The sequence below is a fragment of the Amycolatopsis thailandensis genome, assembly GCF_002234405.1.
GTDB lineage: Bacteria > Actinomycetota > Actinomycetes > Mycobacteriales > Pseudonocardiaceae > Amycolatopsis > Amycolatopsis thailandensis.
This window is the reverse complement of record NZ_NMQT01000095.1, coordinates 1-45,839: the sequence shown is the minus strand read 5'-3', so window position 1 is coordinate 45,839 and position 45,839 is coordinate 1. Positions and strand designations below refer to the sequence as shown.

General features: G+C 70.3%; 38 protein-coding genes. 22 read left to right on the top strand and 16 right to left on the bottom strand.

What is annotated here, in order from left to right; all coding sequences use genetic code 11:
* Window positions 1-24 precede the first annotated feature (24 nt).
* The 4 genes from CFP71_RS26080 to CFP71_RS26065 all read right to left on the bottom strand — a co-directional run bounded on the left by CFP71_RS26080 (window position 25) and on the right by CFP71_RS26065 (window position 2,960).
* Window positions 25-321 (bottom strand): DUF1540 domain-containing protein, encoded by a 297-nt coding sequence (locus CFP71_RS26080; protein WP_093936581.1) that lies wholly within the window; start codon window positions 319-321, stop codon window positions 25-27.
* Between the two features lie 84 nt (window positions 322-405).
* The gene (locus CFP71_RS26075; RefSeq protein ID WP_093936580.1) at window positions 406-1,362 is read right to left on the bottom strand and encodes an alpha/beta hydrolase; all 957 of its coding nucleotides are present in this window, start codon (window positions 1,360-1,362) and stop codon (window positions 406-408) included.
* 46 nt (window positions 1,363-1,408) lie between these two features.
* Window positions 1,409-2,305, bottom strand: coding sequence for a PDR/VanB family oxidoreductase (locus tag CFP71_RS26070; protein ID WP_093936585.1), 897 nt, complete (start codon window positions 2,303-2,305; stop codon window positions 1,409-1,411).
* A 13-nt stretch (window positions 2,306-2,318) separates the two neighbouring features.
* A complete protein-coding gene (locus CFP71_RS26065; RefSeq protein ID WP_093936579.1) occupies window positions 2,319-2,960 on the bottom strand; it encodes an MSMEG_1061 family FMN-dependent PPOX-type flavoprotein in 642 nt (213 codons plus the stop codon).
* A 67-nt stretch (window positions 2,961-3,027) separates the two neighbouring features.
* Between CFP71_RS26065 and CFP71_RS26060 the strand changes: the two genes are divergently transcribed.
* Window positions 3,028-3,645 (top strand): TetR/AcrR family transcriptional regulator, encoded by a 618-nt coding sequence (locus CFP71_RS26060; protein ID WP_093936578.1) that lies wholly within the window; start codon window positions 3,028-3,030, stop codon window positions 3,643-3,645.
* Window positions 3,646-3,707: 62 nt separating this feature from the next.
* On the top strand, window positions 3,708-3,908 hold the full coding sequence (locus CFP71_RS26055) for a hypothetical protein (protein ID WP_093936577.1): 201 nt from the start codon (window positions 3,708-3,710) through the stop codon (window positions 3,906-3,908).
* Here CFP71_RS26055 and CFP71_RS26050 read toward each other — a convergent pair.
* Window positions 3,905-4,720 carry an oxidoreductase gene (locus tag CFP71_RS26050; protein ID WP_093936576.1) on the bottom strand — a complete coding sequence of 272 codons (816 nt, stop codon included), beginning with the start codon at window positions 4,718-4,720 and terminating at the stop codon, window positions 3,905-3,907. The two genes, CFP71_RS26055 and CFP71_RS26050, sit on opposite strands and share 4 nt — an antisense overlap.
* Before the next feature lie 144 nt (window positions 4,721-4,864).
* Between CFP71_RS26050 and CFP71_RS26045 the strand changes: the two genes are divergently transcribed.
* Together CFP71_RS26045 and CFP71_RS26040 are read left to right on the top strand one after the other, a co-directional pair.
* Window positions 4,865-5,548 carry a GbsR/MarR family transcriptional regulator gene (locus tag CFP71_RS26045; protein WP_093936575.1) on the top strand — a complete coding sequence of 228 codons (684 nt, stop codon included), beginning with the start codon at window positions 4,865-4,867 and terminating at the stop codon, window positions 5,546-5,548.
* 49 nt (window positions 5,549-5,597) lie between these two features.
* A complete protein-coding gene (locus CFP71_RS26040; RefSeq protein WP_093936574.1) occupies window positions 5,598-7,166 on the top strand; it encodes an outer membrane protein assembly factor BamB family protein in 1,569 nt (522 codons plus the stop codon).
* A gap of 39 nt (window positions 7,167-7,205) precedes the next feature.
* On the opposite strand, the gene CFP71_RS26035 is transcribed toward CFP71_RS26040, so the two are convergent.
* Both CFP71_RS26035 and CFP71_RS26030 read right to left on the bottom strand, forming a co-directional pair.
* On the bottom strand, window positions 7,206-7,604 hold the full coding sequence (locus CFP71_RS26035) for a hypothetical protein (protein ID WP_093936573.1): 399 nt from the start codon (window positions 7,602-7,604) through the stop codon (window positions 7,206-7,208).
* 60 nt (window positions 7,605-7,664) lie between these two features.
* Complete coding sequence (locus tag CFP71_RS26030; RefSeq protein ID WP_093936572.1) at window positions 7,665-8,486, bottom strand: peptidoglycan-binding domain-containing protein; 822 nt, start codon at window positions 8,484-8,486, stop codon at window positions 7,665-7,667.
* A gap of 230 nt (window positions 8,487-8,716) precedes the next feature.
* On the opposite strand from CFP71_RS26030, the gene CFP71_RS26025 reads away from it, so the two are divergent.
* From CFP71_RS26025 to CFP71_RS26015, 3 genes are all read left to right on the top strand, one after another.
* The gene (locus CFP71_RS26025; RefSeq protein ID WP_244199834.1) at window positions 8,717-9,511 is read left to right on the top strand and encodes an NBR1-Ig-like domain-containing protein; all 795 of its coding nucleotides are present in this window, start codon (window positions 8,717-8,719) and stop codon (window positions 9,509-9,511) included.
* Between the two features lie 236 nt (window positions 9,512-9,747).
* A complete protein-coding gene (locus CFP71_RS26020; RefSeq protein ID WP_093936571.1) occupies window positions 9,748-10,299 on the top strand; it encodes a YbhB/YbcL family Raf kinase inhibitor-like protein in 552 nt (183 codons plus the stop codon).
* Window positions 10,300-10,382: 83 nt separating this feature from the next.
* Window positions 10,383-13,508 (top strand): AfsR/SARP family transcriptional regulator, encoded by a 3,126-nt coding sequence (locus CFP71_RS26015; RefSeq protein WP_093936570.1) that lies wholly within the window; start codon window positions 10,383-10,385, stop codon window positions 13,506-13,508.
* Here CFP71_RS26015 and CFP71_RS26010 read toward each other — a convergent pair.
* The gene (locus tag CFP71_RS26010; RefSeq protein WP_093936569.1) at window positions 13,492-14,268 is read right to left on the bottom strand and encodes an ABC transporter permease; all 777 of its coding nucleotides are present in this window, start codon (window positions 14,266-14,268) and stop codon (window positions 13,492-13,494) included. The two genes, CFP71_RS26015 and CFP71_RS26010, sit on opposite strands and share 17 nt — an antisense overlap.
* 41 nt (window positions 14,269-14,309) lie before the next feature.
* Entirely contained in the window at window positions 14,310-15,245 is a 936-nt protein-coding gene (locus CFP71_RS26005; protein ID WP_093936568.1) for an ATP-binding cassette domain-containing protein, read from the bottom strand.
* Window positions 15,246-15,378: 133 nt separating this feature from the next.
* On the opposite strand from CFP71_RS26005, the gene CFP71_RS26000 reads away from it, so the two are divergent.
* The 3 genes from CFP71_RS26000 to CFP71_RS25990 all read left to right on the top strand — a co-directional run bounded on the left by CFP71_RS26000 (window position 15,379) and on the right by CFP71_RS25990 (window position 24,250).
* Window positions 15,379-16,590 carry a cytochrome P450 gene (locus tag CFP71_RS26000; RefSeq protein WP_093936583.1) on the top strand — a complete coding sequence of 404 codons (1,212 nt, stop codon included), beginning with the start codon at window positions 15,379-15,381 and terminating at the stop codon, window positions 16,588-16,590.
* 381 nt (window positions 16,591-16,971) lie between these two features.
* Window positions 16,972-17,811 (top strand): poly(ethylene terephthalate) hydrolase family protein, encoded by an 840-nt coding sequence (locus CFP71_RS25995; protein WP_093936567.1) that lies wholly within the window; start codon window positions 16,972-16,974, stop codon window positions 17,809-17,811.
* A 109-nt stretch (window positions 17,812-17,920) separates the two neighbouring features.
* On the top strand, window positions 17,921-24,250 hold the full coding sequence (locus CFP71_RS25990; RefSeq protein ID WP_093936566.1) for a type I polyketide synthase: 6,330 nt from the start codon (window positions 17,921-17,923) through the stop codon (window positions 24,248-24,250).
* Here CFP71_RS25990 and CFP71_RS25985 read toward each other — a convergent pair.
* On the bottom strand, window positions 24,213-25,121 hold the full coding sequence (locus CFP71_RS25985; protein ID WP_093936565.1) for an EamA family transporter: 909 nt from the start codon (window positions 25,119-25,121) through the stop codon (window positions 24,213-24,215). The genes CFP71_RS25990 and CFP71_RS25985 overlap by 38 nt on opposite strands.
* 94 nt (window positions 25,122-25,215) lie before the next feature.
* Here CFP71_RS25985 and CFP71_RS25980 point away from each other — a divergent pair, with 94 nt between their 5' ends.
* Window positions 25,216-25,722 (top strand): MarR family winged helix-turn-helix transcriptional regulator, encoded by a 507-nt coding sequence (locus CFP71_RS25980; RefSeq protein WP_093936564.1) that lies wholly within the window; start codon window positions 25,216-25,218, stop codon window positions 25,720-25,722.
* Here CFP71_RS25980 and CFP71_RS25975 read toward each other — a convergent pair.
* The 3 genes from CFP71_RS25975 to CFP71_RS25965 form a co-directional block, all read right to left on the bottom strand.
* A complete protein-coding gene (locus CFP71_RS25975) occupies window positions 25,711-26,085 on the bottom strand; it encodes a GntR family transcriptional regulator (protein ID WP_093936563.1) in 375 nt (124 codons plus the stop codon). The two genes, CFP71_RS25980 and CFP71_RS25975, sit on opposite strands and share 12 nt — an antisense overlap.
* Window positions 26,085-26,810 (bottom strand): hypothetical protein, encoded by a 726-nt coding sequence (locus CFP71_RS25970; RefSeq protein ID WP_093936562.1) that lies wholly within the window; start codon window positions 26,808-26,810, stop codon window positions 26,085-26,087. Before CFP71_RS25970 ends, CFP71_RS25975 begins: the two co-directional genes overlap by 1 nt.
* 489 nt (window positions 26,811-27,299) lie before the next feature.
* Window positions 27,300-28,382, bottom strand: a complete 1,083-nt coding sequence (locus CFP71_RS25965; RefSeq protein WP_378274513.1) for a neutral zinc metallopeptidase — start codon at window positions 28,380-28,382, stop codon at window positions 27,300-27,302.
* A gap of 216 nt (window positions 28,383-28,598) precedes the next feature.
* On the opposite strand from CFP71_RS25965, the gene CFP71_RS25960 reads away from it, so the two are divergent.
* From CFP71_RS25960 to CFP71_RS25940, 5 genes are read left to right on the top strand one after another with little or no spacing between them, the layout of a single operon-like run.
* Window positions 28,599-29,723 (top strand): DUF7847 domain-containing protein, encoded by a 1,125-nt coding sequence (locus CFP71_RS25960; RefSeq protein ID WP_093936560.1) that lies wholly within the window; start codon window positions 28,599-28,601, stop codon window positions 29,721-29,723.
* Window positions 29,717-30,358: a DUF4129 domain-containing protein gene (locus CFP71_RS25955; RefSeq protein WP_093936559.1), complete on the top strand. Its 642-nt coding sequence runs from the start codon at window positions 29,717-29,719 to the stop codon at window positions 30,356-30,358. Before CFP71_RS25960 ends, CFP71_RS25955 begins: the two co-directional genes overlap by 7 nt.
* Window positions 30,355-31,479: a DUF4350 domain-containing protein gene (locus CFP71_RS25950; RefSeq protein ID WP_093936558.1), complete on the top strand. Its 1,125-nt coding sequence runs from the start codon at window positions 30,355-30,357 to the stop codon at window positions 31,477-31,479. Before CFP71_RS25955 ends, CFP71_RS25950 begins: the two co-directional genes overlap by 4 nt.
* Window positions 31,480-31,496: 17 nt before the next feature.
* Window positions 31,497-32,456: an AAA family ATPase gene (locus tag CFP71_RS25945; RefSeq protein ID WP_093936557.1), complete on the top strand. Its 960-nt coding sequence runs from the start codon at window positions 31,497-31,499 to the stop codon at window positions 32,454-32,456.
* Window positions 32,456-33,742 (top strand): DUF58 domain-containing protein, encoded by a 1,287-nt coding sequence (locus CFP71_RS25940; protein WP_093936556.1) that lies wholly within the window; start codon window positions 32,456-32,458, stop codon window positions 33,740-33,742. The genes CFP71_RS25945 and CFP71_RS25940 overlap by 1 nt, the downstream gene beginning before the upstream one ends.
* Before the next feature lie 4 nt (window positions 33,743-33,746).
* Here the strand turns inward: CFP71_RS25940 and CFP71_RS25935 are convergent, their stop codons facing one another.
* Together CFP71_RS25935 and CFP71_RS25930 are read right to left on the bottom strand one after the other, a co-directional pair.
* Window positions 33,747-34,820 (bottom strand): hypothetical protein, encoded by a 1,074-nt coding sequence (locus CFP71_RS25935; RefSeq protein ID WP_093936555.1) that lies wholly within the window; start codon window positions 34,818-34,820, stop codon window positions 33,747-33,749.
* A 17-nt stretch (window positions 34,821-34,837) separates the two neighbouring features.
* Window positions 34,838-35,845, bottom strand: a complete 1,008-nt coding sequence (locus CFP71_RS25930; RefSeq protein ID WP_093936554.1) for a stage II sporulation protein M — start codon at window positions 35,843-35,845, stop codon at window positions 34,838-34,840.
* Window positions 35,846-35,906: 61 nt separating this feature from the next.
* Between CFP71_RS25930 and CFP71_RS25925 the strand changes: the two genes are divergently transcribed.
* On the top strand, window positions 35,907-36,875 hold the full coding sequence (locus tag CFP71_RS25925; RefSeq protein WP_093936553.1) for an RDD family protein: 969 nt from the start codon (window positions 35,907-35,909) through the stop codon (window positions 36,873-36,875).
* A gap of 145 nt (window positions 36,876-37,020) precedes the next feature.
* Here CFP71_RS25925 and CFP71_RS25920 read toward each other — a convergent pair whose 3' ends face one another.
* The gene (locus CFP71_RS25920) at window positions 37,021-38,388 is read right to left on the bottom strand and encodes a neutral zinc metallopeptidase (protein WP_093936552.1); all 1,368 of its coding nucleotides are present in this window, start codon (window positions 38,386-38,388) and stop codon (window positions 37,021-37,023) included.
* Window positions 38,389-38,647: 259 nt separating this feature from the next.
* Here CFP71_RS25920 and CFP71_RS25915 point away from each other — a divergent pair, with 259 nt between their 5' ends.
* The 5 genes from CFP71_RS25915 to nudC all read left to right on the top strand — a co-directional run bounded on the left by CFP71_RS25915 (window position 38,648) and on the right by nudC (window position 45,813).
* Complete coding sequence (locus tag CFP71_RS25915) at window positions 38,648-40,417, top strand: DUF2207 domain-containing protein (RefSeq protein WP_093936551.1); 1,770 nt, start codon at window positions 38,648-38,650, stop codon at window positions 40,415-40,417.
* Window positions 40,418-40,502: 85 nt separating this feature from the next.
* The gene (locus CFP71_RS25910; RefSeq protein ID WP_244199831.1) at window positions 40,503-42,092 is read left to right on the top strand and encodes a DUF2207 family protein; all 1,590 of its coding nucleotides are present in this window, start codon (window positions 40,503-40,505) and stop codon (window positions 42,090-42,092) included.
* A gap of 21 nt (window positions 42,093-42,113) precedes the next feature.
* Entirely contained in the window at window positions 42,114-43,427 is a 1,314-nt protein-coding gene (locus CFP71_RS25905) for a M16 family metallopeptidase (RefSeq protein ID WP_093936550.1), read from the top strand.
* On the top strand, window positions 43,424-44,800 hold the full coding sequence (locus CFP71_RS25900) for a M16 family metallopeptidase (RefSeq protein ID WP_093936549.1): 1,377 nt from the start codon (window positions 43,424-43,426) through the stop codon (window positions 44,798-44,800). Before CFP71_RS25905 ends, CFP71_RS25900 begins: the two co-directional genes overlap by 4 nt.
* Window positions 44,800-45,813 (top strand): NAD(+) diphosphatase, encoded by a 1,014-nt coding sequence (nudC, locus tag CFP71_RS25895; protein WP_093936548.1) that lies wholly within the window; start codon window positions 44,800-44,802, stop codon window positions 45,811-45,813. Before CFP71_RS25900 ends, nudC begins: the two co-directional genes overlap by 1 nt.
* Window positions 45,814-45,839: the final 26 nt, after the last annotated feature.

Here is a 45,839-nt window from a genome sequence, read left to right as displayed (position 1 = left end):
AGGGGGCCTTCATGTACTTACCGCTTACTTGGCGTAGGTCAGGCAATTCGCGGCGTGGTCGCCTTCACCCGGCCCGACGCGGACACTCGAAGCGGTGCATTCCAAAGCGGAATTGTGCTTGCAATCGGACCGGGAGCAGGCACCCACCTGCGCGGTCACCCGATCGAGTCCGCCTTTGGTGTTCAGCGGGACGAACGTTCCGCAATCGGCCGAGCCGTTGCCGCCGCCCACCGTGATGGCGAAAGCGTGGCAGCCGTCGTGGTTGTAGGAACATCCGCTGACCGTGCATTCGTGGACAGCGGGCATTTCCGTGGTGGTCATAACGACTCCTGTACTTCGTGGTGGTGGTGTCGTTCGGTATGACCAGGGTTACACCGCTTTCCCCTCGCGGCAATTCGGGGAAATTCATTCACCTCTGGCGAGCAGCCGGTCCAGCCACGATTCCCGCGCGGCGAGGCACGATCGGGCGACGGCCGATTCCGGCGCGAGGTCGTGAAAACCGTGGAAGGCGCCGCCCCAGACGTGCAGTTCCGCCTCTCCTCCGGCGGCCCAGATCGCGCTCGCGTAGGCCACGGCCTCGTCCCGGAACACCTCGACGGCGCCGACGTCGATGAACGTCGGAGGCAATCCGCTGAGATCCGTCGCGCGCGCCGGAGCCGCGTAGGGCGAGACGTCCGGCGCGCCCCGCCGCTCCCCCAGGACCATCGTCCACGCCGTCAGGTTGCTGGTCCGGTCCCAGACGCCGACGCCGTCGTATTCCCGCGCCGACACGGTCTCGTTGCGATCGTCGATCATCGGGCATTGGAGCAACTGACCGGACAACACCGGCCCGCCTCGGTCGCGCGCCATCAGCGTGACACCAGCGGCCAGGCCACCGCCGCCGCTCCCGCCGAAGATGACCAGCCGTCCGGGGTCGAAGCCCAGCTCGTCCGCGTGCGCGGCCATCCACTCCAGACCGGCGTAGCAGTCCTCCACCGGCACCGGATGCGGATGTTCCGGCGCGCGGCGGAATTCGACGGTGACCGCGACAGCGTCGTACTTCATCGCCCACTCGACGAGCGGGTGCACCGACGCGAACCGGTCGGCCATCACCATTCCGCCGCCGTGGACGTGATAGATCCCCGGCCCGCCACCGCGATGATCCTCGCGCGCGATGACCGAGACCACGATCTCCGCGCCGCCATGCCCGGGGATCGTGTGATCGGTCCAGGTGACCGGGCGATCGCCGATCTGCTCTTCGATGGACGGGAACTTCAACGACCGATAGCGCTCCAGCTGTTCCGCCGTCATGCCGACCGGGACATGCCCCGCCAGCGCGGGCAACACGGCGGCGAGTTCGGGATCGTATGCGGGCTCGACCATCGCGCGAGCCTAGCCACCGGCCGCCGACAAGCCGTATACGACGGGGTCAGAGGTCGAGGTCGAGCCGCGAGGACGCACGCGAGACACAGCAGTACATGCGCCCCGGCGGTGCGCCGATGTCGTCGCGGTGCTCCGGTTCACCACCGACGACGCCGATCTCGCAGCTGCCGCAAACCCCTTCGCGGCATCCGGACTGGATCGGGTACCCCGCGTGGCGTAAAGCGTCCAACAAGGACTCCTCCGCCGCGACGGCCACCGTCCGTCCTGATCGGACACAGTTCACTTCGAACGGGGCATTCGGCGCGAATTCCTTGACCACCGGCTGGAAACGCTCAAGATGCAACCCCGGCGCGGGAAACGCCGCCTCGGCCGCGTCGAGCATCGAAGCGGGGCCACAGCAGTAAACCAGTGCCCGCGGACCGAGTCCGGCCGCCAAGGCTGCGAAGTCAGGCCTGCCGTGTTCGTCGGTGGCGTGGACCTGCACCCGGTCACCGTAGGCGGCCTGGAGTTCGGCGACGAATGGCATGGTGGCCACCGACCTGCCCACGTACACCAACCTGGCCGAAGTGCCCGCCGCCGCCATCATCGACAGGACGGGAGTGATCCCGATCCCGCCCGCGATGAACAAGTACTCCGGCGCCGGCAGCAAGGGGAAGTTGTTGCGCGGCAACGAGACATCGAGGGTGCGGCCCGCGCGGAGGAACAGGTGGATGTACTCCGAACCGCCCCGGCTGAGCCGGTCGTGCCGGACGGCGACCCGGTAGCTGCCGCGATCGGCCGGATCCCCGCACAGCGAATACTGCCTGGTCAGCCAGTTCGGCAGCGCCAGGTCGATATGCGCGCCCGGCTCCCAAGGGGCCAGCGGGCCGTCGGCCCCGCGCAGGACGAGGGAGACGGTGCCTTCGGCGACCGGCTCGACGCGGTCGAGAATGGTCTGTTGCATCAAGGGAATCACCTCAGTACAGCTGCCGGTAGCTGGTTTCGAGCATCTCCTCCAGCACCGACGGATCGACGTCGAGGCCCATCTGCTCGGTGGCGATCTCGCCCGCGGACGGCAATTCGTCGGCCAGTGCCTGGCTCGCGGGATCCCAGAGCCGGGACCGGACCAGCGCGCGCCCGCAGTGGAAGAACGTCTCGGCGACCTCCACGATGATCGCCAGTTCCGCCGCCTTGCCTTCGGTGCGCATCCGGGCGAGCACGTCCGGTTCGTCGGTGGGATACGCGTGACCGTTGACCCGGAACACTTCCCGCATCCCCGGGACCACGAACATCAACCCGATCCCGTCGTTCTCGGCGAGGTTGCGGAACGAGTCGGCGAGTTTGTTGCCCGGCCGGTCGGGGATGGCGAGGGTGCGTTCGTCGAGCACCTTGACGAAACCCGGGTAGTCGCCGCGCGGTGAGCAGTCGGGCAGGCCGGTCGCGTCCGCGGTCGCCATCGCCACGAACGGCGAATGGGCGATGAACCGGTGGCCGTGCCTGTCGACGCGGTCGTGGACCTTGGCCTTGATCATCGCCTCCGGCTCGCCGAGCCGGGCACGCACCTCCTCGTACGAGATCCGGCGCGGACGCGTCTCATTGACGAGATAACTGCTGGTCATGGCACAATTATGAGCAATTGTTCAGTCTGCCCGCTACTCGCTTTCAGGCCGCTTCACCGGGAGTGCCATGACGTCGGACCAGCGCCGCATCCAGCCACGTAAACAGCCTCGTCAGGTCCGGGCCGAGCTGACCCGGCAGCGCATCCTCGCCGCCGCTGCTCACATTTTCGCCGAGTACGGCTACTCCGCGGGGACCACGAACCGGATCGCCGAACAGGCCCGCGTCTCGATCGGTTCGCTGTATCAGTACTACCCGAACAAGGACGCGATCCTGGCCGAGCTGCTGACCCGCCACCTCGACGGCGACCGCGGCACCGCGACGCTGCGCCGTTACAAGGAATCGTCCGAATCACTGGAGACCATCATCAGGGCGTTCGTGCGCACGGTGATCGACAATCATCTCGACGACCCGCAGCTCCTGCGGATCATGATCGAGCAGGCGCCCCGTTCCGGCGAAATACTGGAGCGGGTCACCCGGGTGAAGTGGGAGATGATCGACGATCTGCTCGATCTGCTCAACGTCCATCCCGAAGTCCGTGTCCGGGACAAGGACACCGCGGCCCGGCTCGTCACGTCGACCGTGGAGCTGACCGTGCATCAGCTCATCGCCGCCCCCGACTCCATCGACCTCACCCGGCTCGAGAACGAACTCGTGGCGATGATCACCGGTTACCTGCGCGCCTGATTTCTTGGGGTTGACCAGGCACCGAGCGGGTACCCACCGGTGTGATCCGAGCAGAGAACAGGATGCGCGGCCTCGCCGCCCGCTGGCGGCGAAGAGGCGGCACTCTCGCGTTGGCGTGGACGTTGATCACCCTCGGCCTGGTCGCCATGCTGTGGATGTCGGACTTCCGCGCGTGGCCGGTGTACCTGACGGCGGCGCCGGGTGCCCTCGTGTCGATCCTGCTGTGGGTCGGCGTCGCGCGCGCACGCCGCCGGACGGGCTAGTGCGTCGCGCGCGTGGCGAGCTTGTCGAATTCGCGGTCCGGCAGGGTCCTGTTGAGTTCCAGGAGTTTCACGGCGAGGTGCCCGACGGCGTAGCGCGTTTCCGGATGGTCCGACTCGATGGCGGCACGGATGGCTTCCACGACGACAGCGGGGTCGGAGCCGTCGCTGAGTCCCGTTTCGCCGTGCCTCGCCATGGCTTCCGCCATCGCCCCGTACGCCCCGCCGCCGGAGATCTCCCGCAGCTGCGCGGACGTCCGATCTTCGAACTCGGTCTTGATGATGCCCGGCTGGATGATCACGACGTCGACGCCGAAGGGCTCGACCTCCATGCGCAGCGTGTCGGAGAAGGCTTCGAGCGCGTGCTTCGACGCGTAGTACCAAGCGCCGAACGGCAAGGCGATCTCGCCGCCGATCGACGAGACGTTGACGATCGTGCCGGACCGCCGCTCCCGCATGGCGGGCAGCACGAGCTGCACCAGCCGCGCCGGCGCGAGGAGATTGACTTCGAGCTGGTCACGCGCGCTGTCCAGCGGCACGTCCTCGATGGCGCCGTGCAGGACGGTCCCGGCGTTGTTGACCAGGACGTCGATCCTTCCCTGCTCTTCGAGAACGGTGTCGACGGCGCGGCGGAGATCGCCCTCGTCCCTGGCGTCCATCTTCAGCGCACGGCCGCCCGCCGCACGGAGATCGTCCATCTTCTCCACGCGCCTCGCGGCGCCGTAGACCGTGTGCCCGGCGCGCGAGAGTTCCAGCGCGGTGGCGTGGCCGATCCCCGACGAAGTGCCGGTGACCAGGCAGACCTTGGTCGTCATCCCGGGTGCACCTCCTTGTCTCTTCACCGCTCACGAAACACCCGATTTCCATTCTCGACAACGCAAGATCGCTGTATTCGCAGGTTAACCGCTTACAATCGATGCAATGACCATGGAGCTGAATGCACCGGAGCGGGAGAACGCGTGCCGGGAAAACGCCTGACCCAGGACGAGCGCGGGCAGATCGCCTCGGGCTTGACCGCGGGCCTCACCTACGCCGAGATCGCCCGCGGGATGGGCCGCCCGAAGTCGACGATCATCCGCGAGGTGGCGCGCAACGGCGGCGCGCACGGCTACCGGGCAGGCCGGGCGCAACAAGCGACGCGATGGCGGGCACGCCGCCGCAAACCGGGCCCGCCGCCGGTCGCCGAACCCGCCGAACGCACCCCGGAGGCGCTACGGGACTTCGAGACCGAGTTCGCCGGGATGATGGCCGCGACCGGGGTCCCGGCGATGATGGCCAGGGTGCTGGCCTGCCTGTTCACCGGGGACACCGCCGGCAGTACCGCCGCCGAACTCGCCGCCGGGCTGGAGGTCAGTCCCGCGTCGGTGTCCAAGGCCGTCGGCTGGCTGGAACAACGCGGGCTGATCGGCCGCGTACGCGAAGGCAGGCGTTATCGCTACGTCGTCGACGATCAGTTCGGCTACCGGGCCTGGCAGGCCAGTCTCGACGCGATGACCGCGTGGGCGGACGTCACCCGGCGGGGCGCCGGGTTGTTCGACGGTCCGGCCGGGGCGCGTTTGGAGGCCACCAGCCGGTTCTTCCGGCATCTGCACAAGGACATGAGCGAGGCGGCCGAACACTGGCGGCGAACGAGCCTGCGATGACGTCATTTCGACGGTCTCCCGGCGATTCCGGCCGTGCCAGGATCCGATCATGGGAGTGGTGGTCGCGGCGCTCGCCGCGGGCTGCGCGGTACTGGCGGTGTTCCTCTCCGGCGGGGCGGTCCGCCCGGACCGGCCGGATCTCGAAGTGGCGCTGGTCGCCGCGGCGTCGGTACTCGCGGCCCTGCTGACATTCGGAAAATCCACCGGGGCGAGGGTTTCCGCGCTGGTCTTCGCGGCAGGCGCCACCGGCTGGGCGATCTACTGCCTGAGCACGGACCTCGGCAGCGGCACCCCGGGGAGTTCGACGGCGGTGCTCGCGATCGCCGCCGTCGTCACGCTGGTGGTGGCGGGCCTTCCACGACCGGTCCGCTGGTGGTTCGCGGTCCCGCTCGTGGCGGTGCTCGCCGCGGGAACGGTGACCGCTGTGACGACCGTGCCCGGGCTGGCCGTGCGATCGACGACGGCCGGCCCGGGCACTGTCGTCACCGCGCCGGCGCTCGCCGATCGGGTGACGACCGCGCCGTGGAGCTGGACCCCGTCCTCACCGGTCCTCGACGTGGTCGCGGCGGGCGCCGGGGTGGCGGTCGCCGGGACCGGCGGCGGGGTCACCGCGCTCGACGGGCCCACGGGCGCGGTGCGCTGGACCTACGCCCGGCCCGGTGCCCACGTCCGCGCGCTCGTCCCCACTCCGGACGGGCTTCTGCTGCTGGCCGTCTTCGCTCCTCGCGACGGCGGGAAGGGCCGCCACCATCTCACGATTCTCGACGCGTTCACCGGCGTTCCGGTCCAGGAGACGGTGATCGACGACGTGCACGGGCCCGATCTGCTCGCGCCGACCTCCACCGTGCTGCCTTCGCTCACCTACCTGGGGAACAACGACTTCCGCGTTGACGCGTTGGACCTGCGCACCGGAAGCCCGCTGTGGTCGTGGAAGGCGCCCGAGGGTTGCGTTTCCCCGTTCGCGCTGCCCGCGAGCGGCCGTGACGTGGTGCTGGCGCCGCTGCTGTGCCAGGACCGGATCGGCGTGCTCGGCCTGGACGAACGCACCGGCACGCCGCGCTGGGAGCACCGGCTGCCGGTGGCCCGGCCGTCGGACGAGAAGGCCGACTACTACCTGCACTCGTCCCCCGGCGGTGGCAAGGTTTCCCTGTCGCTGCGGTACTCGGGGCTGGCGAGCGGCAAGGACACCGACGTCGTGCTCGACGCCGCCACCGGCACCCTGCTGTCCACAATGGACCCCAAGGCGCCTGCCCGGATCACGCTCGGCCCGGTGGCCGTCTCCGAACACGACGAAAACGGGAAGACGACCGCGGCCACACTGGACGGCGGGACGGCCGTCGACCTCGCCGCCTGCCCGGACCGGCGGGCACAGGCCACCACGCCGACGGCGTACCTGCGCCTGTGCGGCTCGCCCGGCGGCGGGATGGTGGTGCACCGGCAGGAGCTCGACGGCTCCCCGGCGTCCACTCTCCCGGTTTCGTGGCCGCCGTCCGGGGAACTGATCGGCGGCCTGCTTTCCGGCTCCGGCCGCCACACCCTCGTCCCGGCGCCCGGCGCGCTGGTGGCCGCCCGGGCGGGCGACACCCCGGTCGTCGGGTTTCCCGCGGCCCGTCCGTGAAGGCCTCCTTGCCTACCTTCAGGGTAGGAAAGGAGGCCTTCACGGACCTGGAGACCCAGCCTCACGCAGGGCGACCGTCCAAGCGTCGAGGTAGGCCGACGCGGGCACTCGTGACCGCCGTTCGAAGACCGGACCGTGCGGATCGTCCGTCTCGGCGATCAGCACGTCCTCCCCCTCGCGCCAGATCAGCAAGAGCCAGCATTGATCGGATTCGAAGAACGGCTCCCGCGGGGTGCCCAGCGGGACGTCGTCGAGCGTCCACCCCCGCAAGGTCACTTCCACGTTGTCCCACCAGGAGAACTCGGCGAGCACCGTGTCGTCACCGCCGACGAACCTCATCCCGTGTCCCAGCCCGCTTCCCCGCGGGAACAAGCGCACGGCGAACCCCTCGACCGGCCTGAACGTACTGGTGTCCAGGCCCGCGATGATGTCGTCCACGAGGACGACCTTACGGAGAAAGGGCGGGCGGCCGAAGCCACCCGCCCAGGATTCCGTGAGTCAGCCGCGCTTGAATTCCTCCCAGGTCACCTTCTTCACCTGGGGACCGTCGTCCTTGGCGTGGCTCGCCAGGCCGTTGAGCCCCTTGAAGTAGTCACCGGCCTGGGCCTGCGCCTGCGGCGACATGTCGGTGTCGCTGATCGCGATGCCGTGGATGTGCTCGGCCCAGTCACCCTGGCTCGGGGTGCGGTGCCACGCGGCGAACCCGACCTCGCGCAGGGCCTTCACCGCGGCGGTCTTGTTCGAGATGTTGTTCACCGAGATGTCGACGGCGCCGCCGCCGTCGTGCGTGCCACCCGAAGCGCCGACCCCGCCGGCGTTGTACGAGCCCTGCGTGACGGTGAACTTGACCCCGGCCTTCTTCCCGGCGGCCGCGATCATGTCGGCGGTGCGCTTGTTCACCGTCTTGCCGTTCAGGCTGGTCTTCGAACCGACGCTGATCGGCGCCGTCACGGTGTAGCGGCCCTTGCCCAGCTCGGTCAGCGAGCCTTTGCCCGGCAGCCCGGTGGCGGCCAGGCCGCTGTGCCCCAGCGACTTCTGGTATTTCTCGTACGCCTTGACCGTGGAGGTGCCGAAGTGGCCGTCGACCTGCTTCTTGTCGAGCAGGTTCTTCGCCGCCAGCGCCTCTTCGACGACCTTGACGCTCGGGCCGGAGCCCGGCGTGATCGCCTGGTCGGCTTTGTACGGATCCCACATGGCCGCCTTGATCACGGCCTCCATGTTGACCGACGGCGCGGCCACCGCGGGCTGCCCCGCCGTGGCCCCCATGAGCGCGGCTCCGGTCAGAGCGGTGAACGTCGCGGCGGTTGCCACCTTGCGCATGACTGCTCCTTCACTCGGTGCTGCTCCCTGTGAACAGCTCGTGACCGACCTTGCCCTGGGCGAGGGGCCGTCCGGAACCACCTGTACGGAACGTCTGACGTCAAAAACCGCAGGTTGACAGCGTTTGACAGGGCCAGGGCCAGGACGATCCCGCTGGTCGGCACGGCGATCGGGACGAAGTTCGCGATATAGTCACCTGGCCGCGCAGAGTGACGAAAATCGTTGTCACGTTGGACACGAACGCGAGGGGAAGCGTGCCGGGAGCGCAAGCGGGAGAACGGACGCCGGAGCTCGAAGCGTTCATGGACGAGCTGCGGAAGCTGCGGACGCGGGCCGGGGAGCCCTCTTTCCGGAAGATGGCCGCGAAGTCCGGCGCGGTGTCCCACGCGACCCTGCACCTCACCGTCACCGGCAGACGGCTCCAGCCTTGGGAGACCGTCCGGGAGTTCGTCCGGGCCTGCGACGGTGACGAAGAGGAGTGGCACGCCCGATGGCAGGGCGTCCAGCTCGTGCTGTCCGCCGAGCGTGAGCCCGAGCCCGCGCCCGCCCGTTCACGATGGCGGTCCAAGCGGGTCCTGGTGCCGCTGGCCCTCGTCCTGGTCGCCGCGATCGCCGCCGTCGTGGTCGTCCTCCTGCCGGGTGACGAGGGCACGCCCGAACCTCCGCACCCCGGCGACTCGAGCAGGTTCGTCGCCGACGTGACCATTCCCGACGACACCGTGGTCAAGCCGGGCACGCAGTTCGTGAAGGTGTGGGAACTCAAGAACACCGGCACCGTCGAGTGGAAGAAGCGGTATCTGCGCCGCACCGACCTCCCGGTCGCGCCCGGCGCCTGCCGCACCCCGGACCGGATCCCGGTCAACGACACCGCGCCGCAGGGAAACGTGCAGGTGACGGTCACCGTGGGCACCCCGCCGACCGCCCCTGCCGACTGCAAGGTGTTCTGGAAGATGGTCGACGAACAGGACCGGGAGCTGTTCCCCGGCAACAGGCCGATCTACTTCTCCGTGCTCGTGCGCTCCTGAATCACGCGTGTCGTCCGCCTGATCACCAGTGTCGTCCGCCTGATCACGGCAGCGCCACCGGACGACACACGTGATCAGACGGACGACACTTGTGCGTGGACGGACGTCACGACCGGAAAACACCTCGTTCGACCGGAAAAGTGCGCTAGCCGACGCATTCCGGGCTGCCTACGCTGAATTCCGCGCAAGAAAATCACCAAATTCCTCGGGAGTCTCCAGTGAGAACAACGAGAATCGTGTTCTGCGCCTTGTTCGCCCTCGGCGCCGCTTGCCTTTCCCCGGCGGCCTCGGCGGCCCCGAACGCGTTCACCCTGTCCAGTACCGCTTTCGCCAACGGCGGCCTCATACCGAAGGTCCACGAGTGCACCAGTGGCGGCGGCAACGATCCGGCCAAGAGGAACGAGTCGCCACCGCTGGCCTGGTCGGGCGCTCCCGCCGCGGCCAAGAGCTACGCCATCGTGATGCGCGACCTCGACAACAACAACCTCATCCACTGGGTCATCTACGACATCCCCGCGACGACGGCCTCACTGCCCCAGAACGTCCAGCACGCCTACAAGCCGCCCGTTCCCGCCGGCTCCAGGCAGATCTACTACCGCGGGAGCGCGAGCCTCTACGGCTACCAGGGACCGTGCTCACCCTCGACCGTGAACACCTACGAGTTCGTCGTGCACGCCCTCAACCAGACGTCGCTCACCACGCTGAACAACACTTCGTCGACGCAGACCGCCGCCAGGGCGATCGCGGCGGCCTCGATCGGCACGGCGAGGATCAGCGGCGAGTCGTAGCTCGGTGACACCGCCGGGATACGCAGAGCCAACCGGTGTCCGCGCCGGTGGGCCCGCTGATCACCCGTGGCAAAATCGGCCCAATGCAGATCGGGATGCTGGGCTCGTTCGAGGTTCGCACGGCTGACGGCGTCCTCGCCGACGTCCCGGGCGCCCGGCTGCGCGGACTGCTGATCGCTCTCGCGCTCGAACCGGGCCGCGTGGTCCCGAAGGCGACGCTGGTCGACTGGATCTGGGGCGAACAGCCGCCCGCCGACGCGACGAACGCTTTGCAGCGCTTGGTTTCCCGGCTGCGGAAGGTACTGCCGGAAGGGGTCGTCGAGGGACAGCCGGACGGCTACCGGCTGAAGGTCGCACCCGAAGACGTCGACGCCGTGCGATTCGAGCGTCTCGTCGGCCAGGCCCGCGGTGAGGAGGAGCCGAGGCGGCTGCGCGAGGCCCTCGCCCTGTGGCGTGGCGCGGCCATGCAGGACGTCGGCCTCCAGGACAGCGACGCGTTCGACGCGGCGGTCACCCGGCTCGAAGGGCTTCGCCTGACGGCGTTGGAGGACCGGTTCGACGCGGAGCTCGACCTCGGCCACGGCGCGAAACTGGTCACCGAGCTGACCGACCTGGCGGCCGCGCACCCCTTGCGCGAGCGGCTCGTCGCCGCGCTGATGAGGGCCCTCGCGGCGACGGGACGCGACACCGAAGCTCTGCTCGTGTACCAGCGCACGCGGGAAGCCCTCGCCGACGCGCTCGGTGTCGACCCTTCGCCCGAGCTGTCGGCGGTGCACGTCTCGCTGCTGCGCGGCGAGCTGGGACGGCGGGAGGAGAACCGCAAGACCAACGTGCGCGCCGAGCTGACCAGCTTCGTCGGCAAGGACGCCGACGTCGCCAAGGTCCGTGACCTCGTCGCCGAACACCGGCTCACCACGCTGATCGGCCCCGGCGGTTCGGGAAAGACCAGGCTGGCCACGGAAACCGCACGGACCTTGCTCGGCGACCTGCCGGACGGCGCGTGGCTGGTGGAGCTCGCGGCCATCGGCCCGGACGGCGATGTCGCGCAGGCGACGCTCGCGGCGCTCGGACTGCGGGACGCGCTGCTCGGCGACTCGCCGAACGCCGAACCCGCCGACCGGATCATCGCCGCGATCCGCGACCGCGAAGTCCTGCTGATCCTCGACAACTGCGAGCACGTCATCGAAGCGGCCGCGGCCTTCGCGCATCGCGTCCTCGGGGAATGCCGACGGCTGCGGATCCTGGCGACGAGCCGGGAACCGCTCGGCATCACCGGCGAGGCGTTGTGGCAGGTCGTACCGCTGGCCTTGCCGGAGCCGCACGCCGCTGCCGCCGAAATCGAATCCTCCCCCGCCGTCCGGCTGCTGCGAGACCGGGCGAGCGCGGTGCGCAAGGATTTCGTGGCCGACGAGGCGACGTTGGCCACGATGGCGCGCGTTTGCCGGGTGCTGGACGGGATGCCACTGGCGATCGAACTCGCCGCCGCCCGGTTGCGCACCATGTCCATCGACCAGCTCGCCAACCGGCTCGACGACCGGTTCCGCCTGCTGACCGGCGGCAGCCGGACCGCGTTGCCGCGGCACCGGACGTTGCGCGCCATGGTCGACTGGAGCTGGGAGCTGCTGAGCGACGCCGAACGGACGGTCCTGTGCCGGCTCTCGGTGTTCTCGGGCGGGGCGAGCCTGGAGGCGGCCGAGCACGTCTGCGTGAGCGAAGCCGTCGAGCAGTACGAGGTGCTCGAACTGCTCACCGCGCTGACCGAGAAGTCGCTGCTGGTCGCCGCGGGCGACGAGGCGCCGCGCTACCGGATGCTCGGCACCATCAAGGAATACGCCGAACTCCGGCTCGCCGAAGCGGGCGAATCGGCACTGGCGCGCGACGCGCATCTCGCCTATTTCACCGAGCTCGCCGAGGCAGCCGAGCCGATGCTCCGCCGTGCCGAGCAACTGGAATGGCTCGCCAAGCTCAACGCCGACCACGACAACATCACCGCCGCGATGCGCGGCGCGCTCGCGGCGGCCGAAGCGCCGGCGGCGATGCGGCTCGCGGCGGCCTGCGGCTGGTACTGGTGGCTCAGCGGGCACCGCGCGGAAGGCATGGAGCTGGTCAAGGCGGCCGTCGAGACGCCGGGTGACGTGCCCGACGACGTCGCCGCCATCGTGTACGGCCTCGTCTCGCTGTTCGTGAGCTCCGGTTTCGCCGACGAGAACACCGCGTCGACGTGGATCCACGAGTCGTACCGGCTCAGCCAGAACAGCGAACACAACCATCCGCTGCTCGGACTCGTCGTCCCGCTGGTGCGCATGCTGGCCGGTGAGGAAACGCTGTCCGCCTGGGAACCCGTGCTGGAGGACGAAAACGCGTGGGTCCGCGCGCTGGGCAGGCTGCACCTCGGCAAGATGCGGATCACGCTCGGCCATTCCGGACCGGAGGCGGAGGTGTACCTCGAACGGGCACTCGGCGAATTCCGGGCCCTCGGCGAACGGTTCGGGATCTCGTTCGCCCTGACCGAACTCGCGGACCGGCTCGCCACGAGGGGCGAGTTCGCGACCGCGTGCGAGTACTACGAACAGGCGATCACGGTGGTGACCGAGGTCGGTTCCGTCGAGGACCTCATCCGGCTGCGGTCACGGCAGGCGGAGCTGTTCTGGCTGATGGGCGACGAGGAGGCCAGCGCCGCCGCCACGGCCGAAGCACGGCGCCGCGCCGAGCAGGTCACCTGGCCGGGAGCGCTGGGCATGCTCGCCCTTTCGCAGGCGGGACTGGCACGCTGGCGCGGCGAGGCCGAGGAAGCGAAGAAGCAGCTGGCCATCGCGTCGGCCGTCATGGGCGACGAAGGGGAGCTGGGGCATGTCCGTGCCGTCACCCACGACCTGCTGGGCTACCTCACCGAGGATCTCGGCGAAGCCCGGAAACACCGGGAAGCAGCCTGGCAGGCGGCGGCCGAAGTGCGGCACGTGCCGCTGATCTCTCACATCATCGTGGGAATCGCGGACCTCGCCCTGCGCCGCGACGAACCGGAGCAGGCCGTGCGACTGCTCGCGGCGGCCGACGAGCTGCGCGGGCTGCCGGACCGGTCGAATCCGGAGATCCCCCGCATCGAGGAGACAGTGCTGCGCCGCCTCGGCGAAGCGAAGTTCGCGGAGGCGGCGCGGGAAGGCACCACTGCGGATTGGCACAAGTTGGTCGAGGTCACGCTCGCTTCTTGAACGTCGAGGACGCCCACAGGTAACCGACCAGCGCGATCCCGGCGCACCAGCCGAGGGCCGGGAACACGTCGCTCGCGGCCGGGGCCCCGTTGAGCAGCCCGCGCAGGGTCTCGATGATCGGGGTGAAGGGCTGGTACTCCGCGAATTCCCGGAGCCCGGGTCCCATCTTCTCGGCCGGGACGATCGCGCTGCTGAAGAACGGCAGCATGACCAGCGGCACGGAGGCGATGCCCGCGGTTTCCGGGGATTTCGCCGCCAGGCCCAGCGCGATCGTGAGCCAGCCCGCCGCGAAACCGAGCAGTACCACGATGCCGACGACACCGAGCCAGTCGAGGAAACCCGCCGACGGCGAGAAACCCAGCAGGAAGGCCACCCCGGTGAGCGCCGCGATGGCGATCAGGTTGGTCAGCAGACTGGCGACCACGTGCCCGGTCAGCACCGCGCCGCGGGAGACGTCCATGACCTTGAAGCGGTTGATGATGCCCTTCGTCATGTCGGAGTTCACCGCGGTCGCGGTGGCCCCGAGGCCGTAGCAGACGGCGAGCAGCATCAGGCCCGGCGTCGCGTAGTCGATGTAGTCGACGCCGACGCTGAACGCGTCTCCGAACACGTACACGAACATCAGCATCATCACGACCGGCATCAGGATCGCGTTGAACACCGAGGTCGGATTGCGGGTCAGGTGCTTGAAGTTGCGGCGCAGCATCACCAGTGAAGGAGACTTGGCGCGCGCGGTCGAGGTGGTGGTCTGCGTGGTCATGGTCCGGGTGTTCGTGGTTCGAGTGGTCGTGGTTCGAGTGGTCACAGTGCTGCCTCCGTGTCGTGGCCCGTGAGGGCGAGGAAAACGTCATCGAGATCAGGGGTCTGGACGGAGAACTCTCCGGCGGCGATCGAGTGCTCGTCGAGCCGGTCGAGCAGCGCCCGCAGGGATTTCGTTCCGCCGTCGCTGGGGACTCGCAGGGCCAGCGTCTCGTCGTCCCGGGTGGCGCCGGGGAAGATCCTCGCCGCCGCGTCGAGTTCGGCGACCGTGGTGAACCGGAGCCGGACGTGCGTGCCCGGCATGCGGCGCTTGAGTTCGTCGGGGGTGCCGGTGGCGACCAGGTGTCCCTGGTCGAGGACCGCGATCCGGTCGGCGAGCTGGTCGGCCTCTTCGAGGTACTGGGTGGTGAGGAAGATGGTCACGCCGCCGGTCACCAGATCACGGATGATCGACCACATGGTGCGACGGCTGCGCGGGTCCAGCCCCGTGGTCGGCTCGTCGAGGAAGATGATCCGCGGATCGCCGACCAGCGTCATCGCCAGGTCCAGCTTCCGGCGCATACCGCCGGAGTAGGTCGAAGCCGGCTTCTTCGCCGATTCCACCAGGTCGAAGCGCTCCAGCAGGTCGGTCACGACCCGCTTGCCGCCGCCGGCGCGCCGGTTCAGGTCCACCATCAGCTGGAGGTTCTCCTGCCCGGTGAGCAGTTCGTCCACCGCCGCGAACTGGCCGGTGACGCCGATCGCCGCCCGCACCGCCTTGGCGTCGGTCGTGAGGTCGTGGCCCGCGACCCTGGCCGTACCGCCGTCGGCCTTCATCAGGGTGGTCAGCAGGTTCACCGTCGTGGTCTTGCCCGCCCCGTTCGGGCCGAGCAGGGAGAAGATGGTGCCCGCGGGGACCTCCAGGTCGATCCCGTCGAGCACGACCTTGTCACCGAAGGTCTTTCGCAGTCCGGAGACCGCAATCGCTGTGTCGTTCATGGGAGCCACTCTGGGCGGCCCCGCTGACACGGCCCCGCCACGGCGCTGACACGGGTGGTGTCAGCGCCGTGTCAGCCGCGTGTCAGGCCCCGCGAGGAACGTGGTCGGCACAACCACCACGAAAGGCGACCCGATGACTGAGACGGTTCCCGTACCGCAGGGCCTCCCGATGCAACGCGACGCGGGTCCCTTCGCCCCGCCCAGCGAGATCACCCGGCTGCGCGGGTCGCGTCCGGTGAGTCCCATGGTGTTCCCCGACGGTCACGAGGGCTGGCTGGTCACCGGTTACGACGAGGTCCGGCAGATGATGGCCGACACCCGGTTCAGCTCGCGGCAGGACATCGGCATCCTGCACATGCCCTACGAGACGCCCGGCATGCCCGCCCCGACCGAACCTTCCCCGCCGATGCCGGGCATGTTCGTCGCGATGGACCCGCCGGACCACGGCAGGCTGCGGAAGCGGCTCACCGGCGCTTTCACGGTGAAGCGGATGAAGCAGCTCGAAGAGCACATCGTCGAGATCACCGAACAGCACCTGGACGCGATGGCGAAGCTCGTCCCGCCGGTGGACCTGGTCAAGGAGTTCGCGCTCCCGGTGCCGTCGCTGGTGATCTGCGAACTGCTCGGCGTCCCCTACGAGGATCGCGAGAACTTCCAGGCCAGTTCCGCGCAGCTCATGGTCAGGGACCAGACGCTGGAAGAGAAGATGGCCGCGTTCATCGGGATGAACACGTTCCTCACCGAGCTGGTCACCCGCAAACGCGAGACACCCGGCGACGACATCCTGTCCGACCTGGGCCGCTACGACGACCTCACCATCGAGGAGCTGGCGGGCGCCGCGTTCCTGCTGCTGCTCGCCGGGCACGAGACCACCGCGAACATGCTGGCGCTGGGCACTTTCGCGCTCCTGGAGCACCCCGAGCAGCTGGCCGAACTCCGTGCCGACGCGGAGCTGCTGCCCGCCGCTGTCGAGGAACTGCTTCGCTACTTGTCCGTCGCCGACATCTTTTTCCGCTATGCCACGGAAGACCTGGAGCTCGGCGGCGAGACGATCCGCGAGGGCTCGACGGTCATCGTGTCGCTGCTGGCCGCCAACCGCGACCCGCGGCGCTTCGAGAACCCCGAAACCCTGGACATCCACCGCAACGCCCGCGGGCTGCTTTCCTTCGGGCACGGTGTCCACCAGTGTCTCGGGCAGCAGTTGTCGCGGATCGAAATGCGCGCGGGTTTCGAGGGGTTGCTGCGCCGTTTCCCCACTCTCGCGCTCGCCGTCCCCGCCGACGAGGTCAAACTGAAGACCGACATGAACATCTACGGTGTCCACGAATTGCCCGTCACCTGGTAGCGGGCCGAGGGGGTCGTGACCGGAGGGACGACACGCGTGACCAAGTGGACGGCACGTGTGCTTGGACGGACGGCACGCCGTGGTACCGACTCGGTCGTCACCGTCGAGCGGTGGTCCGTGAAGGCCTCCTTGAGGGACCCAGGGTCCCTCAAGGAGGCCTTCACGGACTTGGCACCCGAGCGGGACACCTTTGGGTTACCGCTCGATAGAACACGAGTCGCCACTCACGACGCTTTCGATAAGTACCCTTATCCTCACTCTCTCTCGCTTTGTCACCGTTCACAACGCCCCCGTCGCACTTTCTGGAAAACGTCCAGAGCCGTTTCCGCTCTCCGCGAGGAATGATCACGAGATCATTCCTCGACACCTTCCGGAGACACCATGCGTTCCTTGAGCCGCAGGGCACTGCTGGCAGTGGCGGCCCTGACCGTGACGGCGGCGGCGGTCCCGCAGACCGCCATCGCCGCTTCCCCCGCCGCCTCGACCAGCCCGCGCGTCTACGAAAAAGCAGGACCGCACAAGGCGGTCAAAGCGACGGGCGGCCCGGCGCACACCCTCTACTACCCCGCGGACATCGCCTCCGACGCCACCGAACATCCGGTCCTGATCTGGGGGAACGGCACCGGCGCCACCGTCGACCAATACGAGCTGCTGTTCACCCACCTCGCGAGCTGGGGTTACGTCGTCGCGGCCGCGAACACCGGCCAGTCGGGTTCCGGCGAGGAGATGCTGGCGGGCGCCCGGCATCTGATCGCGGAGAACTCCCGTGAAGGCAGCGTGTTCCGGGGTCGGATCGCCACCGGGAAGATCGCGGCCGCCGGACATTCGCAAGGCGGTGGTGGCGCGATCGCGGCCGGCGCGGATCCGCTCGTCAAGACCACGCTGCCGATCATGCCCGGACCGCAGGGCAACGTGAACAAGCTGCACGGCCCCGCCTTCTTCGTGTCCGGGCAGGCGGACATGGTCGTGCCCGCCTTCTACGTGCGCGGCCGTTTCCTTGCCTGCGACCAGGTTCCCGCCGTGTACGGCCAGCTCAAGGGTGCCACCCACTTCCTCCAGGGCGAGACCCGTTACCGCCTCATCGGCGCGATCACGGCCTGGCTGCGATACCACCTCAGCGGCGACCAGAACGCCAAGAGTGTCTTCTACGGCAGCGGTTCCGGCCTCGACCAGGACGACGACGGCTGGTCCGCGAGCGAGCGGAACAAAAAGGCCGTCTGACCGGTCCAGAAATGCGCGATCCGTCGGCGGACGGTGCACGATCGGGCAATAAAATACTTCGCCGTGTTCGTTGTACCAACGTGGAGCGGCGCGGCTATACCTTCGTGTGATGACCGACATTCGCGACGGGCTGCTCCGGCCGTTGGTGACTTTGTTGCGGGAACTGCCGGGCGACCGGCCGGCGTTCACCGACGAGCGCCGGACCCTGACCTTCGGGGAATTGCTGGATTCGAGTGGCTGCTTGGCCACCGGGCTCGGAATCACGCGAGGCGACCGGGTCCTGATCCATCTCGGCGCACGCGTCGAATTCGCCGAGTACTGCTTGGCGGTCCTTCGGGCGGGTGGGGTCGGGGTCCCGGCGAGCGCGCGGTCGACGGCGGCCGAGCTCACGCGGATCGTGGACGACTCCGGCGCCGGACTGCTGATCACGGAGGCCCGGCACGCGGAAGTGGTACGCGAGCTCCGAGCGGAGCGGCCGCGGTTGCGGGTGGTGTTCGTCGAGGACGAGCCGACGCCGTCGCAGGGTGAACCTCGCGACGATCTCGGCCTCGACGAGCCCGCCTGGCTGCTGTACACCTCCGGCACGACCGGCCGCCCCAAAGGTGTCCTGACGACGCAGCGGGCGCTTCTCTGGTCCTCGGCCGCCTGCTACGGCCCGATGTACGGGATCTCCGAGGCCGACACCGTGTTGTGGCCGCTTCCGCTGCACCACGCGTACGCGTTGTCGCTGGCCTTCGCCGGGACGATCGCCTTGGGCACGCACACGAGGATCGTCGGCCACGACCTGAAAAGCGCACTGGCGGCGTATCCGGGCGGCGTCCTGGCCGGTGTCCCGGCGACCTTCCTGAACCTGCGTCAGGAGGTCCGCGGTGAGCTCCCCGCGCCGCGGCTGTGCCTGTCCGGGGGCGCGCCCTGCACCCCGTCGGCACGCGCCGCGGTCCGGGAACTGTTCGGCATCCCCGTCCTCGACGGCTACGGCAGTACGGAGACCGGCGGCAAGATCGCCGTCCAGCTCACCGGTGACGAGGGGCTGATCCCGGTGCCGGGTATGGAGATCCGGATCTCCGGCGGGCAGATCGAGGTGCGCGGTCCCGGGGTGGCGCCGAACGTGGCGGGCGTGGACGGCTGGTACCGGACCGGCGACATGGGCGGCCTCGCCGACGGACGGCTCACGCTCGACGGCCGCGCCGACGACGTCATCGTGTGCGGCGGCCAGAACGTGCACCCGACCGAGATCGAGTCGGTCATCGCCGAACTCCCGGCGGTGCGCGACGTCCTCGTGACCGGAAGGCCGGACGAGGTCCTCGGCGCGGTACCGGTGGCGTTCCTCGTGTCCGACGAGCCGGACCTCGACGAGGTACGCCGCCTGTGCCGCCGACGGCTCTCCGCCTTCAAGGTCCCGGTGGCCTTTCACCTGGTCGAGCGGCTCCCCCGGACGCCGTCGGGAAAGGCGCTGCGGAAGCAGTTGCGGGTTCCCCGCCCCGACGACGTCGAAGCGCTGGTGCGCGACGCGATCGCCGAACTGGGCGAGGAGGACGCCGGGGAACGGTGGCGCGACCGGCCGTTCGCCGAGCTGGGCCTGACGTCGCTGGGCGGTGTGCAGCTGCGGCACCGGCTCGCCGAGGCGACCGGCTGCGAACTCCCCCAGTCGCTCGTCTACGACTTCCCGACCCCGGCGGCGGTCATCGGCGAACTGGAGCGGCTACTGTCCGGGCGGCGCGGGCCCGTCACGGCGAAACCCGTGCCCGCACGCGGCGACGACCCGATCGCCATCGTCGCGACGGCGTGCCGGTTCCCCGGCGGGGTGACCTCGCCCGAGGACCTGTGGAACCTGGTGGCCGCCGGTGTCGACGCCACCGGGGACTTCCCGTCCGACCGTGGCTGGGAGCAGACCGTGCGCTACGACCCGGACCCCGGCCGGATCGGCGGTTCCACCACCCGTCGCGGCGGTTTCGTGTACGACGCCCTGGATTTCGACCCGGCCTTGTTCGGCATGTCGCCGCGCGAGGCGCTCTCGACCGACCCTCAGCAGCGGTTACTGCTGGAGACGTCGTGGGAGCTGTTCGAACGCGCCGGTCTGGACACCGCGACGCTGCGGGGCGGCGACACCGGCGTGTTCGTCGGCGTGATGAACGAGGACTACGCCAGTCGCCTGCAAGGGCATCAGCTCGAAGGACGGCTGGGCATCGGGTCTTCGCACGCGCTCGCGTCCGGCAGGATCTCCTACACCTTCGGCCTGAACGGCCCGGCGGTCACCATCGACACCGCGTGCTCGTCCTCGCTGGTGGCCCTGCACTGGGCCGTGCGCGCGCTGCGGACCGGTGAATGCTCGCTCGCCGTGGCCGGTGGCGCCACGGTGATGTCGTCGCCGCGCACCTTCCTCGAATTCAGCCGTCAGCGCGGCCTTTCCCCGGACGGGCGGTGCCGCTCCTACGCGGCGGGCGCGAACGGCACGGCCTGGGCCGAAGGCGCCGGTGTCGTCCTGCTGGAACGGCTGTCGGACGCCCGCCGGAACGGGCATCCGGTGCTGGCGCTGGTCAGCGGTTCGGCCGTCAACTCCGACGGGGCGTCGAACGGGATCACGGCGCCGAGCGGACGCGCCCAGCGCGCGGTGATCAAGTCCGCGCTGGCCGACGCCGGACTGTCGGCGCCGGACGTCGACGTCGTGGAAGGGCACGGCACCGCCACCCCGATCGGCGATCCGATCGAAGCGGAGGCACTGATCGCCGCGTACGGCAAGGGGCGGGACAGGCCGTTGTGGCTCGGATCCGTGAAGTCCAACATCGGGCACACCCAGGCCGCGGCGGGGGTGGCCGGGGTGATCAAGATGGTGGAAGCGTTGCGGCACGGGCAGTTGCCGCCGTCGCTGCACGCCGACGAGCCGAGCCCTCGGGTCGACTGGTCGGCGGGCGACGTGGCCCTGCTCGCCGAGGCCAGGGGCTGGCGTGCCGGGGAGAAACCGCGCCACGCCGGGATTTCCGCGTTCGGGATCGGCGGCACCAACGCGCACGTGCTCGTCTCGGAAGCGCCGTTTCCGGCGGCTGCCGGACGCCGGACATCGCTGAAGGCACCGTGGCTGCTGAGCGCCGCGAGCGACAGCGCGCTGCGAGCGGTCGCTTCCCGGCTGCTGGCGACAGCGGCCGGGCGCGACGAGGACGACGTCGCGTTCACCCTCAGCACCCGCGCTCCGCTGGAGCATCGCGCGATGGTCTCCTCCGGTGATCTCGCCGCGCTGCGCGCTCTCGCCACGGGTGAACGCCGCGGCCGGATCGGGCGCGGAACGGCGACCGCGGCGTTCCTGTTCAGCGGGCAGGGCGCGCAACGCGCGGGCATGGGCAAGGAACTGTCGGACGCGTTCCCCGTGTTCCGCACGGCGTTCGACGCCGCCTGCGAGGCCATCGGCGGGCAGGTTCGTGACGTCGCTTTCGGCGGCGGCGAACTGCTGGACCGGACCGATCACGCGCAAGCCGCCTTGTTCGCCTTCGAGGTCGCCCTTTACCGGCTCTTCGAATCCTGGGGTGTCCGGCCCGGCGCCGTCGCCGGGCACTCGATCGGGGAAATCGCCGCCTCACACGTCGCCGGGGTCCTCTCCCTCGAAGACGCCGGTGTCCTGGTGTCCGCGCGGGGGCGTCTCATGGCCGCTTTGCCGCCGGGCGGCGTGATGATCGCGGTCCGCGCGGCCGAAAGCGAGGTCGCGCCGCTGGTGGGCGAATTCGCCGACCAGGTGGCGATCGCCGCGGTCAACGGCCCTCGATCCCTTGTCCTGTCCGGATCCGAGAGCGTGACCGAAGCCGTCGCGGCCCAATGGCCGGGTTCCACGCGGCTGCGCGTCAGTCACGCGTTCCATTCGCCGTTGATCGATCCGATACTCGCCGAGTTCCGTGAGGTCGTCGCGGGGCTGACGCACCGCACCCCGGAAATCACGCTGGTCTCCGGGCTGGCCGGCCGGGTGATCAACGGCCTCGGCCCCGCCTACTGGGTCCGGCAAGCCAGGGACACGGTCCGGTTCGCCGACGCGCTGGACGCCGTGGCCGCCGAAGGAACCGATCTCTGCCTGGAGATCGGACCTTCGGCCGTGCTGAGCAGGGCCGCGGGAGCGGTACTCCCCACGGTGTCCACTATGGACACCAGTCGAGGGGTGCTGGAAGCGGCGGGAGAGCTGCACACCGCCGGTGTCCCGGTGTCGTGGTCGGCGGTGTTCGCGGGCAGCGGTGCCAGACGGGTCTCACTGCCGACGTATCCCTTCCAGCGCGAGCGTTTCTGGCTCGACCCGCAACCTCGCCGGAGCCCGGTGAGCGACGGGCACGCGATACTCGGCCCGGCGCTGGTCGCGCCCGACTCGCCCCGGATCGTGCACGGCGGCTCGGCCGGGGTGCGCACGCACGGCTGGCTCGGCGACCACGTCGTCGGCGGCACGACCCTGTTCCCCGCGACCGCTTTCGTCGAACTGGCCCTGCACGCGGGCCGAAGCGGCCTGGCCGAGCTGACGATCGAGGCGCCGCTACGGCTGAGCCGGACCGAGGACGTCGCACTCCAGGTGGTCGTGGACGGGCCCCGGATCGACATCTACGCCCAGGATTCCGGCGTATGGACCCGGCACGCCACCGGTCGGCAAGCGCCGTCCGACGTCTTCGCGCAGCCGTGGAAAGGCGAGTGGCCGCCTCCCGCCACCGAACCGATCGGCCTGGAGCAGGCCTACGCCACCCTCGACTACGGTCCCGCGTTCCGCGCGGTGACGGGCTTGTGGCAGGACGGCGACGAACTGTTCGCCGACGTCGCGCTCCCCGAAGGCGTCGACGGCGACTTCGGGCTGCACCCCGTGCTGCTGGACGCGGCCGTGCACACCTTGGCGCTGGCCGGGCCGCCGGACGCCGAGATCCGGGTGCCGTTCCTCTGGACCGGTGTCCACGTGTTCGCCGCGGCCCCGCGCCGGGCGCGAGTCCACTGTGTACGGACAGGTCCCGGCGAGGTCCGCGTCGAACTCTTCGACTCCGACGGAATGCCCGTCGCGGTGGTGGAATCCCTGCTCACCAGGCCGCTGCCCGCCGGGAGCACGATGCTCTACCGCCCGCGATGGATCCGCGTACCGGCCGCGAGCGCCGACGACGTCCGGATCGTCGACGCACGCGGCGAAGACGTCCGCACCGTGCTCACTTCGTTGCAGGACACGCTCCCGCGCGGAGAACGCACCGTCGTAGTCACCGGTGACGTCACCGATCCGGCCTCGGCCGCCGTCTTCGGGCTCGGCACCGCGGCTTCGGCCGAATACCGTGGCCTGGTCACCGTGGTCTCCACGGAGCTGCCGGTGGAGCGGGTGCGTGAGCTCGTCGGCGGCAACCCCGAACCCCAGCTGTCGATCCGGGAGGGCGTGCCCCACGCGCTCCGGATCGCCCGGACCGCCCCCGCGGCCGGCCTGCCGATCGATCCGGCGGGGACCGTGCTGATCACCGGCGGCACCGGCGGGCTGGGCGCGGCGCTGGCCCGGCATCTCGTGTCCGCGCACGGTGTCCGGCATCTGCTGCTGGTCAGCCGTCGCGGCCCGGACGCGCCCGGTGCGGAAGAGCTCCGGCGGCTCCCCGCCGACGTCCGGATCGTCGGCGGCGACGTCGCCGACCCCGTCTTCGTCCGGCGACTGGTCGGCTCCTGCGACCCGCCGCTCACCGCCGTGGTGCATTCCGCCGCCGTCGTCGCCGACGCCGCGTTCACCGCGCAGACACCCGCCGGGTTCGACACCGTCTTCCGCCCGAAGGCCGACGCGGCTCACGTCCTGCACGAGGCCACGCGGCGTCTTCCGCTGTCGGCGTTCGTGCTCTTTTCTTCCCTGGCGGGCATTTTCGGCAACGCCGGCCAGGCGAACTACGCGGCCGCCAACCGCGTCCTCGACGCGCTGGCCGTCCGGCGACGGGCCGAAGGCCTGCCCGCGACGTCGATCGCCTGGGGACTCTGGGATCTGGCGGTCGGGCTCGGCGCGCAGATCCCTGACGCGGCAAGGCATCGCATCCAGACCTCCGGGGTGGCAGAGCTGACGCTGGAGCAGGGAATGGCCCTGTTCGACGCCGCGCTCGGGCATGCCGAACCGGTCCTGATCGCCGCGCGGCTCGACCCCACCGCCGCCGACCTGCCTCCGATCGCCGAAGACCTCGGCCGTCCCGCGGCGAGACCGGCACCGCCGTCACCGGATCGGCGCTGGCCGGAACATCCCTCCGAGCGGGAGCTGCGCGACCTGCTCCGCGTCGAACTCGCCGAGGTCCTCGGCCACCAGGACCCCGGCACGATCCCCGAGGACAAACCGTTCACCGACCTCGGGCTCGACTCGCTGGCCGTGATCGACCTCCGCACCCGGCTCCGGGAGCTGACCGGGGTGGAGGTCCCCGCGCGCGTCCTGTTCGACCATCCGACGGTCACCGAACTCGCCGGCCACCTGCGAGCGTCTGACTGAGTGTCAAGGCGGTGAGGGCGACGGCGAATCCGGTGAGCTGCCAGCCGGTGAGGGTCTGGCCGAGCACCAGGAACCCCGCGGCCGTGGCGACGAGAGGGTTGGTCAGTGTCAGCAGCGAGACCGACGTCGGGGCGAGGCGATCGATGCCGCGGAACCACAGCGGGTACGCCAGCGCGGTGGTGACGACGCCGATGTAGCCGTAGCCGATCAGGTTCGCGGTCGTCAGCGAGCCGGGGAGACCTTCGAAGAGCAGTGTCGCCGGGGCGAGGACGAGCCCGCCCAGGGTCAGCTGCCAGCCGGTCATCGCCAGCGGATGTTCGGGGCGGCCCCATTTCTTGGTGAGGAGCAGGGAGACGGCCATGAGCGCGACGGCGGTGAGCATGGCGGCCAGGCCGAGCGGGTCGAGCCGGGCCTCCGCCGAGAGGGTCAGCAGGGCGACACCGCCGGCGCCGGCGATCGCGGCGAGCAGGATCGGCGCCGGTGTCCGGACGCGCAACATCGGCAGCGCCAGGAGTGCCACCAACAGGGGTTGCAGGGCGCCGAGCGTCGCGGCGACACCGCCGGGAAGGTGGTACGCGGCGTAGAAGATCAGCGGCAGGAAGGCGCCGAAGTTGAGCATTCCGAGCGCCGTCGTCTTCCACCACCAGGAGCCGCGCGGGAGCCGCCGGGTCAGGACCAGCAGGAGCAGTCCGGCCGGCAGTGCCCGCAGCGCGGCGGCCAGAAGCGGCCGGTCCGGGGGCAGCAAGGTCGCGGTGACGACGTAGACGGTGCCCCAGCTGGCCGGTGCCAGCGCGGCGAGCCCGGCGTCACGCAGCGTCGGTTTCGCGGCGGTGGGCTCGGTCGTGACAGGCCGTTCGGCGATGATCGCCATGATGTCTCCTCACTGATAATCTCAACGTTGAGATAACACCAGCGAGTTATGTCAATGTCAAGTCTCTTAATGTTGAGACGATTGGAGGCGCATCGTGGCCGACGCGGTGGACGCGGTGATCGGGCTTTGGCGGCACGAGCGGCCGGATCTCGAAGACAAGCTCTGGCCGGCCGAGGTGATCGGGCGCGTCCAGCGACTTTCCCGGATCCTCGACCGGAAGCTCAAGGAGTTCAACGCCGAGCACGACCTGGAATCGTGGGAGTTCGACGTGCTCACCACGCTCCGCCGCTCCGGGGAAGCCGGCGGGCTGACGCCGGGCGCGCTGCTCAAGGCCGCGATGGTCACCTCGGGGGCGATCACGAACCGCATCGACCGCATGGAAGCCAAGGGGCTGGTCGAGCGGGTGCGTGACAGCGACGACCGTCGTTCGGTCAAGATCCGGCTGACCGGCAAGGGAAAGGAGGTCGTGGACGAGGTTTTCGTGCTCCACCTGGAGAACGAAGCCCGCCTTCTGCCCGACCTCAAGCCCGAGCAGTGGATCGAACTGATCGGCGGCCTGCGGCTGCTGCTCGAACACTTCGGCGACACGTCACTGGAGTGACCCCAGCGCGGCGGCAGCGGCTGTCAGCGCGTCACCCGGATCGACCCCGAGTTCCCGAGCGGCGCGGGCGTACTCGTCCGCCGCGGCCCGCAGCAGAGCGGCTTTCCCCGGACGATCGGCCGCTTTGGCGACGACCGTTCCCCTGGCGCGGGCGGTGAGCACCCAGCCGTTCTCCTCCAGCTCACGGTAAGCGCGCGCCACCGTGCCCGAAGCCAGCGCCAGATCCCTGGCGAGCTGCCGGATGGACGGCAGCCGGGTGCCCGGCGCCAGCGCACCGGTGGTGATCAAACGGACGATCTGGTCCCGGACCTGTCGCCACGGCGCGATCCCGAGATCCGTGTCGACGACGACCTTCAGCGGCATCAGGCCGCTTCGGGACGCGAGGGGCCCTCGGCGCGCGACCGGTGCGCGAGGTGGTACCAGCCGGCGAATCCGGCGAGCACCAGCAGCAGGGACACCAGGTTCATCTTCTCCGGGATCGCGAGCGTCACGGTGGCGGCCAACCCCAGCCCGGCGGCGACCCGAGCGCTCCGGACCCGCAACGCCGTGTCGGCCACACTGTCCCCTGTGGACGGTCGGCGGACGGCGAGCAGGACGACCAGCCACGTCACCGCCGAGATCCCCGCGGCGACGCCGAGCTGCGCCCACCAGTTGTTGACAGCGAGCCAGCCTGCCGCGGCCACGGCGATCACCGCGTAGGTGACCAGGCCCCAGACGGGAATGAGCCCGCTCACGCCGCGCCGCTCCAGCGCCGCCTCACGGCGGGCGCCTTTCCGGGGCCGCTGCGCCAGCACTTCGGCGATCAGCGCGCCGACGAGCAAGGTGGCCAGGACGGACGACATGTTGTCACCGCGCACCCCGGCGGAATCGGCCAGCAGCGGCAACCCGAGGTAAAGCCACGGATACCAGAACCGGCGGCGGCGCAGATAGCGCACGGCCTCGTCGACGTCGGACGGCGAGGGATCGGCGACCCCCCACCGTCGCAATACCTTGGCGCCTTGCCTTTCGCCCGGCCACAGCACGATCAGGATCACGAGACCGAACAGGCCCATGAACAGGGCGACGGCCACGATGTTGTCGAACGGCACGATCAGCCTCCCGTCTTGTATCAAGTACACGATACAAGACCGGTGACCATTCGGCTGGCTGGATCGTGAGTGGCGATTCGGGTTCTAGCGGACTCGTAGTGAAGCCGAGGCTGGGGCCGGTGCCCGTTGTTGGGGAGGGTTCCGGACGTTGAAAATCCGGAATCTTCCCCTGTCACCTCGTCTGCCACCGGGCGTCCGGGCGACGATGTAGGAATTGGGACGTTGAACGTCCCAATTCCTCCATCGTCGCGCCCTGGCGGCCGCGGAACCGCCACTCACGACCACCTGGGCCGATCTGCGCGTGGGTGGGGTGTCGGGATCGTGCCGGTCCGGCGGCCGTGGGCATTCAGGGACTCAGGGCGCCGCGTCGCGAAAGCCACTTTCGCAACCTTCAACGTTGCGAAAGTGGCTTTCACAACCTCCTTGACCAGCCCAGAGGCGGACCCTGGCGCCAGGCGCCAGGAAGGGGCCTTCATGTACTTCACATCGTCAGGAAACGGCGCTCGACGGCGCCGAGAAGGTGTTGCAGTCGGCGATCCGGTTGTTGCTCGCGCCGGCCCGCCACCAGGACGCGTAGTGCGCGTTCGTCCCGTGGTCCTGGCTGCGTGAGGTGTTGTCGCCCCGGGTCTCCTGGTCGTTCCAGGCCTTGTTGTACATGTCCCGGCTGACCGTGCCGCCCTGGTCGACGTGCGCGCCGAGGAACATCCCGGAGAAGCACTGCGCCTGGAGTTCCTTGCGCCGGGACATCTCCAGCCCGGAGGGGCTGTTCTGGCCCGATTCGTAGATCTTCTGCCAGGCCGCGTCCATCAGCCCGGCGACCTCCTGCACGTGGTGCCCGTACTCGTGCGCGAAAAGGGCGAGGTAGACGCCGGGGTTGTTGCCGTACTGGTCGGTCTGAAGACCCCGGAACGGCACGTAGAGGTTGTTCTCGCAGTAGTACGCCGCCGTCGCGATGCCCACCTGGATCGTGCCGCATTCGGTTTCGAAGCTGGCCCCGGTCGGGAAGTGCAGGGCGGGCGGGATGAACGGCAGCTTGTAGGCCTCGAGGAACGGGCCCCACGCGTTGTCGAGGCATTTGCCCGCCGCGGTGAAGAACGCCTCGGCGGCCTGCTGGCTGCTCTGCCACTGCGGCAGCGTGCAGACGCGGTTCTGCAGGCCGGCGCTCGGGTCCTGGAGGATCGGGTGGTCGCCGAGCTTGAGGATCTTCTGCGGTCCGCTCGAAGAGGACGGTGCCCTGGTCGGCGACGTCGGGAACGGGTTCGTCGAGGACGAGGGCGACGCGGACCCGCTCGGCGTCAGTTCCGCCGACGGGGGCGGGCTCGGCAGCGTGCTGTAACCCGCGTTCGCTACGTGATCGTTGCCGTCACGATTGAGTGAAACGATCGCGACCAGGCCGAGGACCAGGACGGCGACCGCGCCGAGGCAGATGCCGACGATCGCGCCCACGGACCGGCGTGGCGGCGGCGGGTACTGATGCGGTGCGCCGTGCCACTGGGGAGGGGGCTGACCGTGCACCGGCGGTGGCTGGACGGCGCCGCGTGGCGGCCACTGGCCGTGGGGCGGTTGCGTCATCAAGTCGGTCCCGGTGTTTCTAGGGGCGAACCGGGGGCGCCCGGTCCGATGTTCAGCATAACGAGCTAACGGCCTCCCCTCCCAGCACTTGGCAGCAGAGGGTATCCAGCGTGAGGCGAGCGGTCACCCATCAGTGTCGTCCCCCCAGCTCTGGCTGGGTGTCGGACCCTCTGGAAGAGTGTGCGCAAGCAACATGAACGGGTAGGGGGCTGTCGCATGACGGAGACCGGCGGACCGTCCGGGCCGGAAGGTACCGAGACGCCGAAGCCGCAGGCGGGCGAACCGGCACAGCCGCAGGCGGACGCGCCGACGCCGCCGCGGGGTGAGGTGCCGCCGTCACCGGCGCCGGAGCAGCAGTGGCAGTCCCCGTCCGGGGCGACGCCGCCGCCTCCGCTGCCGTCGTATCAGCCGCCGCAGCAGCAGTACGCGAACTGGAAGGTCGGTCTGGGCAGGCCGGGGGTCATCCCGCTGCGCCCGCTGAACCTCACCGACATCCTCGACGGCGCGGTCACGGCCATGCGCAAGTACTGGCGGATGGTCTTCGGCGCGGCCGCGATCACCGCGGTGCTCACCGCGGCCCTCAACCTGGTCGGGCTGCTGCTGGTCGACACCACCGGCGACCTCGAGAAAATCCGCGATCTCGGCCCGGCGGCCACCGATCAGGAACTGATGAACCAGATGTTCAGCGTCCTGGGCGGATCGCTGGCGACGTCGTTCATCACCCTCGTCGCCACCCTGCTCGGGACGACCATCCTCACCGGATTCCTGACCGTCCTGATGGGCAAGGCCGTGCTGGGCAAGCCGGTCACCTTCAAAGAGGCGCTGAAAGAGGCGACGCCGCGGCTGCTGCCGCTGCTCGGGCTGACCGTGCTCTACACGCTGGCGATCATGGTCGCCGCCATCTTCTGCCTGCTGCCCGCGATCATCCCCTACACCTTCTGGGCGCTGGCCAGCCCCGCGTTCATCCTCGAACGCGGCACCGTGATGGAGGCGTTCCGCCGGTCGGTGAAGCTGGTCTCCGGGATGTTCTGGCGGGTCTTCGGGATCCTGCTGCTGGCGTACGTGATCTCGTCGTTCCTGGCGTCGATCATCACGATCCCGTTCAGCTTCAGCGCCTTCCTGTCCATTTTCGGCAATCTGGACCAGATGTACGTTCCCTCGACCGGTGACCTGATCCTCCAGTCGGTGGGCACGGTGATCGCGCAGACGATCGTCGGGCCGTTCACCGCGCTGGTGACCGTGATCCTCTACATCGACCAGCGGATGCGCCGCGAGGGCATGGACATCGAACTGGCCCGCGCGGCCGGGATCACGCCGCCGCCCCCGCCGCAGGCATGGTGACGCGCTTCCTCACCGAAGTCCCGGTCGACATCGACCGGGACACCGCCCGGCTGCGCGCGGCCGAAGAACTCGCGAACCCGGCCTATCAGAACGCGAAACCGAGCTGGCTGTCCGAGGCGTTCAGCTGGGTGCTCGAAAAGCTGCTGAGCTTCCTCGACACCGTCGACAGCGCGGTGCCCGGCGGGATCTTCGCCGTGGTGCTGCTGGCCGTCGTGCTGATCGTGCTGGTGGTGGTGATCCGCGTGCGATCCGGTCCCTTGGCGACGTCGGCCAAGAGCGGGCGGGCCGTGTTCGCCGGGCAGCGCAAGACTTCCGGCGAACACCGCAAGGCCGCCGAGGAAGCAGCGACGCGGGGTGACTTCGACGACGCCGTCCGTGAGATCTTCCGCGCCGTGGTGCGGTCCTTGGAGGAGCGGGCGCTGCTGGACGAGAAGTCGGGCCGGACGGCCGACGAAGCCGCCCTCGAAGCAGGACGCCTGCTTCCCGACGTCGCCGTCCCGCTGCGCGCCGGCGCGCGGTTGTTCGACGACGTCCACTACGGAGGCATCCCGGCCACCGAGGACGGCTACCGCTCACTGTCCGAATTGGACGAACGCTGCCGTCGCGCCCGGCCCGTCGCCCTGGCGGCCGGATGACCTCGGTTTCGCCCGACGCCCGCCGGATCTGGCGCGGGGTGCGGCTCCCGCTCGCGGTCGTCCTCCTGCTCGTGCTGACCGGGACGCTGCTCGTCCTCGTCCAGGGCGAGCAGACCACCGGCGCGCTCGAACCGGGCTCCTACGAGCCCGGCGGCGGCCGCGCGCTGGCGACCCTGCTGGAACGGGAAGGCGTCAAGATCCCGATCGTGCGCACCGCCGCCGCGGCCAAGGGCGTCGCGAGGGACGCGACCGTCCTGATCACCAAGCCCGAGTACGTGCCCAAGAGTGCCTTCGCGGAGATCAGGCAGAACGCCGAGCACGTCGTGCTGGTGCAGCCGAGCCCGGGCACGGTCGACGAAGTCCTCCCCGGGGTGCGGGTGAACGGTCAGGCCGAGACCGAGACCCGCGCGCCCGACTGCGAGGCGAAGGACCCCGTCGCGGCGGGGAACGCGACGATGGGCGGCCTGAAGTACGCGGCCACGCAGCCGAGGGCGCTGGAGTGTTACGGCGGTTCGTATCTCGAAGTCCCCGGTCCACAAGGGACGGTGACCGTACTCGGCACCCCCGCGCCGCTGACCAACGAGTGGCTGGCAGGCGAAGGCAACGCGGCGCTCGCGATGCGCCTGCTCGGGAAGCACGAACGCCTGGTCTGGTACCTGCCGACGGCCGCCGATCCGTCGCTGGAGACGGAGAAGAAGCCGCTGTCGGAACTGATCCCGGCGGGCTGGTCGTACGCGGCCTTGCAGGCCGGGTTCGCGGTGGTGCTGCTGGCGCTGTGGCGTTCCCGGCGGCTGGGGCCGGTGGTGACCGAGCCGATCCCGGTCGTGGTGCGCGCGGCCGAAGCCACGGAGGGGCGGGCGCGGTTGTATCGCCGGGCGAAGGCCGCCGCGCACGCCGGGGAAACGTTGCGTGAGGCCGCTCGCGCGCGGCTCCGGCCGTTGCTGGGCCTCACCCGGGACGCCGAACCCGCGGCGTTGGTGGAGTCCGTCGCCGGGCGGACCGGCCGGGCGCCCGCCGAGATCGGCGCGCTGTTGTACGGGGACCCGCCCGCCGATGACGCCGCGCTGGTGCGGCTGGCGGACGGACTCGATGTCGTGGAACGAGAGGTGGAGCGGTCTTGAGTAGCGATCAGTCCAGTGTGGATGGTGCGGCCGAAGCGCGGGCGGCGCTGATCGCGCTGCGCGCCGAGGTCGGGAAGGCCGTGGTGGGCAACGACGCGGCGGTCACCGGGCTCATCATCGCGTTGCTGTGCCGGGGACACGTGCTGCTCGAAGGCGTTCCGGGGGTGGCGAAGACGTTGCTGGTGCGGGCGCTGGCCGCCGCGCTGGACCTGGAGACGACCCGGGTGCAGTTCACGCCGGACCTCATGCCGGGCGATATCACCGGCTCGATCGTCTACGACGCGCACAGCGGCGAGTTCTCCTTCCGCGAGGGCCCGGTGTTCACGAACCTCCTGCTGGCGGACGAGATCAACCGCACCCCGCCGAAAACGCAGTCTTCGCTGCTGGAGGCGATGGAGGAGCGGCAGGTATCCAGCGACGGCAAGACGCGGCCGCTGCCCGATCCGTTCATCGTCATCGCGACGCAGAACCCGGTCGAATACGAGGGCACGTACCCGCTTCCCGAGGCGCAGCTGGACCGATTCCTGCTGAAGCTGACCATGCCGATGCCGTCCCGCGAGGACGAATTCGGCATCCTTTCCCGGCACGCGCAGGGTTTCGACCCGCGCGACCTCACCGCGGCCGGGATCCAGCCGGTCGCCGGCGCCGCGCAGCTCGACGCCGCGCGGCGTGCGGTCGCCGGGGTCACCGTGCGTCCCGAGGTGCTCGCCTACATCGTCGACGTCTGCCGCGCGACCCGGGCGCTGCCGTCGGTGCGCCTCGGTGTTTCCCCGCGTGGCGCGACGGCGCTGCTGGCCGCGACACGGGCGTGGGCGTGGCTCGCGGGCCGCGACTACGCCACGCCGGACGACGTCAAAGCCTTGGCACGGCCGTCTTTGCGGCACCGGCTCGACCTGCGGCCCGAAGCCGAACTCGAAGGCGCGACCGCCGACGGTGTACTGGACCGCGTCCTCGCGTCCGTGCCCGTTCCACGCTGATGGCCGTCACCGGGCGGCTCGGGCTGCTGGCGCTCCTCGCGGCGCCGGTGGTCGGCTTCCTGCTGCCCTCGTGGGCCGGGATCGGGCTGGCCGCGGCGGTGCTGTTCCTGCTGGTGGTGCTGGATCTCGTGCTCGCCGGGAGCGTGCGGAAGCTGGCGTTCGCGCGATCCGGCGCGACGTCCGTGCGGCTGGGGGAGGACTGCGAGGTCACGCTGACCGTCGCCAATCCCGGTGGCCGTCCGGTGCGCGCGTGGCTCCGGGACGCGTGGCCGCCCAGCGCCGGCGCGGACGACAGGCACCGCTTGACCTTGCCCGCGGGCGAAAGGCGCGTCGTGACCACCCGGCTCCTGCCGACCCGGCGCGGCGACCGGACCGCGGCCAGGGTCACCGTCCGGTCGACCGGACCGCTGGGGCTCGCGGCACGGCAGGGCTCGCACGAGGTGCCGTGGACCGTGCGGGTGCTGCCGCCGTTCCACAGCCGCAAGCATCTGCCGTCGCGGCTGGCGCGGCTGCAACAGCTCGACGGCCGCAACGCGGTGCTGATCCGCGGCCAGGGCACGGAATTCGACTCCCTGCGCGAGTACGTGATCGGCGACGACGTCCGGTCGATCGACTGGCGGGCCTCGGCGCGCGCGTCCGACGTCATGGTGCGGACGTGGCGCCCGGAACGCGACCGGCACGTGGTGCTGGTCCTCGACACCGGCCGGGTTTCGGCAGGCCGGGTCGGCGACGCGCCGCGGCTCGACGCGGCGATGGACGCGGCCCTGCTGCTGGCGGTGCTCGCCGCGCGGGCGGGTGACCGCGTGGACCTGCTGGCCTACGACCGCCAGGTCCACGCCGCGGTCCAGGGATCCTCGGAACTGTTGCCCGCCTTGGTGAACGCGATGGCGCCGCTGGAACCATCGCTGGTCGAGACCGACGCGCGGGGGATGATCGCCGAGGTGCTGCGGCGGACCCGGCGGCGCGCATTGGTCGTCCTGCTGACCGGGCTGGACGCGGCGCCACTGGAGGAAGGCCTGTTCCCGATACTGTCCAAGCTGACTTCGCGGCACCAGCTGATGATCGCTTCGGTGGCCGACCCGCGGGTCGCCGAGATGGCGGCGGGGCGCGGTGACGCGGAAGCCGTCTACGACGCGGCCGCGGCCGAGCGGGTGCTGGCCGAACGGCGCCAGGTCACCGCGCGGCTGGCGCGGCACGGCGTCGAGGTCGTCGACGCCGTGCCCGAGGATCTGCCGCCGCGCCTGGCCGACCGGTATCTCGCGCTGAAGGCGGCCGGACGGCTGTGATCGGCTAGGCCACCAGCGCGAAACTGGAGTAGTACTCGCCCGACGGATCCCGCGAGCCGCTTCGGTCCGGGCTGACCTCGGCGCCGACCCAGCCCTGGAACGCCCCCGCGTCGTCGATCACCTGCAGCAGCGGGCGGACGTGGCTGTTGCCGAGGTAGCAACCGTTGTAGGACAGGCATTCGCACCAGAACTCGTAACTGTTGCGCCGTCCGCCGAAGGCGTCGCTCAGGTAGTAGAACCGCCTGTCGCCGGTGTCGATGATCTTCTGCGCGCACGCCGCGTGGCCGGGGCCGGCGGGGCAGCAGGAGGACGGATCGCAGCCGGAGTCGTACTGCACGAACCCGAGACACGAGCCGTCGTCGCACTTGTTCCACCCCGGGCCGACGCCGAGGGCGCCGCTGCTTCCCCTGGTCCAGTTGGTGATCGCGCGGCGGTTCACGCCTTGGCCTTCGAGCAGGTACGACCGCTGGGTCGCGCGGACGGAGCTCATCGGGGCCTTGCTGGTCTGCGCGAGGGAGGCGTTGCTGCCGTAGGCTATGCCGCTGCTGATCGAATAGTTGTCGCCGACCAGCTGCATCCGGCCGAGCCCCGGCCGTGTCTCCGAAACCGACCAGGTCTCGGTGAGGTTCACGGGAGTGGTCGTACCGTCGACGGTGCTGCTGGTCCAGGTGATGGCCACCTGCCCCGAATTCTGGGCGTAGGTGCCGGTGAAGTGGCCGTTCGGTTCACCGGTGAAGCCCGGCGCGGTCTTGATCGGGCAGTTGTTGCGGGGGTTGGATCCGGGTGCCCAGTCGCCGCAGTAGTAGACGTCGCCGCTGTTGACCGGGGCGGGGAAATCCGCCTGGCTCCAGGTCCAGAAATTGTGCGCGACGGTGTTGTCGGCCGGGTTGAAGACGAGATAACCGAGCCGGACGTAGTTGCGGTCGGCGTCGGTGCGGAACCCGCCGACGCTCACCACCCAGTTCTGCTTGCCCGAAGGCGCGGAGACGGTCTTGGCCTGGGACGCGCCGACGAGCAGCGTCGAGGCGAGTACGGACAGGACGGCTATCGCGAAGACGCGTAAACGTTTTCTCCCCATGGGGGGAGCTAACCAGGTCAGCCCGCTTCCGGTCGAGAATCACCAGCGTATCGCCAGTCGACGTCACCCTTTTCCCCCGCTTTCGCGGCCCGGCGCCCGACGACGAACACATAGAGTAGAAAAGCGACCTCGGCGATTACTCCGATTCCGATGCGCGCCCAGGTCGGCAGGCCCGATGGCGTCACGAAACCCTCGATCACGCCGGAGATCAGCAGCACCACGGTCAGTCCCAGCGCCATCACCACCACCGAACGGCCCTGCTCGCCGAGTGCCGCCGTCCGGGAACGGCGTCCCGGGTCGACGACCGTCCAGCCGAGCTTCAGCCCCGTCCCGGCCGCGACGAACACCGCGGTCAGCTCCAGCAGCCCGTGCGGCAGGATCAGGCCGAAGAACACGTCGAGCCGTCCGGCCGAGGACATCAGCGCCGCGCCGATCGCGAGGTTCAGCGAGTTCGCCCAGAGCGCGTAGATCACCGGGACCCCCAGCACCACGCCGAGGAACAGGCAGGTCGCGGCCACCCACGCGTTGTTGGTCCAGACGCGCGCGGCGAAGGAACCCGCGGGATCGGACGAGTAGTACGTCTCGTACTTCCCGCCGGGCGCGGTCAGGTCCTTGAACTCCTCGGGCGAGGCCAGTGACGCGAGCACCTGCGGATCGCCGGCGATCCACACCGCCGCGATCGCCATCACCGCGATCGACGCGGCCGCCGACGCCAGCCACCAGCGCCGGCTCAGGTACAGCGCCGCGGGGAACCGGTGGGTGAAGAACAGCCGGACCTCGCGCCAGGCGGGACTGTGCGAGCCGGTGACGGCCGAGCGGGCCTTCGCGACCAGCGCGGACAGGTGCGCGACGAGCACGGGATCGGGCGCGACCGAGCGGATGATCGAAAGGTGCGTCGCGACCCGCTGGTACAGCGTCACCAGCTCGTCCGCGTCCGGCCCGCTGAGTTTCCCGGCGCGGCCGACGAGGTCACGCAGCCGATTCCATTCGGCCTGGTGCGCGGCGACGAACACGTCCACGTCCAACTCGGAGCCCTCCCGGCGATCGTCCTTGGTCGCCCAGCCTATTCGTCACTACGCTTGCCGGGTGGAACAAGAGTCCGATCTCGTCACCGGCGAGGCCGTCGTCCTGGACGTGCGCGCGGCGAAGCTGGCCAGCCGCGGGCTCGCCATGATGATCGACGTCGCCCTCCAGCTCGTCACGCTGGTCGTCGCGATGCTGGTCCTGAGCCAGATCGCCGCGTTCGGCGACGAAGCCCTGGCGCTGACCCTGTTCCTGGTGACCCTCGTGCTGGTCATGGTCGGCTACCCGGTGATCTTCGAGACACTGAGCCGCGGGCGCACCCTCGGGAAGATGGCGCTCGGCCTGCGCGTGGTCCGCACCGACGGCGGCCCGATCCGGTTCCGGCACGCGCTGGTCCGCGGGCTCGCCGGGTTCTTCGTGGACTTCTGGGCGCTGGGTCTGCTCGGTGTCGTGGCGGTGATCACGTCGCTGCTGTCGCCCAACGGCCGCCGCGTCGGCGACTACCTCGCCGGCACCCTGGTGATCCGGGAACGCATGCCCGCCGCACGGACGCCGTACGTCGGCATGCCGCCGCAGCTGGCGTACTGGGCCTCGCAGCTGGACCTGACCCGGTTGCCGAACGACCTCGCGCTGGCCGTGCGTCAGTACTTGAGCCGTACGAGCGAGCTTCGGCCGGAAGCGGCCGAGGCGCTCGGGTACGGGCTCGCGCAGCAGGTCGCCGGGGAGATCGGGGCGCCGGTGCCGCCGGGGGTGCCGTCGTGGGCGTACCTGTCGGCGGTGCTGGCCGAGCGTCGGCGGCGGGATCAGGAGAAGCTGCGGCCTCAGTACGCGCAGCCTGTCGCGCCTGCTGTTTCGCCTGCTGTTGCGCAGTACGCGCCTCCTGGGCAGTACGCGCCGCAGGGGGAGCCTGTTCAGTCTTATGGGCAGTCTTATCCGCAGTCGTATCCGCAGGCGGCCGCTCCCGCGCCGGTCACACCGCCGCAGCCGGAGACCGCTCCGGAACCGGAAAACCCCTTCGCCCCGCCGGGCTGACGAACCGCCGTTCCGTGAAGGCCTCCTTCCCTACCTTGAGAGTAGGGAAGGAGGCCTTCACGGACTTGCGGCAGCGGCAGAGCGGCAGCGAAGTAGCGCCAGCGGCAGCGAAGCAGCGGTAGCGGGGTAGCGCCAGCGGGCAGCATCAGGACACGTCGGAGGACTTAGCCGCCCACGTGTTGCACTCGAACATCCGGTTCTTCTGCGCGCCGTGCTGCCACCACGAGACCGCGTGCGCGTCGGAGCCGTGGTCGCGCGGGCCGCCGTTGTGGTCGCCGCGGTCCTGGGTCTGCCAGGCGTCGCGGTACATCGCCTGGTCGACCGAGCCGCCGCGGCCCACCGTCGAACCGAGGAACGTCCCGGACAGGCACTGCGCCGAGAGTTCGTTGCGCCGCGACATCTCCAGACCCGCGGCCGAGTCGATGCCCGCTTCGTACCGGGCGTCCCAGTAGGCCTCCGAGATACCGGAAAGCGCCTGGATGTGGTGCGCGTACTCGTGGGCGAAGACGGCCAGATAGACCCCGGGCCGGTTGCCGTACTGGTTGGGCTGAAGGCCTTCGTACGGCATGTAGAGCGTCTCGTTCTGCGAGCAGTAGAACGCCGCCACCGTGCCGCCGCTGGCGTCGCCGCACGGACTCGACCAGTTCTTGCCGGACGGGTACTTCACGGTCGGGACCCGGAACGGCAGCTGCGTGTAGTTCATGACCTGCTGCCAGACACTGTCCAAACAGGGCCGCGCGCTTTCGAAGAACGCGGCCGACGCGTCCGGGTTGGTCGCCCAGCGCGAGAGGTTGCACGCCTGGTTCGGCAGGCCGACCTTGTTGTCCAGCCACAGCGGATTGTCCGCGAGCTTGTGCTGCGGCCGCGGGCCGGAGGGTGCCCGGCTCGCCGACGTCTCGCGGGTCGAGCCCGCCGACGTCTCCCGCGAGGCTGTCGAATCGCGCGAACGGCCGGTGGTCGTCGTCGACGTGTCGCTGGACGAGGTCGTCGTGTAGTCCGAAGAGGACGACGTCGTCGGGTACGACGAATAGCTCGAGTATCCGGCGTCCGCCACGTGTTTCGAGCCGCCGTTGGCGATGGTGATCACCATGAGCAGCCCGCCGAGCACCGCCATCACGGCCACGATCGCGACCGCGGCGATGACGCCGCCGTTCGACTTCTTCGCGCCATAGCCCCCATATGAAGCGAAAGCGGGCTGCGCGAAACGCGGACCGTAAGGAAGCTGCGGCGGACCGACGGCACCGGGCTGGAACGGGACCGGTGCGCCGAACTGCGGCGGCGGCAACGGGGCCGCGCCCGGCGGGGGCAGCGGCATCCCACCGGTCGGCGGACCCGGCCGGAACGGCGGCGGGATCGGCGTCGGCTGTGAGACAGGCGGCTGTGAGACAGGCGGCCCTGGGACAGGCGGCGGCGAGATCGGCGGACGTCCCGCGCCCGGCGGCTGGTGACCCGGCTGTCCGGGACGGCCGGGCGGCGGCTGGCCACCGGGGCCCGGCCGGTTCGGCGGCGGCACCGGCGGACCGCCACGCGGCGGCAGCGGACGCGCCCCCGGAGGCGGGAGTGGACGGCCGCCCTGCGGCGGTCGCGGTGGCCCCGGTGGTCGCGGTTGCCCCGGAGGTGGCGGAGTCGGCCGGCGCCGCGGATCAGGCGGGCCGGGCGGCTGCTGGTTCATCGAGTGGATCCCCCATGCGGTTCGGCAACGCCGTTCGCCCAGGTAGCGGATTCGGCGTTTCGGCGGTCAGCATAGATCGGCTGGCCTAGAGTGTGTGGCTGTGTTGACGAAATGGGGGACGGCGGTCGTGGCCGTCGCGGCGAGCTCGGCCTTGATGGCCCCGCCGTCGGAGACGAATGTGCCTGAGGCGCCCGAAGCGGGCCCTTCGCTGACGAACGCGCCGCAGTTGCCGAAGCCGCCGCCACTCGGCGCGCGCGAGCAGCTCGGGCTGCTCCAGCCACCGAGCGGCGCGTCCGCGAACATCGCGGTGAAGGTGGAACGCGACGGTTCGGTGTCGATCGCCGAGCAGGTGACCGTCCCGGGTGGACAGCACCTGGTGCGCCGGATCCCGTTGAAGGTTCCCGCCGGTGAAGAGCAGGATCGCGTCTACGGGGTCCGTGACGTCTCGGTCGAGGGCGCGGGCAAGACCGAGTCGAACGGCGAACAGCTGGTCGCCACTTTCGACGGCGGCGCGTCCACCCTCAAGTACAAAGTGGATGGGGCGGTCGCGGACGTCAACGGCGCGCAGCAGGTGCGCTGGCAGGTCGCGAGCGGCTGGGACGGCGAACTGTCCCGGGTGTCCGCTTCGTTCAGCGCGCCGACGCGCGAAATGCCCACAGTGGACTGTTTCGCCGGGCCGCTCGGTTCGGACAGGCAGTGCTCGCTCGCGGAGACCGACCACAGTGGCGTCGTCCGCATCGAGCAGGACAAGCTCGCGGCGGGCGAGCGGGTCGACCTCGCCGTCGGACTCCCGGCGGGCACCGTGCCCGCGAACGCGAGGTTCGAGCAGATCGCCTCGGTCGGCGGCGCGTTCGCCCTCACGACCCTCGCCGGCATCGGTTTCGGGGCGCTGGCGCTGTTCCTGATCCTCGGCGCGCTGGCCGTCGTGCTCCTGCGCCGTCGCGACAAGGGCGCGCTCACCGCCGGTGCCGGACCGGTCGACGTCCTCATGCGCGAGGGTGGCAGGGTCTCCTTCGCCTCGCCCGACGGCGTCCTGCCCGGCCAGGTCGGCACGGTCGTCGACGGCACGGTCGACGTCGTGGACGTCAGCGGCACGGTGGTCGACCTCGCGGTCCGCAACTACCTGTGGATCTCCGAGGTCCGGGGCGCCGGGACCGTCGACTGGCAGATCGCCCGCCGCAACGCGCCGGACGAGCATCTCGTCGCCTTCGAACGCGAGATCTACACCGCGATCCTCCCCGAGGGCACCGATTCCGTGCTGCTGTCGGAACTCCGCGGCCGCGGCACCGTCGATCTCCGTGTCGCCGGTGAGGCGATGTACGCCGACGTGGTGCGCAAGGGCTGGTTCTCCCGCCGCCCGGACAAGGGCAAGAGCAAGCTGACCCTGGTGGGCATCGGCCTGGTCGCGCTCGGCCTCGTGGGCACCGCGGTCCTGACGTTCACCGCCGGGCACGCGCTGCTCGGCGTCGCGGTCGCGCTCGCCGGGGTCGCCACGCTGCTGGGTGCCTCGTGGGTGCCGCCGCGCACCTCGCGCGGCAGGCGGCTGGTCGGCCAGGTGCGCGGGCTGCTCGAATACCTGCACACCGTCAAGGTCGACGCCATTCCGCCGGCGGACCGGGAAATGGTGTTCTCCCGGTCGCTGCCGTACGCCATCGTCCTCGGCGACACCGAACACTGGCTCCGGACCTTCGAGGGGCTCGACCCGTCGGCGGACGGTTCGGCCGGGCTGTACTGGTTCGGCGGCCTCGAAGGCGACCGGGATCTGCGCCGGTTCGCCGCGCACCTGCCGTCGTTCCTGTCCGCTTTGGACGGCCTGCTCGCCGAATCCGGGCACCTGCGCTCGATCCGCCCGGAACCGGTCCCCGCCTGACGTGAACACTCGCAATTCGTCCTCTGGATGCGGTAGTTGCCCGCGCAAGTACCGCATTCAGAGGACTAAATGCGTTTTCCCGCTGGTGGTCCTCCTGCTGGTGCTGGGCGCGGCACCGGCGGGAGCGCAGGGAGAGCCACAACTGCCGTCGCTGCCGAACAGCGCGGAGATCTCGCTCAAGGTGGAACGCGACGGCGCGCTGTCGGTCGTCGAGGCGGTGTCCGTGCCGAGCGAGGGGTCGATGACGCGCCGGATCCCGCTCCGCACGGCGGCCCCGCGCGATCGCGACCGGATCATCGGCATCCGTGATGTCGTCATCGAGGGCGCGGGCGGTTCCGAGCTGACCGACGACGAGTTCACCGTCAAACTCAAGGGCGGCACCTCGATCGTCCGGTACACAGTGGACGGTGCGGTTTCCGAAGCCGATGGCCTGACTCGGGTCGCCTGGCAGCTCGCGGGCGGCTGGGACAGCAGGCTCGAACTCGTGCGCGCGAGCTTCGCCGCGCCGTCCATCCCGAACGCGGTCACCTGCTACGCCGGTCCCGAAGGATCGCGCGCGCACTGCGGGACAGCCCAGATCGCGCACTCCGGGCTGACCCGGTTCAGCCAGCAGAACCTCGCGGCCGGGCAGCGGATGGAGATCTCGGTCGAGCTGCCCGGCGGGACCGTCCCGGCGAACGCGCGACTGGAGCCGTCGAAGACGTTCGCCGGCGCCTTCGTGCTCACCGCTCCGGTCGGCTGGGCCTGGGGCGGCTTCGCGCTCGCGCTGGTCGCCGCCGCCGTCGCACTCGCGCTGCTGCGAAGGCGGGACAAGCACCCCGGCGGCGCGCTCCCGGTCCGGCTGCTCACCGGGAAGGACGACAAGGCCGCGTTCGCGTCACCCGACGGCGTGCTGCCGGGACAGGTCGGCACCGTCCTGTCGGGGCGTGCCGACGCCGTCGACCTCGCCGCGACCGTGGTCGACCTCGCGGTCCGGAACTACCTGTGGGTGAGCGAGGAGCCCGGCGAGCTGACCGGCTGGCGGCTCGTCCGCCGCAACCCGCCGGACGAACAGCTGACCGTCTTCGAACGTGCGGTGTTCGACGCCCTGCTGCCGGACGAGCGGGAGTCGGTGCTGCTGTCGGAGATCCAGGCCGAGCGGATCGGGATCGAATCGGTGCGGGCCGCGCTGGACGACAGCGTGGTCGAACGCGGCTGGTACTCGCGGCTGCCCGGCAAGCTCACTCGCGTCGGCCTGCGGATCTGCTTCTACGGTTTGTTCCTCACCATCCTGCTGGCGTTGACGGTCGGGTATGCCCAGCTCGGACTGATCGTCATCGCCGCCGGCGCCGTACTCGCCGGCGCCGCCCGGTGGCTGCCGGTGCGCACCGGCGCCGGCGTCACGCTGCACCGGCGGCTGCTCGGCGTCCGCGACGCGCTGCTGGCGACCAAGGCCTCGGCCGTCCCGAAGCTCGAACGCGAGGTCCTCCTGTCGCGGGCCCTGCCCTACGCGCTCGCTCTCGGCGAACAAGAACCGTGGGTCGCCGGATTCGCCGCGCTCAAGGGGCCGCCCAAGATCTACTGGTACGGCAAGGAAACCGCCGAAGAGGTGGAGTTCGCGCGGGTGAGCGAGTTCACCGCCGCACTAGTGGGAACCTTCGCCGCGACCCGCCAGGGCCGTCGCCTGGAGGCCTGACTAGCCCGTAGGGTGGTGCGCATGGCCGATCCCGAGCTTGTCCGATTCACCCTCGACAACGGTCTGCGCGTGGTGCTCGCGCCCGACGCGACCGCTCCGGTGGTGGGTGTCAGCGTCCACTACGACGTGGGCTTCCGTTCCGAGCCCGAAGGGCGCACCGGTTTCGCGCACCTCTTCGAGCATTTGATGTTCCAGGGGAGCGAGAGCCTGGAGAAGCTCGCGCACTTCCGGTACGTCCAGTCGAGTGGTGGCAGCTTCAACGGCTCCACCCATCCGGACTACACGGACTACTTCGAGGTACTCCCCGCCGCGGCTCTCGAGCGCGCCCTGTTCCTCGAAGCGGACAGGATGCGGGCGCCGAAGCTGACGCAGGAGAACCTGGCCAACCAGATCGACGTGGTCAAGGAGGAGATCCGCCTCAACGTGCTGAACCGGCCGTACGGCGGGTTCCCGTGGATCACCCTCCCGCCGGTGCTGTACTCCACGTTCCCCAACGCGCACAACGGATACGGCGGTTTCGAGGACCTCGAACAGGCCACCCTCGACGACTGCGCGGCCTTCTTCGACACCTACTACTCGCCCGCGAACGCGGTGCTGACCGTCGCCGGTGACTTCACCGTCGAGCAGGCCCGCGAGCTGATCGAGAAGCACTTCGGCGACGTGCCGCACCGGCCCGCGCCCGAGCGCCCCTCGTTCGCCGAGCCCGCCCCCGAGGGCGAGCTGCGCGGCGAGCAGATCGACCCGCACGCCCCGCTGCCCGCGGTCGGCGTCGGCTACCGCATGCCGGACCCGATCAACGATCTCGACGCCTACCTGGCCAACCTCGTGCTCGCCGGAGTGCTGACCGACGGAGACGGCTCCCGGCTCCAGCAGCGCCTGGTGCACCGCGAGCCGCTGGTCGTCGACATCGGCGCGGGCGCCGGGCTGTTCGGCCCGTTCGAGGCCCGCGACCCGGACACGTTCACCATCACCGCGATCCACCCGCACGAGGTGAGCACCGAACAGGTCCTCGCCGCGCTGGACGAGGAACTGGAGAAGCTGGCGGCCACGCCGCCGGAGGACCAGGAACTGAAGAAGGTCACCGCGCGCTGGGCCGCGAGCCTGCACTCCGAGCACGACAAGCTGGTGTCCCGCACGCTGGCCCTCGGCTCGTTCGAGCTGCTGTACGGCGACGCGTCGCTGGTGTACCGGCTCGCCGAGAAGATGTCGGGCGTCACCGCGGAAGCCGTTTCGGCGGCGGCGAAGGCGCTGCGGCCGGACTCGCGGGCCGTGCTCGTCGTCCGCCCCGGCAATGGAGCTAGTGGATCTTCAGACCAGGAAGGCACCGAGCAGTGAGCGCACCGCACCGCACCGCCGAAGAGATCGGCCGCACCGCCGCCGGGCCGCGTCCGGTCCCGTCGCTGGGGACGCAGCGCGCCGCCGCCGACCTGTCCCATGTGGACACCACGCTGAGCAACGGGCTGCGGGTGCTCGCCGTCCGCAAGCCCACCGTGCCGCTGGTCGAGATGCGGGTGTGGATCCCGTTCGCCGGCGACGACAAGCTGCACCCGGCGACGGCCGAGGTGCTGGCCGAGACCCTGCTGACCGGCACCGCCCGCCGCGACCGCATCGAGATCGACGCGGATCTGGCGCTGATCGGCGGTGACCTCGCGTCCGGCGTCGACCCGGAGCGCCTGGCCATCACCGGTACCTCCCTGGCCGACGGCCTGCCGACGATGCTCGACGTCCTGGCCGACGCGCTGACCGGCGCGTCGTACGCGGACGCCGAGGTCGAGCGGGAACGCGAGCGCCTCATCGAGCGGATCGCCGTCTCCCGCACGCAGCCGCGGACGATCGCCCGCGAGGCGCTGCAGAAGCACCGCTACGGGAACCACCCCGCCGTGCGCGAGGTGCCGCAGGCCGAAGACGTCGCGATCGTGACGCCGGAGCAGGTGCGCGCGCTGCACCAGGCCTCGGTGCTGCCGCGGGGATCCGTGCTGGTGCTCGTCGGCGACATCGACCCACAGACCGTCATCGGCGACCTGGAGAAGGCGCTCGGCGGCTGGGCCTCGGACCGGTCCGCCGTCCGGCTGCCCGCGCTGCCCGACCTCGCCGGCGGCAACGTCCTGCTGGTGCCTCGGGCCGGCGCCGTGCAGTCGCAGATCCGGCTGTCCGCGCAGACCGTGTCCCGCACCGACCCGAGGTACGCCGCGCTGCAACTGGCGAACCTCGCCTACGGCGGGTACTTCTCGTCGCGGCTGGTCGAGAACATCCGTGAGGACAAGGGTTACACCTACAGCGCGCACTCCGGATTCGAGTTCACCGACCAGACCGCCGTGGTGAACGTCGACGCGGACACCGCGACCGACGCGACCGCGGCCGCGCTGATGGAGACGCGGTACGAACTGGCCAGGCTCGGTCTCGTGCCGCCGACCGCCGAAGAGGTCGAGTCGGTGCGGCAGTACGCGATCGGTTCGCTGGTCACGGCCGCGTCCTCGCAGGCGGGTCTCGCCGCGCAGCTGGCCGCGCTCGCCGCGACCGGACTGGGCGCCGAATGGCTCGCCGGGCATCCGGAGCGGCTGGCCGCGGTCACCGCCGAAGACGTGGCGAACGCGGCGCTGGAGTTCTTCGCGCCCAAGCGGTTCACCGGTGTCGTCGTCGGCGACGCCGAAGTCCTCGCGCCGAAGCTGAAGGCGCTGGGCGATGTGACCGTCGGGGAGCCTGCTTGATGGAGACGCCGTTCGGGTTGGGGGCGCTCCCGACGCTTTCGCGCTCCATGGCGGACCGTCAGGAATCCTTGCGCACCAACCCGGACAGGCTCGCCACGCGCTGGGCCGACGCCCGGGTGGTGCTGCTCGACGAGGACGCGCGCACCCCGGTCGTGGAGGGTTCCGGCGCGCTCGCGACCCGCAAGACGCAGGACTTCGGCACCGAGCCGCCCGCCGACGCGGTCTTCCTGGGGGAGTGGCAGGGCACCGACTTCTGGTCGTTGCCCGGCCGCCCCGAGGGGGAGACCGAGACCGTCGAAATGGCGGGCAGCTGGGGCGTCGTCGAAGCGGTCCCGCGGCACGAAGGCGAGATCTGGGTCGACCTGCGCGGCTACGGCGACCTGCTCGACGACGTGTCGGCGGGGCTGTTCACCACCGCGCAGGCGCTGCGGAACTGGCGTCGGCAGGCGAAGTTCTGCACGCGTTGCGGGAGCGAGACCGAGCTGGTCCAGCTGGGCTGGGCGAGCAAGTGCACCGGCTGCGGCCGGGAGGAGTACCCGCGCACCGACCCCGCGGTGATCTGCCTCGTGCACGACGACGCGGGTGTCAACGGCGAGCACGTCCTGCTGGCGCGGCAGCCGATCTGGCCGCCGGACCGGTACTCGATCCTCGCCGGTTTCGTCGAGGCGGGAGAGTCACTCGAAGGCTGTGTCGAGCGGGAGATCCGCGAAGAGGTCGGCGTCGACGTGCGCGATGTGCGCTATCTCGGCAGCCAGCCGTGGCCGTTCCCGCGGTCGATCATGCTCGGTTTCACCGCGCGAGCCGACATCTCCGCTCCGCTGATTCCCGCGGAAGGCGAGATCGAAGAGGCCTTCTGGGTTTCGCGGGCGGAGGTGCGGGCCGCGTTCGCGAACAGCCAGCTGCGGAACGAGGGCGCCGTGCCGACCCCGATCGCCGGCGGCACGCGGCAGCTGGTGCTGCCGGGAAACTCGTCCATCGCGCGCGTGATGCTGGCGGCCTGGGCCGGCGTTTAGTCCCAGCTCAAGTACATGAAGGCCCC

Bases quoted from the DNA above. Each gene is read 5' to 3' on its own strand.
- CFP71_RS25905 (WP_093936550.1), top strand. From the start codon at position 42,114: ATGGCCGATCCCGAGCTTGTCCGATTCACCCTCGACAACGGTCTGCGC.
- CFP71_RS25965 (WP_378274513.1), bottom strand. From the start codon at position 28,382: ATGACGCAACCGCCCCACGGCCAGTGGCCGCCACGCGGCGCCGTCCAG.
- CFP71_RS25975 (WP_093936563.1), bottom strand. From the start codon at position 26,085: ATGCCGCTGAAGGTCGTCGTCGACACGGATCTCGGGATCGCGCCGTGG.
- nudC (WP_093936548.1), top strand. From the start codon at position 44,800: ATGGAGACGCCGTTCGGGTTGGGGGCGCTCCCGACGCTTTCGCGCTCC.
- CFP71_RS25935 (WP_093936555.1), bottom strand. From the start codon at position 34,820: ATGGGGAGAAAACGTTTACGCGTCTTCGCGATAGCCGTCCTGTCCGTA.
- CFP71_RS26070 (WP_093936585.1), bottom strand. From the start codon at position 2,305: ATGCAACAGACCATTCTCGACCGCGTCGAGCCGGTCGCCGAAGGCACC.
- CFP71_RS25940 (WP_093936556.1), top strand. From the start codon at position 32,456: ATGGCCGTCACCGGGCGGCTCGGGCTGCTGGCGCTCCTCGCGGCGCCG.
- CFP71_RS26000 (WP_093936583.1), top strand. From the start codon at position 15,379: ATGACTGAGACGGTTCCCGTACCGCAGGGCCTCCCGATGCAACGCGAC.
- CFP71_RS26015 (WP_093936570.1), top strand. From the start codon at position 10,383: ATGCAGATCGGGATGCTGGGCTCGTTCGAGGTTCGCACGGCTGACGGC.
- CFP71_RS25995 (WP_093936567.1), top strand. From the start codon at position 16,972: ATGCGTTCCTTGAGCCGCAGGGCACTGCTGGCAGTGGCGGCCCTGACC.
- CFP71_RS26050 (WP_093936576.1), bottom strand. From the start codon at position 4,720: ATGACGACCAAGGTCTGCCTGGTCACCGGCACTTCGTCGGGGATCGGC.
- CFP71_RS26075 (WP_093936580.1), bottom strand. From the start codon at position 1,362: ATGGTCGAGCCCGCATACGATCCCGAACTCGCCGCCGTGTTGCCCGCG.
- CFP71_RS26080 (WP_093936581.1), bottom strand. From the start codon at position 321: ATGACCACCACGGAAATGCCCGCTGTCCACGAATGCACGGTCAGCGGA.
- CFP71_RS26055 (WP_093936577.1), top strand. From the start codon at position 3,708: ATGCGCGGCCTCGCCGCCCGCTGGCGGCGAAGAGGCGGCACTCTCGCG.
- CFP71_RS26065 (WP_093936579.1), bottom strand. From the start codon at position 2,960: ATGACCAGCAGTTATCTCGTCAATGAGACGCGTCCGCGCCGGATCTCG.
- CFP71_RS25985 (WP_093936565.1), bottom strand. From the start codon at position 25,121: ATGGCGATCATCGCCGAACGGCCTGTCACGACCGAGCCCACCGCCGCG.
- CFP71_RS25960 (WP_093936560.1), top strand. From the start codon at position 28,599: ATGACGGAGACCGGCGGACCGTCCGGGCCGGAAGGTACCGAGACGCCG.
- CFP71_RS25955 (WP_093936559.1), top strand. From the start codon at position 29,717: ATGGTGACGCGCTTCCTCACCGAAGTCCCGGTCGACATCGACCGGGAC.
- CFP71_RS26010 (WP_093936569.1), bottom strand. From the start codon at position 14,268: ATGACCACGCAGACCACCACCTCGACCGCGCGCGCCAAGTCTCCTTCA.
- CFP71_RS26030 (WP_093936572.1), bottom strand. From the start codon at position 8,486: ATGCGCAAGGTGGCAACCGCCGCGACGTTCACCGCTCTGACCGGAGCC.
- CFP71_RS25950 (WP_093936558.1), top strand. From the start codon at position 30,355: ATGACCTCGGTTTCGCCCGACGCCCGCCGGATCTGGCGCGGGGTGCGG.
- CFP71_RS26040 (WP_093936574.1), top strand. From the start codon at position 5,598: ATGGGAGTGGTGGTCGCGGCGCTCGCCGCGGGCTGCGCGGTACTGGCG.
- CFP71_RS26005 (WP_093936568.1), bottom strand. From the start codon at position 15,245: ATGAACGACACAGCGATTGCGGTCTCCGGACTGCGAAAGACCTTCGGT.
- CFP71_RS25990 (WP_093936566.1), top strand. From the start codon at position 17,921: ATGACCGACATTCGCGACGGGCTGCTCCGGCCGTTGGTGACTTTGTTG.
- CFP71_RS26060 (WP_093936578.1), top strand. From the start codon at position 3,028: ATGACGTCGGACCAGCGCCGCATCCAGCCACGTAAACAGCCTCGTCAG.